Source organism: Micromonospora sp. NBC_01699 (assembly GCF_036250065.1).
In the GTDB taxonomy this organism is placed as follows: domain Bacteria; phylum Actinomycetota; class Actinomycetes; order Mycobacteriales; family Micromonosporaceae; genus Micromonospora_G.
In genome coordinates this window covers 3,848,187-3,905,857 of the sequence record NZ_CP109199.1, presented here as the reverse complement: position 1 = coordinate 3,905,857, position 57,671 = coordinate 3,848,187, and the positions used below count along the sequence as shown (strand labels likewise).

The 57,671-nt window shown below is 70.9% G+C and carries 54 protein-coding genes (2 of these 54 cut by a window edge); 38 read left to right on the top strand and 16 right to left on the bottom strand.

The window, feature by feature from the left end; translation table 11 throughout:
- Positions 1–454, bottom strand: the start of a protein-coding gene (locus OG792_RS17090) for a serine/threonine-protein kinase (protein WP_329110756.1). The gene continues 1,040 nt to the left of window position 1, outside the view; the window shows 454 of its 1,494 coding nt (coding positions 1–454); the start codon lies at positions 452–454; its stop codon lies beyond the left edge, outside the window.
- A 170-nt stretch (positions 455–624) separates the two neighbouring features.
- Between OG792_RS17090 and OG792_RS17085 the strand changes: the two genes are divergently transcribed.
- The 10 genes from OG792_RS17085 to OG792_RS17040 all read left to right on the top strand — a co-directional run bounded on the left by OG792_RS17085 (position 625) and on the right by OG792_RS17040 (position 9,498).
- The gene (locus OG792_RS17085) at positions 625–1,179 is read left to right on the top strand and encodes a carboxymuconolactone decarboxylase family protein (RefSeq protein WP_329110755.1); all 555 of its coding nucleotides are present in this window, start codon (positions 625–627) and stop codon (positions 1,177–1,179) included.
- A 130-nt stretch (positions 1,180–1,309) separates the two neighbouring features.
- Positions 1,310–2,551: an ergothioneine biosynthesis glutamate--cysteine ligase EgtA gene (egtA, locus tag OG792_RS17080; protein WP_442932480.1), complete on the top strand. Its 1,242-nt coding sequence runs from the start codon at positions 1,310–1,312 to the stop codon at positions 2,549–2,551.
- The gene (gene egtB / locus OG792_RS17075) at positions 2,548–3,873 is read left to right on the top strand and encodes an ergothioneine biosynthesis protein EgtB (RefSeq protein WP_329110752.1); all 1,326 of its coding nucleotides are present in this window, start codon (positions 2,548–2,550) and stop codon (positions 3,871–3,873) included. Before egtA ends, egtB begins: the two co-directional genes overlap by 4 nt.
- A gap of 49 nt (positions 3,874–3,922) precedes the next feature.
- On the top strand, positions 3,923–4,708 hold the full coding sequence (gene egtC / locus OG792_RS17070; RefSeq protein WP_329110751.1) for an ergothioneine biosynthesis protein EgtC: 786 nt from the start codon (positions 3,923–3,925) through the stop codon (positions 4,706–4,708).
- Positions 4,705–5,670, top strand: coding sequence for an L-histidine N(alpha)-methyltransferase (gene egtD, locus OG792_RS17065; protein ID WP_329110750.1), 966 nt, complete (start codon positions 4,705–4,707; stop codon positions 5,668–5,670). Before egtC ends, egtD begins: the two co-directional genes overlap by 4 nt.
- Before the next feature lie 258 nt (positions 5,671–5,928).
- On the top strand, positions 5,929–6,516 hold the full coding sequence (locus tag OG792_RS17060; protein WP_329110749.1) for a TMEM165/GDT1 family protein: 588 nt from the start codon (positions 5,929–5,931) through the stop codon (positions 6,514–6,516).
- 80 nt (positions 6,517–6,596) lie between these two features.
- Positions 6,597–6,998, top strand: coding sequence for a DUF1622 domain-containing protein (locus OG792_RS17055; protein WP_329110748.1), 402 nt, complete (start codon positions 6,597–6,599; stop codon positions 6,996–6,998).
- Positions 6,999–7,062: 64 nt separating this feature from the next.
- The gene (locus OG792_RS17050; RefSeq protein ID WP_329110746.1) at positions 7,063–7,362 is read left to right on the top strand and encodes a DUF1622 domain-containing protein; all 300 of its coding nucleotides are present in this window, start codon (positions 7,063–7,065) and stop codon (positions 7,360–7,362) included.
- 185 nt (positions 7,363–7,547) lie between these two features.
- Positions 7,548–7,769, top strand: a complete 222-nt coding sequence (locus OG792_RS17045) for a hypothetical protein (protein WP_329110744.1) — start codon at positions 7,548–7,550, stop codon at positions 7,767–7,769.
- 202 nt (positions 7,770–7,971) lie between these two features.
- Positions 7,972–9,498, top strand: a complete 1,527-nt coding sequence (locus OG792_RS17040; RefSeq protein ID WP_329110743.1) for a polysaccharide biosynthesis tyrosine autokinase — start codon at positions 7,972–7,974, stop codon at positions 9,496–9,498.
- On the opposite strand, the gene OG792_RS17035 is transcribed toward OG792_RS17040, so the two are convergent.
- Positions 9,479–10,090: an arsenate reductase/protein-tyrosine-phosphatase family protein gene (locus OG792_RS17035; RefSeq protein ID WP_329110742.1), complete on the bottom strand. Its 612-nt coding sequence runs from the start codon at positions 10,088–10,090 to the stop codon at positions 9,479–9,481. The two genes, OG792_RS17040 and OG792_RS17035, sit on opposite strands and share 20 nt — an antisense overlap.
- A 245-nt stretch (positions 10,091–10,335) precedes the next feature.
- Between OG792_RS17035 and OG792_RS17030 the strand changes: the two genes are divergently transcribed.
- From OG792_RS17030 to OG792_RS17020, 3 genes are all read left to right on the top strand, one after another.
- Positions 10,336–12,135, top strand: a complete 1,800-nt coding sequence (locus tag OG792_RS17030; RefSeq protein ID WP_329110741.1) for a DUF4012 domain-containing protein — start codon at positions 10,336–10,338, stop codon at positions 12,133–12,135.
- Between the two features lie 14 nt (positions 12,136–12,149).
- Positions 12,150–12,743 (top strand): hypothetical protein, encoded by a 594-nt coding sequence (locus OG792_RS17025; RefSeq protein ID WP_329110740.1) that lies wholly within the window; start codon positions 12,150–12,152, stop codon positions 12,741–12,743.
- 157 nt (positions 12,744–12,900) lie between these two features.
- Complete coding sequence (locus OG792_RS17020) at positions 12,901–13,422, top strand: HAD domain-containing protein (protein WP_329110739.1); 522 nt, start codon at positions 12,901–12,903, stop codon at positions 13,420–13,422.
- A gap of 42 nt (positions 13,423–13,464) precedes the next feature.
- On the opposite strand, the gene OG792_RS17015 is transcribed toward OG792_RS17020, so the two are convergent.
- Entirely contained in the window at positions 13,465–13,773 is a 309-nt protein-coding gene (locus OG792_RS17015) for a hypothetical protein (RefSeq protein ID WP_329110736.1), read from the bottom strand.
- A gap of 92 nt (positions 13,774–13,865) precedes the next feature.
- Between OG792_RS17015 and OG792_RS17010 the strand changes: the two genes are divergently transcribed.
- Positions 13,866–15,866 carry an acyltransferase family protein gene (locus OG792_RS17010; RefSeq protein ID WP_329110734.1) on the top strand — a complete coding sequence of 667 codons (2,001 nt, stop codon included), beginning with the start codon at positions 13,866–13,868 and terminating at the stop codon, positions 15,864–15,866.
- A 3-nt stretch (positions 15,867–15,869) separates the two neighbouring features.
- Here the strand turns inward: OG792_RS17010 and OG792_RS17005 are convergent, their stop codons facing one another.
- On the bottom strand, positions 15,870–17,156 hold the full coding sequence (locus OG792_RS17005; RefSeq protein ID WP_329110732.1) for a cytochrome P450: 1,287 nt from the start codon (positions 17,154–17,156) through the stop codon (positions 15,870–15,872).
- A gap of 561 nt (positions 17,157–17,717) precedes the next feature.
- On the opposite strand from OG792_RS17005, the gene OG792_RS17000 reads away from it, so the two are divergent.
- Complete coding sequence (locus OG792_RS17000) at positions 17,718–18,506, top strand: inositol monophosphatase family protein (protein ID WP_329110730.1); 789 nt, start codon at positions 17,718–17,720, stop codon at positions 18,504–18,506.
- Between the two features lie 78 nt (positions 18,507–18,584).
- Positions 18,585–18,779, top strand: coding sequence for a hypothetical protein (locus tag OG792_RS16995; protein WP_329110728.1), 195 nt, complete (start codon positions 18,585–18,587; stop codon positions 18,777–18,779).
- A gap of 4 nt (positions 18,780–18,783) precedes the next feature.
- On the opposite strand, the gene OG792_RS16990 is transcribed toward OG792_RS16995, so the two are convergent.
- Both OG792_RS16990 and OG792_RS16985 read right to left on the bottom strand, forming a co-directional pair.
- Entirely contained in the window at positions 18,784–19,446 is a 663-nt protein-coding gene (locus OG792_RS16990) for a YdcF family protein (RefSeq protein ID WP_329110726.1), read from the bottom strand.
- A complete protein-coding gene (locus OG792_RS16985) occupies positions 19,443–20,009 on the bottom strand; it encodes a GNAT family N-acetyltransferase (protein WP_329110724.1) in 567 nt (188 codons plus the stop codon). The genes OG792_RS16990 and OG792_RS16985 overlap by 4 nt, the downstream gene beginning before the upstream one ends.
- Positions 20,010–20,174: 165 nt before the next feature.
- On the opposite strand from OG792_RS16985, the gene OG792_RS16980 reads away from it, so the two are divergent.
- Positions 20,175–20,309: a hypothetical protein gene (locus OG792_RS16980; protein WP_329110722.1), complete on the top strand. Its 135-nt coding sequence runs from the start codon at positions 20,175–20,177 to the stop codon at positions 20,307–20,309.
- A gap of 8 nt (positions 20,310–20,317) precedes the next feature.
- Here the strand turns inward: OG792_RS16980 and OG792_RS16975 are convergent, their stop codons facing one another.
- Positions 20,318–20,539 carry a hypothetical protein gene (locus tag OG792_RS16975; protein ID WP_329104148.1) on the bottom strand — a complete coding sequence of 74 codons (222 nt, stop codon included), beginning with the start codon at positions 20,537–20,539 and terminating at the stop codon, positions 20,318–20,320.
- A gap of 291 nt (positions 20,540–20,830) precedes the next feature.
- On the opposite strand from OG792_RS16975, the gene OG792_RS16970 reads away from it, so the two are divergent.
- The gene (locus OG792_RS16970) at positions 20,831–21,721 is read left to right on the top strand and encodes an IS5 family transposase (protein WP_442932452.1); all 891 of its coding nucleotides are present in this window, start codon (positions 20,831–20,833) and stop codon (positions 21,719–21,721) included.
- Between the two features lie 126 nt (positions 21,722–21,847).
- Here OG792_RS16970 and OG792_RS16965 read toward each other — a convergent pair whose 3' ends face one another.
- Positions 21,848–22,147, bottom strand: coding sequence for a helix-turn-helix domain-containing protein (locus OG792_RS16965; RefSeq protein WP_329110720.1), 300 nt, complete (start codon positions 22,145–22,147; stop codon positions 21,848–21,850).
- A 344-nt stretch (positions 22,148–22,491) separates the two neighbouring features.
- On the opposite strand from OG792_RS16965, the gene OG792_RS16960 reads away from it, so the two are divergent.
- The 8 genes from OG792_RS16960 to OG792_RS16925 all read left to right on the top strand — a co-directional run bounded on the left by OG792_RS16960 (position 22,492) and on the right by OG792_RS16925 (position 29,229).
- A complete protein-coding gene (locus OG792_RS16960) occupies positions 22,492–22,815 on the top strand; it encodes a hypothetical protein (protein ID WP_329110718.1) in 324 nt (107 codons plus the stop codon).
- Positions 22,816–22,918: 103 nt separating this feature from the next.
- Positions 22,919–23,083, top strand: coding sequence for a hypothetical protein (locus tag OG792_RS16955; protein ID WP_329110716.1), 165 nt, complete (start codon positions 22,919–22,921; stop codon positions 23,081–23,083).
- A 51-nt stretch (positions 23,084–23,134) separates the two neighbouring features.
- On the top strand, positions 23,135–24,070 hold the full coding sequence (locus tag OG792_RS16950) for an alpha/beta hydrolase family protein (protein WP_329110713.1): 936 nt from the start codon (positions 23,135–23,137) through the stop codon (positions 24,068–24,070).
- Positions 24,071–24,273: 203 nt separating this feature from the next.
- Complete coding sequence (locus OG792_RS16945; protein WP_329110712.1) at positions 24,274–25,131, top strand: ABC transporter ATP-binding protein; 858 nt, start codon at positions 24,274–24,276, stop codon at positions 25,129–25,131.
- Complete coding sequence (locus OG792_RS16940) at positions 25,128–25,853, top strand: ABC transporter ATP-binding protein (RefSeq protein ID WP_329110710.1); 726 nt, start codon at positions 25,128–25,130, stop codon at positions 25,851–25,853. The genes OG792_RS16945 and OG792_RS16940 overlap by 4 nt, the downstream gene beginning before the upstream one ends.
- Before the next feature lie 52 nt (positions 25,854–25,905).
- Entirely contained in the window at positions 25,906–26,784 is an 879-nt protein-coding gene (locus OG792_RS16935) for a branched-chain amino acid ABC transporter permease (RefSeq protein WP_329110708.1), read from the top strand.
- Positions 26,781–27,854 carry a branched-chain amino acid ABC transporter permease gene (locus OG792_RS16930; protein ID WP_329110706.1) on the top strand — a complete coding sequence of 358 codons (1,074 nt, stop codon included), beginning with the start codon at positions 26,781–26,783 and terminating at the stop codon, positions 27,852–27,854. Before OG792_RS16935 ends, OG792_RS16930 begins: the two co-directional genes overlap by 4 nt.
- A gap of 88 nt (positions 27,855–27,942) precedes the next feature.
- Entirely contained in the window at positions 27,943–29,229 is a 1,287-nt protein-coding gene (locus tag OG792_RS16925; protein ID WP_329111304.1) for an ABC transporter substrate-binding protein, read from the top strand.
- 104 nt (positions 29,230–29,333) lie between these two features.
- Here OG792_RS16925 and OG792_RS16920 read toward each other — a convergent pair whose 3' ends face one another.
- Positions 29,334–31,067: a M28 family peptidase gene (locus OG792_RS16920; protein WP_329110704.1), complete on the bottom strand. Its 1,734-nt coding sequence runs from the start codon at positions 31,065–31,067 to the stop codon at positions 29,334–29,336.
- 304 nt (positions 31,068–31,371) lie between these two features.
- Between OG792_RS16920 and OG792_RS16915 the strand changes: the two genes are divergently transcribed.
- The 11 genes from OG792_RS16915 (at position 31,372) to OG792_RS16865 (ending at position 46,854) form a co-directional block, all read left to right on the top strand.
- Complete coding sequence (locus OG792_RS16915; RefSeq protein ID WP_329111303.1) at positions 31,372–33,252, top strand: ABC transporter ATP-binding protein; 1,881 nt, start codon at positions 31,372–31,374, stop codon at positions 33,250–33,252.
- 136 nt (positions 33,253–33,388) lie between these two features.
- Positions 33,389–34,159, top strand: coding sequence for an SDR family NAD(P)-dependent oxidoreductase (locus tag OG792_RS16910; protein ID WP_442932479.1), 771 nt, complete (start codon positions 33,389–33,391; stop codon positions 34,157–34,159).
- Complete coding sequence (locus OG792_RS16905; RefSeq protein WP_442932428.1) at positions 34,156–35,190, top strand: phosphotransferase family protein; 1,035 nt, start codon at positions 34,156–34,158, stop codon at positions 35,188–35,190. The genes OG792_RS16910 and OG792_RS16905 overlap by 4 nt, the downstream gene beginning before the upstream one ends.
- Positions 35,190–36,407, top strand: a complete 1,218-nt coding sequence (locus tag OG792_RS16900) for an acyl-CoA dehydrogenase family protein (protein WP_329110700.1) — start codon at positions 35,190–35,192, stop codon at positions 36,405–36,407. Before OG792_RS16905 ends, OG792_RS16900 begins: the two co-directional genes overlap by 1 nt.
- A 65-nt stretch (positions 36,408–36,472) precedes the next feature.
- Positions 36,473–37,084 carry a TetR/AcrR family transcriptional regulator gene (locus tag OG792_RS16895; protein ID WP_329110698.1) on the top strand — a complete coding sequence of 204 codons (612 nt, stop codon included), beginning with the start codon at positions 36,473–36,475 and terminating at the stop codon, positions 37,082–37,084.
- Between the two features lie 79 nt (positions 37,085–37,163).
- Positions 37,164–39,971 (top strand): helix-turn-helix transcriptional regulator, encoded by a 2,808-nt coding sequence (locus OG792_RS16890; RefSeq protein WP_329110697.1) that lies wholly within the window; start codon positions 37,164–37,166, stop codon positions 39,969–39,971.
- A 270-nt stretch (positions 39,972–40,241) separates the two neighbouring features.
- Positions 40,242–41,702, top strand: coding sequence for an adenosylhomocysteinase (gene ahcY / locus OG792_RS16885; RefSeq protein WP_329110696.1), 1,461 nt, complete (start codon positions 40,242–40,244; stop codon positions 41,700–41,702).
- A gap of 144 nt (positions 41,703–41,846) precedes the next feature.
- Positions 41,847–42,221, top strand: a complete 375-nt coding sequence (locus OG792_RS16880) for a PadR family transcriptional regulator (RefSeq protein ID WP_329110695.1) — start codon at positions 41,847–41,849, stop codon at positions 42,219–42,221.
- Positions 42,218–43,588: a permease prefix domain 1-containing protein gene (locus OG792_RS16875; RefSeq protein WP_329110694.1), complete on the top strand. Its 1,371-nt coding sequence runs from the start codon at positions 42,218–42,220 to the stop codon at positions 43,586–43,588. The genes OG792_RS16880 and OG792_RS16875 overlap by 4 nt, the downstream gene beginning before the upstream one ends.
- 448 nt (positions 43,589–44,036) lie before the next feature.
- Entirely contained in the window at positions 44,037–45,485 is a 1,449-nt protein-coding gene (locus OG792_RS16870; protein ID WP_329110693.1) for an endo-1,4-beta-xylanase, read from the top strand.
- Positions 45,486–45,651: 166 nt separating this feature from the next.
- On the top strand, positions 45,652–46,854 hold the full coding sequence (locus OG792_RS16865; RefSeq protein WP_329110692.1) for an SGNH/GDSL hydrolase family protein: 1,203 nt from the start codon (positions 45,652–45,654) through the stop codon (positions 46,852–46,854).
- 164 nt (positions 46,855–47,018) lie between these two features.
- On the opposite strand, the gene OG792_RS16860 is transcribed toward OG792_RS16865, so the two are convergent.
- Positions 47,019–49,079, bottom strand: coding sequence for a glycosyl hydrolase family 28-related protein (locus OG792_RS16860; RefSeq protein ID WP_329110691.1), 2,061 nt, complete (start codon positions 49,077–49,079; stop codon positions 47,019–47,021).
- Positions 49,080–49,387: 308 nt separating this feature from the next.
- Here OG792_RS16860 and OG792_RS16855 point away from each other — a divergent pair, with 308 nt between their 5' ends.
- Positions 49,388–50,977 carry a phospholipase D family protein gene (locus OG792_RS16855; RefSeq protein ID WP_329111300.1) on the top strand — a complete coding sequence of 530 codons (1,590 nt, stop codon included), beginning with the start codon at positions 49,388–49,390 and terminating at the stop codon, positions 50,975–50,977.
- 108 nt (positions 50,978–51,085) lie between these two features.
- On the opposite strand, the gene OG792_RS16850 is transcribed toward OG792_RS16855, so the two are convergent.
- The 6 genes in view from OG792_RS16850 to OG792_RS16825 are tightly spaced (at most 47 nt apart) and all read right to left on the bottom strand, a layout consistent with a single transcriptional unit that may run on beyond the window.
- Positions 51,086–52,933: a GH39 family glycosyl hydrolase gene (locus OG792_RS16850; RefSeq protein ID WP_329110690.1), complete on the bottom strand. Its 1,848-nt coding sequence runs from the start codon at positions 52,931–52,933 to the stop codon at positions 51,086–51,088.
- Complete coding sequence (locus OG792_RS16845; protein WP_329110689.1) at positions 52,930–54,474, bottom strand: glucoamylase family protein; 1,545 nt, start codon at positions 54,472–54,474, stop codon at positions 52,930–52,932. The genes OG792_RS16850 and OG792_RS16845 overlap by 4 nt, the downstream gene beginning before the upstream one ends.
- Positions 54,475–54,521: 47 nt before the next feature.
- A complete protein-coding gene (locus OG792_RS16840) occupies positions 54,522–55,376 on the bottom strand; it encodes a carbohydrate ABC transporter permease (protein WP_329110687.1) in 855 nt (284 codons plus the stop codon).
- A 2-nt stretch (positions 55,377–55,378) separates the two neighbouring features.
- Positions 55,379–56,341: a carbohydrate ABC transporter permease gene (locus OG792_RS16835; protein WP_329110686.1), complete on the bottom strand. Its 963-nt coding sequence runs from the start codon at positions 56,339–56,341 to the stop codon at positions 55,379–55,381.
- A 2-nt stretch (positions 56,342–56,343) separates the two neighbouring features.
- Positions 56,344–57,615: a sugar ABC transporter substrate-binding protein gene (locus OG792_RS16830; RefSeq protein ID WP_329110685.1), complete on the bottom strand. Its 1,272-nt coding sequence runs from the start codon at positions 57,613–57,615 to the stop codon at positions 56,344–56,346.
- A 24-nt stretch (positions 57,616–57,639) separates the two neighbouring features.
- Positions 57,640–57,671: the 3' portion of a LacI family DNA-binding transcriptional regulator gene (locus OG792_RS16825; protein WP_329110683.1), read on the bottom strand. It continues 961 nt past the right edge of the window; only the last 32 of its 993 coding nucleotides appear in the window; its start codon lies off the right edge, out of view; the stop codon is at positions 57,640–57,642.

Below are 57,671 nucleotides of genomic sequence, written 5' to 3'. Positions count from 1 at the left end.
CGTCCGGCTGGACCAGCAGGTTCCCCGGCTTCACGTCCCGGTGCACGATGCCGTTGCGGTGTGCGGCGTCCAGGGCCCGTGCCGTCTGCGCCACCACCGACAGCGTCTGCTCGACGTCGAGTCGGCCGGCCGACTCGATCTGCCGGGAGAGCGGAACGCCGGCCACGTACTCCATGACCAGATAGTCGGCCTGACCGTCCCCGTCGCCCACCTGTTCACCACAGTCGTACACCTGTACGATTCCGGGGTGGTGCAGGGCTGCCATCATCCGGGCCTCGGCCCGGAAGCGGGTGATGAAGTCCGGCTCGGCCACCAGCGCGGGCAGCAACACCTTGACCGCGACCTCTCGGGCGAGCAGCAGGTCCGTCCCGCGCCACACGTCACCCATCCCGCCGGTGGCGAGGCGTGTGTCGAGTCGGTAGCGGTCGTTGAGGAGGACTCCCGGGGCCAGCACGATCGTGTCCTACCCAAGTCGGCGTCCGGTCACTCCTCGATCCATACCGCATCGACGGAACGGTTGGGTCCTGGATCAATCGATGGTAATTGTTGTCTGGTTCGATTCGGGCGCGACGATCGTCCGCCCGACCGAGTACGGGAACCCCCACCGACGACCGAGAGGCGACCATGGCGCACATCGACCTGCCCGAAGGACTGCCCGGAATCAGCGGACCGCTGGCCCAGTACCCCGAGACCGCACAGCACCTGCTGGGCCTGGCGCAGGTGCTGCTGCGCGGGCCGTCCTCGCTCACCCCGCAGGAGCGCGAGTTGATCGCGGTGCACGTGTCCAACCTCAACGAGTGCGAGTTCTGTGTGGAGAGCCACAGCGCCGCCGCCCGGTTCATGCTCGGTCCGGCGGCCCAGACCGTCGACCTGGTCCGGGTCGAGGGGGACCGGGCACCGGTCAGCCCGAAGCTGCGGGCCCTGCTGACCATCGCCGGCAAGGTGCAGGGCGGCGGACGTTCGGTCACCGAGGCGGAGGTCGCCGCGGCCCGCGCCGAGGGCGCCGACGACCAGGCCATCCACCACACCGTGCTGATCGCCGCCGCCTTCTGCATGTACAACCGGTACGTCGACGGCCTGGCCACCTGGCTGCCGCCGGACGTGGACGCGTACCGCGAGATGGGGGAGTCGCTCGGCACCCACGGTTACACCCCGACCGCGATGGCCAACGGATCGTGAGTCCGTTTCGCGTTGAGGGTCGGAGTTCGTCTGGTAGACACGAGGAGGTGGCACTCCCGAGAACCCGGCCGGCGAGGGTCGGGTTGGAAAACGACGGCGAGGGTAGTTCCAGTCGATCCAACGTAGGGAGATCGATGTCGTGATACCGGCCGAACTCGACACGCCGGCCGTCCTGCGCGAGTTGTCCGACGCGGAGGGCTACCTGGCGAAGATCTGTTTCAAGACCGGACCCCCGATGCTCAGCGGCGTCGAACTGGAATGGACCGTTCACGACCGCACGGACCCGGCCCGACCGGTCGACCCGGACCGATTACGGGCCGCCCTCGGACCACACGCACCACAGACCCTCGATCCGGCCGGCGCCGCGTCGCCGCTGCCGGGACACGGCACCATCAGCGTCGAGCCGGGCGGACAGGTCGAGATCTCCTCCGCCCCGCACCGCTCACTACGCGCCCTGTACGCCCACACCAGCACCGACATCGATCGGCTCACCGAACTGCTGGCGACCGCCGGCCTGACTCTCGGCCACAGCGGCATCGATCCGTACCGCTCGCCCACCCCCGTGGTGGACACGCCCCGCTACCGGGCGATGCGCACCGCCTTCGACCGGCGTGGACCGGCCGGGCGGACCATGATGTACAGCACCGCCGGATTGCAGGTGTGCCTCGACGCCGGCACCGCCGCTAATTTCCGCACCCGGTGGGACGCACTCCACTGGCTCGGACCACCGCTGCTCGCCGCGTTCGCGACCGCCCGGCACCACGCCGGCAGCGACACCGGCTGGGCCTCGGCCCGGATGGCGGCCTGGTTCGCCATCGACCCGCCCCGGACCCGGCCGGCGTGGACCGTGGCCCGTGCCGGCACCGACCCGGTCGCCGCCTGGTCGGCCTACACCCTCGGTGCGCCACTGCTGTGCGTACGACGGTCCGACGGTGACTGGCGGGTGCCGGACGGGATCACCTTTCGCGACTGGATCGGTGGCGCCTTGCCCCGACCGCCGACCGAGGAGGACCTCGACTACCACATCAGCACCCTGTTCCCCCCGGTACGGGCCCGCGGCTACCTGGAGGTCCGTTACCTCGACGCGCAGCCACCGGGCGAGTGGATCGCCCCGGTCGGTGTGCTCGCCGCGCTACTCGGCGACGACAACGCGCTGAGTCTGGCCCGGGAGGCGTGCGAGCCGGTGCTCGACCGCTGGGACGCCGCGGCCCGGCACGGTCTGGCCGACCCGGCATTGGCCCGGGCGGCCCTCGCCGTCCTGCGGATCGGCCTGGCGGCGTTGGACCGGACCGACCTGGAGCCGGCGACCCGCGACCAGATCAGCCACATCGTGCAGCGGCGACTGGGCGCCGCGGACGGGAGACAACGATGACCACTGCGGGATCGGACCAGGATCTCCGGGTACGGATCGCGGGCGAGTTGGAACGGGCCCGCAACCGGAGCGCCCTGCTCACCGAGGCGGTCGACGAGACCGAGCTGATGCGTCAGCACTCACCGATCATGTCGCCGCTGGTCTGGGACCTGGCCCACGTCGGCAACCAGGAGGAACTCTGGCTGGTCCGCGACGTCGGCGGCCGGGAGCCGGTCCGGCGCGACATCGACGACCTGTACGACGCGTTCAAACAGCCCCGCCGGGACCGGCCGGCGCTGCCGCTGCTGCGGCCCGACGAGGCCAGGTCCTACCTGGGCACCGTCCGGGACAAGGTGCTCGACCTGCTCGACGGGGTCCGGTTCGACGACCGCCGGCTGGTGACCGACGGGTTCGCGTTCGGGATGATCGTGCAGCACGAGCAGCAGCACGACGAGACCATGCTCGCCACCCACCAGCTGCGGATCGGTCCACCGGCGCTCGCCGCGCCCCCGCCGCCACCGGCGCTGGTGCCGGTCTCCGGCGAGGTACGGGTGCCCGGCAGCCGGTTCACCATGGGCACCTCGACCGACCCCTGGGCGCTGGACAACGAGCGCCCGGCGCACGTGGTCGACGTACCGGAGTTCTTCATCGACGCGGCCCCGGTGACCAACGGCGAGTACCTGGCCTTCCTGACCGGCGGCGGTTACGACGACGAGCGCTGGTGGAGCGGGCCGGGCTGGCAGCACCGGCAGGAGGCGGGGCTGACCGCGCCGCTGCACTGGCGGCACGACGGGACGCAGTGGGGTTACCTCCGCTTCGGCCGGTACTCACCGCTGGTCATGGACGAGCCGGTGGTGCACGTCTGCTTCCACGAGGCCGAGGCGTACGCCGCCTGGGCCGGCAAGCGGCTGCCGACCGAGGTCGAGTGGGAGAAGGCGGCCCGCTGGGACCCGGCCACCGGACGGTCCCGGCGCTACCCGTGGGGTGACGCCGATCCGGGCCCGGAGCAGGCCAACCTCGGCCAGCGGTTGCTGTCGCCGGCACCGGTCGGGGCGTATCCGGCGGGTGCCTCGCCGCTCGGCGTGCACCAGCTGATCGGGGACGTGTGGGAGTGGACGTCCAGCGGGTTCGAGGCGTACCCCGGCTTCAGCGCGTTCCCGTACCGGGAGTATTCGGAGGTGTTCTTCGGCAACTCGTACCGGATGTTGCGGGGTGGCTCCTTCGGCACCGACCGGTCGGCCTGCCGGGGCACCTTCCGCAACTGGGACCTGCCGATCCGGCGCCAGATCTTCAGCGGCTTCCGCTGTGCCCGCGACCCCCGACCGGAAGAGACCGCCGGGTGAGCCGACCGCACGCGTACGGTCGCCTCCGGCCGCCCCCGGCGGTCGGCTGATGTGCCGGCACCTGGTCTACCTCGGACCGCCGGCACCCCTGGCGGCGCTGCTCTTCGACCCGCCGCACGGGCTGGTCCGGCAGTCCTGGGCGCCCCGGGACATGCGCGGTGGCGGGACCGTCAACGCCGACGGCTTCGGCGTCGGCTGGTACCCGGACGGCCCGGAGGCCGGGGAAGCGCGGCCGATCGGGGTACCGGCGGAACCGGTGCGTTACCGCCGGGCGACCCCGATCTGGGCGGACGCGGCCCTGCCCGCGCTGGCCGCGTCCACCCGGTCCGGGGCGGTGCTGGCGGCGGTCCGTTCCGCCACCGTCGGCATGCCGGTGGTGGAGACGGCGGCGGCACCGTTCGCCGAGGGCCGGTGGCTGTTCAGCCACAACGGGGTGGTGCCCGGCTGGCCGGAGAGCCTGGTGCCGCTGGCCGAGGGACTGCCGCTGCGGGACCTGCTCACCCTCGACGCGCCCAGCGACGCGGCGCTGCTCTGGGCGCTGGTCCGGCACCGGCTCCGTACCGGCGTGCCACCGGACCTGGCAGTCGCGGCGACGGTACGGATGGTCGCCGCCGCCGTACCGGGAGCGCGACTGAACCTGATGCTCACCGACGGCCGTACGGCGGTCGCGTCCACCGCCGGACACGCCCTGTCGGTACGCAGCCGCCCCGGTTCGGTGCTGATCTGCTCCGAACCGCTCGACGACGACCCGGCCTGGACCGGGGTACCGGACGGCCAACTGGTCGTCGCCACCACCAACGACCTGCACCTGCGACCGATCGGAGAGTTGGCGTGACCGCGGATCCGCTGGAGATCTACCTGGAAGAGCAGGACCTGGCCCGGGCACTGCGCGAGGACGTACGGGTCGGGCTGACCGCACGGCCGAAGTGGCTGCCGCCGAAGTGGTTCTACGACGCGCGGGGCAGCGAGCTGTTCGAGGAGATCACCCGGTTGCCGGAGTACTACCCGACCCGGACCGAGCGGGCGATCCTGGCCGAGCACGCCGACGGGATCGCCCGGATCACCGGGGCCAAGACACTGATCGAGCTCGGATCGGGGTCGTCGGAGAAGACCCGGCTGCTGCTGGACGCGTTCACCCGGCACGGCGGGCTGGGCACCTTCGTACCGCTGGACGTCTCGATCAGCGCGCTGCGCCAGTCCACCGCCGAGATCGCCGAGGCGTACCCGGGACTGCGGGTCCGGGGACTGGTCGGCGACTTCACCCACCAGCTCGACCGGCTGCCGACCGGCGGTAGCCGACTGGTGGCGTTCCTCGGCGGGACGATCGGCAACCTGCTGCCGGTGGAGCGGGCCGGGTTCCTGCGGTCGATGCGGTCGGCGCTGGAGACCGACGACTGGTTGCTGCTCGGGGTCGACCTGGTCAAGGACCCGGCGGTGCTGGTGCCCGCGTACGACGACGCGGCCGGGGTGACCGCCGAGTTCAACCGCAACGTACTGGCGGTGATCAACCGCGAGCTGGGGGCGGACTTCGATCCGGACGCGTTCGAGCACGTGGCGCTCTGGGATTCGGAGCACGAGTGGATCGAGATGCGGCTGCGGGCGCGTCGGCCGAGCCGGGTCCGGGTGCTGGACCTCGACGTCGACTTCGTCGAGGGGGAGGAGATGCGGACCGAGGTGTCGGCGAAGTTTCGGCCCGAGGGCATCACAACCGAGCTGGTCTCGGCCGGCTTCCTCGTCCGGTCCTGCTGGACCGACGAGCGGGACCTCTTCGCGCTGGTCCTCGCCCAGGTGGCCTGACCTCCGCCACCTGGGCGCCGGCCGCCGGTACGGGGCGCCGGCCCGGTCGACGGGCCGGCGCCCCCGGTCGGCGGGGATCGGTTAGGATCGGTCACGCGAAGGGGAGTAGCTCCCAATGTCGTGGTCGACATACTGGTGCGCGAGCATCCGGCCACGCGGCCTCACCACGGTGAGGCGGGCGAGACCTTCGACCAGGCTGTTCAAGCCGGGTCGAGGTCGATCGCGCCCTGGACCCGGTCCCGACCGGGAAGGGTTTTCATGGAGGGCTTTTTCGTTGCCCTGGTGGTCAGCTTCGGCGTGATCTTCGTCGCCGAACTGGGCGACAAGTCGCAGCTGATAGCGCTGACCTTCGCCACCAGGTTCAAACCGATGCAGGTGCTGATCGGCATCACGATCGCCACCGCACTGGTCCATCTCGCGTCTGTGGCGATCGGCTACGGGCTGGGCGCGACGCTGCCCACGGGCTGGATAGCGCTGGGTGCCGGGGTGGCGTTCCTCGGCTTCGGCGCGTGGACCCTGCGCGGTGACAAGCTGACCGAGGAGGAACGGGCCAAGGCGGAGCGGACCAAGCGGTCGGCGATCATCGCCGTCTCGGTCGCGTTCTTCCTGGCCGAGTTGGGCGACAAGACGATGCTGGCCACGATCACCCTGGCCACCCAGTACGGCTGGTTCGGCACCTGGGTCGGCTCGACGGTGGGTATGGTCGCGGCCGACGCGCTGGCCATCCTCGTCGGCCGGATGCTGGGCCGCCGTCTGCCGGAGAAGGTCATCAAGTACGGCGCCGCCGCGCTGTTCGCGCTGTCCGGGCTCTGGCTGCTGCTCGACGGCGTGAAGCAACTGCTCTGAGCTGAACCGGCCTACTCGGCCCGACCTGGGGTAACCGCCCGTCCGGCGGGCCACCTGCCGGTCGGGCCGAGGGAGCCGGGTTGTCCGAGGAACTGCTGCGCGACGTCTCCGAGGTGCTGGTCACCATCGTCGAGGCGGTGGGCGCGTGCGTGATCTTCATCGGGGCGATCTGGGCCGCGCTGCGGTTCCTGGTGCTGGGCGTACGTCACCGCACCGCCGCGGTCTTCACCCCGATCCGGCTGATGCTGGGTCGCTTCCTCACCCTCGGCCTCGAATTCCAGCTCGCCGCGGACGTGCTGCGCACCGCGGTCGCCCCGAGCTTCGAGCAGATCGGGCAGTTGGCGGCGATCGCCACCATCCGGACCGTACTGAACTACTTCCTGCGTCGCGAGATCGAGCAGGAGCAGCGCCAGATCGCCGCGCGCGGCCCGGCGTACGCCGGATCCGGGCCGACGGGGCAGCCCCGGCAGGAGGCGACGTGACCGGCCGGACCCGCTTCCCGCGACCGCCCGGAACCTGCCGGTGGGCGGCCCGGTGATCCGGTCGATGGCGATCGGAGTGATCACCGCCGCCGCGCTGGTGTCCGGGGTGGTCACGCTGCTGACGGTCCGTTCCTGGCGGACCGCGCTGCGGCTGCTGCTGGACCTGCTGACCGCGGCCAGTCTGATCCGGCTGGTGTCGGCCGAGCACTGGACCGACATCGCCACGGCCGGCACGATCGTGCTGTTGCGTACGGTGATCGGCTCGGTCCTGGCGACCCCGGCCACCGGCATGGGGCCGACCCGCGCGAAGCCCGGCACCCGGCCGACGCCGCCGACCTCGGCCCCGACGCAGCCGTCGGGCTGAGGCCCCGCCCCGGTGTCGGGTTCCGGGTCCGGCCGTCGGCGGCGCGTGGTCTGCGGTGGCAAAGCCGAGGTTTCCCGACCCACCGTCTCCGCCGTGCCTACCGTGAGTGGTGCTCGGGCCGGTCCGGTCCGGCACGACACGGCCCCGGCCGACGCGGCGGTGGGCCGAGGAGGAGGCGTCGAGCGATGACGAAACCGAAGCCCGGGGACGGTGCCCGCCACGACGAGCCGAACGAGTACGGCTTCGCCGGTGATCCGTCGCTGCCGGGCGCGGAACAGCCGAACCATCCGGACGACCTCGACGAGGCCGAGGAGGTGGCGGTTCCCGGCGACGACTTCACCGAGGGCCTGAGCGAGTCCCTGGAGGACACCGAGGACTCGCCCCGCCCCCCGCGGGATCCTCGCTGACCGGAGCGGGAGCGAGAACAGCTCGGGCAATATCTGCCGTGTTGCGGCGAATCCGGGTGCAAGGGCGGTTCAGTCCTTTACATTCGGTTCGGCACTGACTGCGGATGGTATGGCTCTTTTTCATACTGTCCGAGTTCGTGGCGGGGCGAACGCCCTCATGCCGGATCAACCGTTAATGCCGCAGATAGGGAGGTCTGGCCTGATGGATCTGCGCACCCACCTTGCCGTCGTGCGTCAACGCTGGTGGCTCGTACTGGCGACGGTGATGATCGGGCTCGGTGCCGCCGGTCTCGTCACCGTGCGTACCGAGCCGCTGTACACCTCGTCGGTGACGTTCTTCGTGACGACGCAGAGTCAGGGCGTGACCGACGCGTACCAGGGTGGCCTGTTCCTCCAGCAACGGGTCAAGTCGTACGCCGACCTGCTCACCAGCGATCGGCTCGCGCATGCCATCGTGGCCGCCGGACCGGTGGGGCTGACCGCCGACGAGGTACGGGCCCGGATCAGCTCGCGGGTGGAGGCGAACACCGTACTGCTGCGGGCCACCGTCACCGACAGCGACCAGGCGCGGTCGTTGCGGCTCACCGAGGCGGTGGCGTCGCACTTCGTCTCGCTGGTGCAGCGGCTGGAGACCCCGCCGGGCGCGCAGGAGCCACCGGTGAAGATCGAGACGGTCAGCGGGCCCCGGGTCAGTGCCGATCCGGTCTCGCCCCGGCCGGCCCGCAACCTCGCCGTCGGTGGCGTCCTCGGGCTGCTGCTCGGGATCGCGCTCTGCGTGCTCCGGGGGTTGATCGACACTACCGTCCGGGACGGCGCGACCCTCCAGCAACTGACCAGCAGCCCGCTGCTGGGCCAGATTCCGTGGGACGTGGAGGCGCTCACCGCACCGCTGATCGTCGGCGCCGCGTCCCAGTCGGCGCGGGCCGAGGCGATGCGCAAGCTGCGTACGAACCTGCGGTTCGTGGACGTGCACGAGTCGGCGCGGGTGATCGCGGTGACCAGTGCGGTGCAGGGCGAGGGCAAGTCGACCCTCTCCTGCAACCTGGCCATCTCGCTCGCCGAGGCCGGCTGGCAGGTGCTGCTGGTCGACGCCGACCTGCGCCGCCCGAAGATCGCCCAGTACCTGGGGCTGGAGCCCGGCGTCGGCCTGACCGACGTGCTGATCGGCGAGGTCGACGTCGCGGACGTGGTGCAGCCCTGGGGGGACAGGTCGCTGCTGGTCCTGCCCGGCGGGTCGATGCCGCCGAACCCGAGTGAGCTGCTCGGCTCCAAGGGCATGGCGGACCTGCTGCGGGCGCTGCGCGAGTCGGCCGACATCGTCATCGTCGACACCGCCCCGCTGCTCGCGGTCACCGACGCCGCGGTGGTCGCGGTGCAGACCGACGGGGTGCTGCTCGCCACCCGGCACGGCAAGACGACCCGGGCGCAGGTCGCGACCGCCACCGAGGCGCTGGAGGCGGTCGCCGCGCGGGTGCTCGGCTGCGTGCTGAACATGGCGAAGGTGGTCAGGGCCGACAGCTACCAGTACGAGATGTACCGGACCGTGGTCGCGGACCCGCCGCCGGCCGCGCCGATCTCCGGGGTGCCGGCGGCCCAGGGGGTCGACTGGCCGGGCGGCGCCGAGCTGCCGCCGGTGGGTGCGATCGGGGACGAGCCGGGACCGCCGCGACAGGATTCGCGGACGGTGAGCGCGACACCGACCCAGGAGCTCACCCGGATACCGCGATGAGCCCCACCGTCGGTCGCAGCGCGCGCTCGATTTCGCGTACGCAGTGACGGAACTCCGCGATCGGCAGTCCCACCGGGTCGGTCAGGTCGTCGTCCTCCGGCCGGACGGGGGGTTGCAGACCGGCTCGGGCCCGGCTGGCCGCTGCCACGGCGGCGTCGAGTCGCCGTACCGGGTCCCGTCGACCGTCCGGCGCCGCCCAGCACTGCTCCACCACGCCCTGCTCGGCCGCGGCGGTCGCCAGCCGGGCGAACTGCCGCAGCGTGAACGTACGGTGCAGCGCGGACGGGGCCAGCGAGACGCAGGTGGTCCGCTGGGCTCTGGTGGCGGTGAGGATCAGCCCGGCGGTGCGCAGCTGTTCGGCGTGCAGCGGCCGGCTGCGGAACGCCTCCGGGTCGGTGCCGCGTTCGGCGGTGAGCCGGGCGGCGTGCGGGTGCATCGGGTAACCGGGCACCGCGTGGGTGCCGGCGCTGGCCACCGGGACCGCCGACGCCTCGCCGCCGAGCTGCCGGGTCAGCAGTTCCCGGGCGACGTACTCCGCCATCGGGGACCGGCACAGGTTCGCGTGGCACACGATGAGCACCCCGCCGAGCATGTCTCCTCCTCGCTGCTCCGGCGCGTGGGATCGCCGGTAGCCCACCGGGTGCAACGAGCGGCCGGTCGCCGCGATCCGCGTCGAATGGCCGGACTACCGCGCTGACTGCGAGCTTTATTCGTAACTCGCCACGTATGACCCATAAATCGCCAGTACGACGGCGAAGAAACGAATAAGCATGCTATAGAGATCTGTAGCAATTACATCCTTATGGTCGTTTTGCCCGAGGCATGGAGTGTGTTGGTGTGACGCAGGGCGAGTCCGCCCCGAAACAGCGCTCTCGACACCGGTCCCGCCGGTCCGGGTCACGAGCGCGGCTACGCCGTACCCTGGTCACCGTCCTGGTGGTCGCCTGCCTGCTGTTCCTCGGCGTCGGCTGGATCGGGCTGCGCGGCTGGCAGGCCCGGGGGCACCTGCTCAGCGCCGCCGGGCTCGCCCGGGAACTGGGCCAGCAGGTGCTCGCCGGAGACTCCGAACAGGCCGCCCGTACGCTGTCCGCGCTCCAGACCCAGGCCGGCGCGGCCCGGTCGGCCACCGGCGACCCGGCCTGGCGGGCGGCCGGACACGTGCCGTACGGCGGCGACGACCTGTCCGCCGTACGCGACATCGCCGCCGCCGTCGACGACCTCGCCCGACACGCCTTCCCGTCGCTGCTCCGGCTGGACCTGGACACCCTCGTGCCGAAGGCCGGCCGACTCGACCTGGCCCGGTTGCAGGCCGCCGCACCCGAACTGAGCACGGCCGACGCCGCCGTTCGGCAGGCCGGGGTCCGGGTCGCGGCAATCCGCTCCGCCGGGCTCCAGGCACCGGTCCGCGAGGCGGTCGAGGAACTGCGCGCCGAGTTGGACCGGCTGTCCGACCTCACCTCGACCGCCCGTCACGGTGCCGTCCTGCTCCCACCGCTGCTGGGCGCCGGTGGCCCGCGTACCTACCTCGTCGCCTTCCAGAACCTGGCCGAACCCCGCTCCACCGGCGGCATCTTCGGCGCGTATGCGGTGCTGCGCGCCGACCAGGGCAGGGTGCAGATCCTCAAGCAGGGCGCCGCCTCCGAACTGGGCGCCTTCGACACCCCGGTCAGCAAGCTCGACCAGGACATGCGGGGCCTCTACACCGACCTGCTCGGCATCTACCCGGCCGACGTGAACCTGACCCCGCACTTCCCGACCGCAGCCGCGCTGTTCCGGGAGATGTACCGGCGCCGGACCGGCACGGTCGTCGACGGGGTGCTCGCCACCGACCCGGTGACCCTGTCCTACCTGCTGGAGGCGATCGGCCCGGTACCGGTGCCCAAGCACCCGACGCTCACCTCGGCCACCGCCGTGAAGACCCTGCTCTCCGAGGCGTACGACCGGATCACCGCGCCCCGCGACCAGGACAGGTACTTCGCCACCGCGGCGATGTCGGTGTTCAACGCCCTGCTCACCCGCCCGGTCGACCCGCGCAAGCTGCTTGCGGCGATGGACCGGGCGGTCGCCGAACGCCGGATCCTGTTCTGGAGCGCCCACCCGGCCGAGCAGGACGACCTGGTCGACACCCCGGTCGCCGGGGTGCTCCCCGAGCAGGAGGCGATACCGACCGTCGGCGCCTTCCTGAACGACGGCACCGGCTCGAAGCTCGGTTACTACCTGACCCGCTCCGCCGAGCTGGCCGTGGGTGGTTGCCGCCCCGACGGCCGGCGCGAGCTGAAACTGCGGCTCACCATCGGCTCGACCGCGCCCAGTAAGGGCCTCAGCAACTCGGTACTCGGCCTGCAACTGCCCGGTGACCCGTACCGCAACCGGGTCGTCGCGTACGTCTTCAGCCCGGTCGGCGGCTCCCCCGTACGCGCCCGGCTCGACGGCGCGGCCACCCCGATCGGTGGCGGTACGGAACGGGGTCGTCGGGTCGCCGTACTCAGCGTCGACATCGCGCCCGGCAAGACCCGGGAACTGGAGGTCGACCTGCTGACCCCGGTGACCCGGGCCGGCACCGCGCAACTGTGGCTGACTCCCGGCGCCACGCCATGGACCACCCGTGTCATTCCTGCAACCACGTGTGAACAGTAGAGAGAGGATCCATCATGCGGCTCACCCGCATCGTCGCCTCGGCCATGGCGGCATTCGTCATGGCCGGCGCGCTTGCCACCATGACATCCAGTCCGGCGGCCGCCCAACCACAACCGTCCTACCCGCCGCAGCCGCCCGTGCTGACCCTGAGCGACGCCACCCTGGTGGTCGGTGACGACACGACGCTGTTCGGTCGGTTCTACGGCCCGACCGAGATCGTCGACATCACCTTCACCCTGCTGTCGGTCGCGGCCGGCGCACCGGAACGGGCCTCCGTCCGCCAGGACACCGGCGCGACGATCGCGATGGTGCCGGTGGCGTACCCGGCCTTCCCGCCGCTGACCGCGACGACCAACGCCCAGGGCGAGTTCCAGCTCACCTTCAGTGCCGACTGGCGCGGTGTCTGGCAGATCAGGGGCGTCGGACGGGAGTCGGGAGTCGACGCCACGACCCAGATGACGGTCGTTCACCGGCAGTTGCCGGTCACCGGTAGCTCGCTCGGGCGGCAGCTCGGCATCGGTGCCGGTCTCCTGCTCCTCGGTGTGGTCCTGGTCATGCTGACCGTGGTCCGTCGCCGTCGTGGCGGTGTCCGGGCCGGCACGGCCTGACCCTGGCCACGGGGAAGATGGCCGATCTCCCGTGGTGGCGCGTCGCGCCTGAGCGCCGGTCGGACGAGCGAGGGCTTGTCCGACCGGCGCTCGTCCCTGTCCGAATCTCGTGGATCTCGGTACCACCGTCGCGGCCGGTCCGACCACAATCGACCATGTGACCCGGCCACTGCTGTTCCTCGACGTCGACGGGGTGCTGAACCCGTTCGACGGCCCCTGCCCCGCCGGATTCGTCGAACACGACCTGTTTCCCGGTGAGGAACCGATCCGGATCGATCCCGGTCACGGTGCCTGGATCACCGAGCTGGCCGAGACCTTCGACGTGACCTGGGCGACGAGCTGGAACGAGGACGCGAACCTCGTCCTCGCCCCGCTGCTCGGTATCACCGCGCTGCCGGTGCTCACGATGCCGCCGGTGCCGTTTCACCCGAACGCCAAGGTCCCGCTCGTCGCGGCCCTCGCCCGGCACCGGCCGACCGCCTGGATCGACGAGGCCCACACCCACGAGGCCCGGACCTGGCGCGACAGCCGGGCCGCACCGACCATCCTGGTCACCGCCGACCCCGCTGTCGGCCTCACCCGGGCCTACGTCGACCAACTCCTTGCCTGGGCCGCCGCCCTCTCCAGACAGCTTCCCGCTACCGCTCGCCGTCCCGCTCCGCCACGGCGGTCGGGTTGAAGTACGCGTACTTCACCGCCAGTTGGATCTCGGTCAGGTTGGTCAGGTCGCGCCCGGCCTCGGTCGCTGCCTGCGCGTGACACTGATCCGCCAGCGTGCGGCGGGGCTGCGGCCCCAGAACACCTGCTTGTCCGACTCGTCGAGGTCGTCCGGGTCGATGCCGACGAGCTGCGCCGGCGACGCCTCACCGCGTCTCGGCGCGTCGATCGTGACGAGGCTGCCGTCCCGCCGCCGGTTCGTGGCGGTACCGCAGTGTTCCAACTCGACCTGCACCCACGGGTGGGTCGGCTTGGTGGCCGCACCGATCAGTGCGACCTCGGCCCGCCCGATCCTCAACTCGGTGTGCGGCACGAAGTTCGGCCCGAAGTCCCTCCCGCCGCCACGACCGCACCTAGGCTGAAGGCGACTACCGAGCGTGACCGTCGCGAGATGGGAACGGTGTCGTGACACTGGTTGCCGGGTCCGGCCGTACGGGGGAGCACCTCGGCTACCTGCCCGCGCTCGACGGCGTACGGGCGGCGGCGGTGGCGGCGGTGCTCGCCTTCCACGGCGGGCTGGCACCGTGGCGCGGCGGGTTCCTCGGGGTGGACGCGTTCTTCGTGCTCTCCGGGTTCCTGATCACCTCGTTGCTGCTCGCCGAGCGGGCCCGGACCGGCCGGATAGCGCTCGTGGCGTTCTGGGGACGCCGGGTCCGGCGCCTGCTTCCGGCCCTGCTGCTCCTGCTCGCCGTGGTGGTGGTCGTGGCGCGGCGGCTCACACCCGCGACCGAACTGGCCGCACTGCGCGTCGACACGCTCGCCGCGCTCGGTTACGTCGCCAACTGGCGGATGACGTGGCGCGGCGGGGACTACTTCGCCGACACCGGGGCACCATCACCGCTGCTGCACACCTGGTCACTCGGCATCGAGGAGCAGTTCTACCTGCTCTGGCCGCTGGTGGTCGTACTGGTGCTGACCCGTTTCCGGCCCGTTGTCCTGCTCTGGGCCGCGATCGTCGGGGCGGTCGGGTCCACCGCGACCGCCGCCGCCCTGTACGACCCGGCCGACCTCGATCGGGTCTACTACGGCACCGACACCCGTGCCGCCGCCCTCCTGGTCGGCTGCGCCCTCGCCGCCCTGCTCACGCTGCGCGCCACCGCCGTCCGGACCCGTCGACCGGGCCGGCACGGACCGGTCTGGTTCCGGGCGCTGGCCGTCGGCGCCCTGCTCGCGGTGGTCGGGCTCTGGACCCGGGCCGACGGCGCCGACCCCTGGCTCTACCGGGGCGGACTGCTCGCGGCGGCGGTCGCCGTCGCGGTCGTCATCGCGTACGCGGTCGAGCAGCCGGAATCCGTCCCCGCCCGGCTGTTGGCGCTGCCGCCGCTGGTCTGGCTGGGCCGGATCTCGTACGGGGTCTACCTGTGGCACTGGCCCCTGTTCGGCTGGCTGAACGGCGAGCGGACCGGCCTGTCCGGGCCGACCCTGTTCGCCGTACGCTGCGGCGCGACGCTCGGCGCCGCGATCCTGTCGTATCTGCTGGTCGAGCGCCCGATCCGGTATCGGACCAGGTCGACACGCCACCGGACCGGGTCGCCGAGCCGCCGCCGGTTCGCGCCGGCGGCCCTGACCGGTGCCGCGCTCGCCACGGTGGCCGCCCTGACGATGATCGCGACCTCGCCCCAGCCGCTACCGGAAACCCGGCAGCCGGCCGCGGTCGCCGCCGTGCCGAACGCGCCCCAGCAGGCCAACCGCTCACCGCTGCGGCGAGCCGGCCGCAGTCCCGGCGCGTTGCCCAGGGTGGCCTTCTTCGGCGACTCGGTGGCCTGGTCACTGGGCACCTACCTGCCCCGGCAACCGAACCTCGCGGTGACCGTCCGCGCGGTGCAGGGCTGCGGAATCGCCCGACTGCCGGACGTGCGCTACCTGGGCACCCCGCACGGCAACTATCCGGGCTGCGACCGGTGGGACGAGCGGTGGCGACGCGGCGTACAGGGCGACGACCCGGACCTCGCGGTCATCCTGCTCGACCGGTGGGAGCTGATGGACCGCCGACTCGGCAACGGCTACCAGCACGTGGGGCAGCCCGAGTACGACGCGTACCTGACCCGGGAGCTGGAGTTGGCGATCGACACCGTCTCGGCCGGGGGTGCGCATGTGGTCCTGCTGACCGCCCCGTACACCCGTCGGGCGGAACGACCGGACGGCGGTCTCTGGCCCGAGGACGAGCCGGGGCGGGTCGACGCGTGGAACCGGCTCCAGCAGGCGGTCGCGGCGGGTAAGCCCGGCCGGGTCAGCGTGGTCGACCTCAACCGCCGGGTCTGCCCCGAGGGCCGGTTCACCTGGGATGCGGGCAACATCCGGATCCGCAGCGACGGACTGCACTTCACCCCCGAGGGCGTGCAGGGCTGGATCGAACCCTGGCTGATCCCACAGCTCACCAAGCTCGCCACCGAGGGACCCGGCTGACGCTCACCCGGTGATCGGTACGAACCGTGCCCGCAGGCCCACCGGTGCGAGCCGGCCGAGAAACTCCGGGGCGGCCGACTCGGCGTTCGGCGACTCGACGGTGAAACGCTGCGCCAGCCGCGAGGTGACGAGCGTGAGCTGCCGCATGGTCAGTGCCGAGCCCAGGCAGACCCGTGGACCGGCCCCGAACGGAAGGTACGCCGAGCCGGGCGCCGGCCGCCCGGTCAGCCACCGGGCGGGGTCGAACTCGTCCGGTCGCCGCCACCACCGAGGATCCCGGTGGATCAGGTACGGATTCAGCAACACGTCGTCTCCGGCGCGCAGCGACCACTTCCCCAGCGAGGTGGCCGTACGGGCGGTGCGGGTCATCAGCCACACCGGCGGGTAGAGCCGGAGCACCTCCTTGACCACGGCCTCGGCCAGCGGCAGCCGCGCCGCCGGCGGGGCGTCACCACCGCCCGCCTCGGCGCACAGCTCGGCGGCCAGCCGGGGTTGCCGGGCCAACTCCCGGACGATGGAGGCGAGCGCGGCGGCGGGCACACCGTGGCCGCCCATCAGGATGCCGCGCAGGGTCGACATCACCGCGTGGTCCGGCATCGCCGGATGCACACCGAGCAGCAGGGAGAGCAGATCCCCGTGCGACGTCCCGGCAGCGGAGGCACGGCGCCGCCGGACGATCTCGGTCAGCGTCTCCATGGTGTGCCGGTGCGTCCGGAAGAAGCGCCGGTTGCGGCGCAACGGCAACCAGGCGGGAAACTGGTACGACGTGCCCGAGAACGGTCGGGCGACGTCGAGGCTCTCGGCGAGCAGTTCGGGGATGCCGACGGAGTCGGGCCCGAAGCAGTACTCGGAGACCGACCGGGCGGTGAACGTACGCATCAGCGGGAGCACGTCACACTCGCCACCGGCGACCGAGTCGGTGACCGCGTCGAGGATCTCGACCGTACGGCGGTCCGCCGAGGTGGCGTTGGAGTGGTTGAGCCCCGGCCACACCGTACGGCGTGCCGACATCCAGGAGCTGCCCTTCCGGGCGGCCTGGTCGATGCCGCGTTGCATGTCGAACGGTGCCAACTCCGTGATGAAGTCGGTGTTGGTGCGGGCGAGCACATCGTGGGTCAGGTCCGGGTCGATCACGAACACCGCTCGTTCGTCGTACGAGAAGACGTCGCCGTACTCTTCGTGGTTGCGTCGGAGGAAACCGATCCGGTCGGCGTCGTACTCCGGGATGTTGCCCATCAGCCAGTGGCCACGCGGACCCGGCGGCCGACCGACCTGCCCGCCGTCTGCCATCCGGACCCCCTTGGCGAGGATCACAGGATCCCGGGTGGGGATCCTGTGACCGGTTTCTGGCTGCCGTTCGTGGTGGAAGCCGGTCCCGACGGTGGCGGGATCGGCCTACTCGTAGTTGTAGAGCCAGTACGGGTAACGTCCGCTGACCTGGGACTTGCCCATCAGGCGAGCCGTCACGTGTCGCAGCATCCGGGTCATGAGCACCTCCTGCATCGATAGGGGACGATCAACTGAGCGGATGGTGTCACAGCCGGTTGCGACCGGGCAACGGGCACCGGCGCCGCCGAATACCGGGTGGACCGGCTGTGGATCGTGCACCGGGGCGACGTCGGACCCGTGGCGGTGGCGTGCCCGAGGTGGCCCCGATGCCAACGTGGACGCGCTTGACCGGGGCGTACCCCGGATGGTGCGACCGACACCGCGGCGACGCCATCGGCTACGGCAGGTCGGTCAGCAGCCGATCGTCGGTACCGCATAACTCCAAAAAGGACTTACCCGCTGACGGAGGCAACACCCTACGTACCTCGTACAAAAGATGTTGCCCCCGGTACGCTACTCGGCGTGATCAACTCGTACCCGGACACCGACGATGCCAGGCTTGCGACAACCGCGGCACAGGCCGGCGCGGACGTCGTGCGCCGGCTGTACGGTCGGCGGCTCACTCGTGTCGACAAGGGGGCCGGAGACTTCGCCACCGCCGCCGACCTGGAGGCTGAGCGGGCGATCCTGGGCATCATCCGGGCGGCGCGGCCCGATGACGCGGTGCTCGGAGAGGAGGGTGGTCAGCAGGGCCCGGCCGACTCCGCGCGTCAGTGGTTGGTGGATCCCCTGTGCGGCACCCTGAACTACGCCGTCGGCAACATGTTGGTGGCTGTCAACGTGGCGCTGCGCAACGGGGCGGCGGCGGTGGCCGATCCGTTCAGCGGCGAGGTCTTCTGCACCGACGGTGAAACCGCCTGGGTACGCCACGACGGGATCGACACCCGGCTGACTCCCACGCCCGTGACCCGGCTGGTGGACGTCAACCTCGATCCGCCGTTCCCGAGCGCGCCCGGATTCCGGGCCGTGGACCTGCTGGCCCACCCCGGCTTCGTGGAGCGGTTCCGGCCACGGGTGGTTTCCACGACGCTGGCGTTGACCTGGGTCGCGGCCGGCAAGCGTGCCGCGTACGTCACCGATGGTGGTGACCTGTCCGGAAGCGTGCACTTCGCTGCCGGCATCGCCGTCTGTCGAGCCGCCGGCTGCATGGTCACCGGCATCGACGGTGCCCCGCTCGGCCCAGCCGGCCGCGGCCTCGTGGTGGCCGCCGACCCCGACACCCACCACCGGTTGATGTCCCTGATCAACTAGCGCGCACGACCCGTGATCCCGAAGAGTCCGGCCGGCTGGAGCGAGCCGAAATCTTCCGGATCATGAGAGGATCCCGCCGTGAACCCTCGATCTCCGCATACCGCCAACAAACGTGTTCTTGGCACCATGGCGATAGTCGCTGCTCTGCTGATTTCGCTGCTGGCCATGCCGGGCAACTCCGATTCGTTCGAGCCGCATATCTTCGCAGCCCTCCTGGCCCGGACCGGGATCGGGCTGCGTATCGAAGTGGCGATCAACGAGTCCCGGATCTGATGGGCTATACGAGCCTCGTCGTGTAACCAGCCCCGACCAGTCGGGCGTACGCGAGTTGTACGTCGGCGGGTACGTGTTGGGGAATGGCGAAGCCGAGTTCGGCGTACTTCTGGATACGTTGGGTGTCGCCGACGAGCATATTGATGACCTTGTCGGCATTCCCGATGTTCGCGACGTACCCGTCAAGTGACTGTGGGTGTGAGGCGCAGACGATGTCGACCTTGGGCCAGACCTTCCGGCAGGTGGCGTAGGCCCGTCGTTGCTGGTACGGCCGCGACATGAGGATGACCGATCGGACCTCGACACGTTGCCGCGCCAGCAACTCACGGCTCAACTCGATGTTCTGTCCTGTGTTCCTGGCCTGTGTCTCGACGGAGATCGCGTCGGCGGGTACACCATGGCTGATCGCGTAGTCGCGGTAATGGACGGCCTCGCCGCGCGGAAAGCGGTCAATGGTGGTCGGGGCGTTGGCGCCACTGAATATGAGGCGCGGATACATGCCGCGACGGAACAGGTCGGTGGCGACCATCGCGACGCCCAGGTCGTGGCTGCCGAGCCCGATGCCGACATCGACCGGGCGGATGTCATGGTGCATGTCGTGATAGCTCCACAGGCACTCGACATCGACGCGCAGGCTCGGCGGGATGGTGGCCGTCGTCGTTGTCACGGCGTCTCTCCCGGTCCTGAGTCAGCGGTCCACTCGGTGGCGAGAATGGAGTAGAGCAGGGAGTCCCGCCAGGTGCCGCCGGTGTGGACATGGTCGCGGAGATGGCCTTCGTACTGCATGCCGAGCCGTTTGACGACGGCGATCGACGCGGCGTTCTCGGGGCCGATCGCGGCGGTGATGCGATGTCGGCCGAGTTGGCCGAAGCCAAAATCGATGAGGGTACGGGCAGCGTCGGTGGCGTAGCCGTGGCCCCAGTGGTCGGCGTGGATGGCGTACCCGAGTTTGGCGGCCCGTACGCCGGAGAAGCCCAGCCGGGCGAAGCCGATCATGCGATCGTCGGCGTCGGCGTCGGTAACGGCGAGGTAGTACTCGGTGCGGGGGACGAGCTTCGCCCGAGTGATCGCACCGTCGACCATCGCGGCGGTAGCGGCCCGGTCGCGACTGTCGAAGGACAGCCACCTGGTGACCCGGTCGTCACCATCGATCGCGAAGGCGTCGGCCACGTCGTCCGAGCGGAACTCGCGGAGCTTGACGGCCTGACCGGCCAGCGTGACGGGATACATGGCTCCGATCCTGCCCTATCGACGTACGGCCGAGGCAGAGGTGAGGATGGAGTCCTCAGGCGCCTCGGCGAACTGCGTGCGGAGTTCCGGTGGGAGGAGTCGCCGACCGCTGACGCGCTCTGGTACTGCGACGCGACTACCGGCCCCGATGGGCAGGACTTCGACGTGTTCGAGCGTCTGGGCGAAATCCGGTTTCGCTGTGGCCCTGACGATCTGGTGACCCGCTTCATCGATCGAGCGGAACCTGACATCATCGAGGCCGTACGGCGTACCGAGGCCGTCTCGCCGCGCTATGACTAGGCCGTGTTTCAAAAGTGATTGCTGTTTCCCTGAGCGTTGCGTTCTGCGGCGGCATGCCACCAGCCGGGCGGGGTCGGCCCGGTGACCGTCGCGGTCGGCTGGTCGGGATGCAGCCCGAGGCGGCGCAGAGCGGCAGCCTGGATACGGACGTCGAACCAGCCGTGCCAGTGACCATCAGGGCCAATACCGCAGGCCAGACCCCAGTAGACCTCGCTCGACTCGAAGGGCATCCAATCGATGCCCCGGTCACGCAGTCAAGCGCGGGCCGCAGCCAACGGCCGCGGACAGCCAGGGGTGTTCTCGTAGGCTGCGATAGTGACCCAATCAGCGTTCATGGTGACCATGATGCCTGGGCAGACCTTCTTGCGGCATGGCAGCTTCGCCGCCTGGCGGTGCATAGAAGGGGAGATCGTCGGATCCGAAGCTCGGCGTGTCGGTGATCGATAGACGGTGAGGTCTCCGGTAGGTGGTTCAACGACGAAGAAGAACCCATAACCGGAGACCTCGTGGCCACCTTAGCGGTGACGAGGCGACACGACCTGACCGACGCCCAGTGGGCGGCGCTGGTGCCGTTGCTGCCCAGGCCACGTGGGTCAGGACGTCCGCCGAAGTGGAGCAGACGGCAGTTGATCGACGGGATCCGGTGGCGGACACGGGTCGGCTCGCCGTGGCGGGACGTGCCCGCACTGTATGGGCCCTGGCAGACCATCTACGGACTGTTCCGTCGGTGGCAGCGTGCCGGGGTCTGGCGGGACGTCGTCACCGGGTTGCAGGCGAGGGCGGACGCGGCTGGGTTGATCACTTGGGACGTCAGTGTCGACTCCACCAGTGCCCGCGCCCACCAGCACGCCGCCGGCGCCCGTACCCGCCCGGAGTTACAGGTCGAGTCCCCCGGTGGTGTCGATGACGAACCCGACGATCACGCCCTGGGACGGTCCCGGGGTGGGCTGACCACGAAGCTGCATCTCGCCTGTGAGCAGGGACGCAAGCCGCTGTCGACGGTGTTGACCGCCGGACAGCGTGGGGACAGCCCGCAGTTCGTCCCAGTCCTGGCCGGTATCCGGGTTCCTCGCCCCGGCGCCGGCCGCCCCCGTACGCGACCGGACCGGGTCTTGGCCGACAAGGCATACAGCTCCCGCGCCAACCGCCTGTATCTGGCCCGTCGAGGGATCGCCGCGACCATTCCGATCAAGATCGACCAGGCCGCGAGCAGACAGAGGAAGGGCTCGAAGGGCGGAAGGCCACCAGCCTTCGACCCCATCACCTACCGGCAACGCCACGCCGTCGAATGCGGCATCAACCAGCTCAAACGCAACCGAGCCCTGGGCACCCGCTATGACAAACTCGCCGTCCGCTATCAGGCCACCGTGCACATCGCCACGATCAACGAGTGGCTCCGACCAGGCTTATGAAACACGGCCTAGCCGATGTAGGGCTGCGGCAGGTTCGCGTACCCGTGATCGATGCGTAGGCGCATCGGAGGATCGATGTTCAAATCGTCCAGAGCCGCCTGTTCGATCCATGCCACCTGGGATGACTCACTGCTCTCGGTCGGCTGCCCGGACAGGTAGCGCGGAACCTGTCTGGGTGTCGCCGTACATAGTCCGCTTGATCAACGAGGGCTCCGCGAGCAAGTCTCCGGGTGCGATATCCAGAACGTCGGCGAGGGTCTTGATGACGGAGAGCCGGTCCAGTTCGATCCGATTGTTCTCGACCTTGCCGAGCCAGTCGGCGGTACGGCCGGCGAGTCCGGCGACTACCTCCTGAGACGGGCCGCGTCGACGGCGATACCAGGCCACGCGTTCGCCGAGGGTGAGGGAAACGCTCATCTCGTCCATATGGGTGACGCCTCCCTTCTGTGTGCTACCCGGAATGATTTCGGGGTAGCAGGCGAGTGTCGGCCACAACCTGTACTCATGATGCTGCTCAACGCATTGAAGGCTTGTCACCTTCGCTCGGTGTGTCGGTTAGGACGTACACCATCGACTTGCATCTCTTTTGTATCAGTACAGCTCAACGGGCGCGGCCCACGGGCTGCCCGGGGTTGGGTCGGGCGGCAACCTCGTGAGCGGGGCCTCGGGGTGGGTGCGGGTGCTTGGGCGCTGCTCTTGGTAACCAGGTCCGTCTGAATTGCCCGCCAAAACTTGATACTTATTGCTGGTGACCGGGAGATCCCTCGTTGATGCCTGAACCAGGTGATGTGCTGGGGGTTGGAGCGGCGGCCTCGGTCCAGTTGCGCGGCGACAGTGGAATCGCGTTCCGGGTCACGGTCGTCTCGAAGCAACTCACCTACGACGGTTGGGTCTGGCTGACGGGCTACGTGCTCGATAACAAGGGTGAGGCGACCGTGAAGCGTGAGCTCTTCGTCCAATTCGACGGCCTGCGTCTGCTCGCCCGCCCCCACCGGCAGGCTCCACCGACCGCCCAACGCGGTGCCGCCATGTTGGCACCCAACAAACCACCCGTACGACGACCAGCCGACCCGACCACCGGCACTCGCCGCTGAGCCTCTCCCGTCCGGCCTACCCACGCCGGTACGGATGAATTTGACAGAAGGGAGTCATCGTGACCTCGACGGTGGGAGTCTCCCGCGCGTCTTCGACCGTTACATGGCGCCCTACCTCCGCGTCGCCCGGACCGAGCTGACCGGGCTGACCGCCGAACAGGTCGACGCCCGCTTCCTGAGCTGGTTCGGTCGGCCGCTCGCCCGCAATCCGGGCCCGTCCGACCGGGAACGGCCGGATCCCGGGGATTCACCGGCAACAGACTGGTGATTTCGCCGATGCGTGGCCGGTCCGGTGCGCCAAACACTGGTGGACGTCGATATGACCCCGACGAACAGGGAGTACACCGACGTGCAACCACACACCTCCACCCCCGCCCCCACCCGTACGAGATCGGCTCTTCTCGGTTTTGCCCGGTTCGCCGTGGCGGCGACGCTGGTCGCGATCGGCCTCGTCGCCGTGCCGGGCGCCGCCCGGGCCGCCGGCCCGTACGAGCGTGGTCCGAACCCGACCAGCGCCATCCTCGAAGCCAGCCGTGGCCCGTTCGCCACCTCCTCGCAGAACGTCTCCTCACTGGTCAGTGGGTTCGGCGGCGGGGTCATCTACTACCCGACCAGCACCAGCGAGGGCACCTTCGGCGCCGTCGCGATCTCGCCCGGCTTCACCGCGGCCTGGTCGAGCATCAGTTGGCTCGGCCCCCGGATCGCCTCGCACGGCTTCGTGGTGATCGGCATCGAGACCAACACGATCTACGACCAGCCGGCGAGCCGGGGTGAGCAGCTTCTGGCCGCCCTGGACTACCTGGTCGAGGAGAGCTCGGTGCGTACCCGGATCGATTCGACCCGGCTTGCCGTCGCCGGTCACTCGATGGGTGGCGGTGGTTCGCTCGAAGCGGCCCGGACCCGCCCGTCGCTCCAGGCCGCGGTTCCGCTCGCCCCGTGGAACGGGACCAAGAGCTGGTCGACCCTGCGGGTGCCGACGCTGATCATCGGTGCCGAGAGCGACACGATCGCGCCGGTTTCGTCGCACTCGGTGCCGTTCTACAACAGCATTCCGGCGTCGGCGGAGAAGGCGTACCTGGAGCTGAACGCGGCCAGCCACTTCTTCCCGCAGACCACCAACACCCCGACCGCGAAGCAGGCGGTGGCCTGGCTGAAGCGGTTCGTGGACGACGACACCCGCTACGAGCAGTTCCTCTGCCCGGGACCGACCGGCTCGGCGATCGAGGAGTACCGCAACACCTGCCCGAGCGCCTGATCCGCGTACGACCGGAGGCGATCGGCCCACGGCCGCCTCCGGTCCGACGCGACCGCCCCGAGCTTTCGTCTTGCGCGGTCGCCCACCCGCTGACCTGCCCGGATGGCGGGGAGGTAACAGCTACGCATCGAAGGTGTTGACGACCGGTTTCAGAAACGTACACTCCGAGTGTAATTAGTTTGGCGGGCAGACGAGGGATGACGATGACGGAGCACGGGCTCGCGCTGCACGGCATCGGGGTGCGCTTCGGTGGGCTCACCGCCCTGCACGACGTCTCGCTGCGGGTGCCCGCCGATCGGGTCGTCGGCGTGATCGGACCCAACGGCGCCGGCAAGACCACCCTGTTCAACGTGGTCTGCGGGCTGGTCCAACCGTCGACCGGCAGCCTGACGCTGGACGGACAACCACTGCGCCCACGCCCGCACCGGCTCACCCGCCTCGGCATCGCCCGCACCCTCCAGGGCGTCGGCCTGTTCGCCGGCCTCACCGTGCTGGAAAACGTCATGGCCGGTGCGACCAACTCGGCCCGCGCCGGGTTCGTCGCCGCCCTGTTCGGACTGCCGCGCAGTGACCGCGACGAACACCGGCTGCGCGAACACGCACTGACCATTCTGGACCAACTCGGCGTCGCCGACCGGGCCGGCGCCGCCCCGGGCACGCTTCCCTTCGCCGTACGCAAAAGGGTCGCCCTGGCCCGCGCGCTCGCCGCCCGACCCCGGCTGCTGCTGCTCGACGAGCCCGCCGGTGGCCTCGGCGCCGAGGACATCGACGAACTCGGCACCCTGATCCGCGACCTGCCCCGCCGCACCGAGCATCCGTGCGCGGTGCTGCTGGTCGAGCATCACATGGACCTGGTGATGGCGGTCTGCGACCAGATAGTGGTGCTCGACTTCGGCCGGGTGATCGCCGCCGGGCCACCCGAGGCGATCCGCGACGACCCGGCGGTCACCGACGCCTACCTCGGCACCGACATCACGGAAACCGGCACCGCACAGGCCGAGCCGGGGACGGTCGCAACGGGATCCACCACCGCGCGGGCGGGGCGGGGAGTGGTGGCATGAGCGCCGACGAACCGCTGCTGAGCGTGCGCGGCCTGGTCGCCGGCTACGGTGCCGCGCCGGTGCTGCGGTCGGTCGACCTGACCGTCGCGCCCGGCACCATCGCCGCCGTGCTCGGTGCCAACGGTGCCGGCAAGACCACGCTGCTGCGTACGCTGTCCGGGCTGATCCGGCCGACCGACGGCCGGATCGTCTACGACGGCGCCGACCTGCGCGGCGTCCCGGTCGAGCAACTCGTCCGCCGGGGTCTGGCCCACGTGCCGGAGGGGCGCGCAGTGGTCGCCGAGCTGAGCGTGGACGAGAACCTGCGCCTCGGCGGGCTCTGGCGGCGCGACCGGGCCGACGCCCGCGCCGCGCTCGCCGAGGTCTACGAGCTGTTCGAACCGCTGGCCCGACGGCGGCGCCACGCCGGACACCAGCTCTCCGGCGGCGAACGGCAGATGCTCGCGCTCGGCCGGGCCCTGGTCGGCCGACCCCGGCTGCTGCTGCTCGACGAACCGTCGCTCGGGCTCGCCCCACGGGTGACCGCCCAGATCATGGCGCTGCTACGCCAACTGCGCGACCGTACCGGGCTCACCGTGCTGCTGGTCGAGCAGAACGTACGCGGCGCACTCTCGGTCGCCGACCATGCCGTGGTGATGTCGCTCGGCCGGGTCGCCCTCGCCACCGGCGCCGCCGGGCTGCGCGACGACGCCGACCTGCGGCACGCCTACCTCGGATTCTGACCCGCGATCCGCACCGGATCGGACAGCTCGAACAGCTCGGAGGGAGGAAACCTTGGACCGCTTCGTGTTTCTCACGTTCGACGGGCTGGCCAGGGGAGCGGTGTACGCCGCCTTCGCCCTGGCCCTGGTACTCATCTGGCGGGCCGCCCGCATCGTCAACTTCGCCCAGGGCGCGATGGCGGTGGCCACCGCGTACGTCGCGCACAGCGTGTCGGTCGCCACCGGCTCCTACTGGATCGGCTTCGCCGCCGCGCTCGCCGCCGGACTGGTGCTCGGTGCCGTGGTGGACCTGACCGTGATGCGCTTCGTCAGCCACACGTCACCACTCAACGCGGTCATCGTCGCCCTCGGGCTGGTCCTGGTCATCCAGGCCGTGCTCGGCATCGTGTACGGCAACGAGTTCCTGCCCGCCCCGGCGCCGTTCGACCGGACCGCGTTCACCGTCGGCGGGCTGGTCCTGCTGGCCCCGTACGACCTGTTTGTCTTCGCCTCGGTCGGTGTGGTCGTGCTCGGCCTGGCCTGGATGTTCGGCCGTACCCCGGTCGGCCTGCGGATGCGGGCGGCGGCCTTCGCCCCCGAGGTGTCCCGGCTGCTCGGGGTCAACGTCGGCGGCATGCTCACCCTCGGCTGGGCGCTCGCCGCCGGGGTCGGCGCACTCGCCGGCATGCTGGTCATCCCGACCGAGTTCGGGCTGCATCCGCACGCCATGGACCTGGTCTTCGTCTCGGCGTTCACCGCGGCGGTCGTCGGCGGGCTGGACAGTCCACCGGGCGCGGTGATCGGCGGGCTGGTGGTCGGGCTGCTGCTCTCCTACGTCAGTGGGTACGTCGGCGGCGACGTCACCCCGCTCGCGGTCCTCGCCCTGCTGCTGGTGGTGCTGCTGACCCGGCCGGGCGGCCTGTTCTCCGGTGTCGCCGCGAGGCACGTGTGAACGCGCCGGCGCAGGTCACCGCCGCGCCGGCGACGACCGGGGCCGGACGGTCGACCCTGCTCCGCCACCTCGGGATCACCCTGGTCGCGGCGCTGCTCCTGGTGGCCGCCACGTACGGGCTGGAGCCGTTCCGCAACTTCCAACTCGCCACCGTCGCCGCCTACCTCTGCGCCACCGCCGGGCTGACCGTGCTCACCGGACTCAACGGGCAACTCTCCCTCGGGCACGGCGCGCTGATGGCCACCGGGGCGTACACCGTGGCGCTGACCCAGACCCGGATCGCCGACACCGGCGCCACCTCCGGCTGGCTGCTCGCGGTGTCGCTGCTCACCGCGGTCGTCGTCACGGTCGCCGTCGGCGCGGTGATCGGGCTGGCCGCCGCCCGGCTGCGGGGACCGTACCTGGCCGGTCTGACGCTGGCCGTCGCGGTGGTGGTGCCGGCGGTGGCGATCACCTTCGACGAGGTGCTCGGCGGCGAACAGGGACTGTCGGTGCCGGTCGCGCCCCCACCGCTCGCGCTCGGCCCCTACTTCCCCTACGAACGCTGGCAGGCTTGGCTGGCCGGTGCCGTCACCCTGTTGACCATGCTGCTGCTGGCGAACCTGGTCCGCAGCCGGTTCGGCCGCTCGGTGCGGGCGGTCCGGGACGACGAGGTCGCCGCCCGGCTCGCCGGAATCCACGTCGCCCGGACCCAGGTGCTGGCGTTCGTGGTCAGCGCCGGTTGCGCCGGACTCGGCGGCGGTCTGCTGGCGGTGCTGGCACAGAGTGTCTCACCGGGGGCGTTCTCGCTGACCCTGTCGCTGTTCCTGCTGATGGCGATCGTGATCGGCGGGCTGGGCAGCCTCGCCGGCGCGGTCTGGGGGGCGGTGCTGCTGGTCGCGCTGCCCGACCTCACCCACTCGCTGACCGAGCTGTTCACGCTGTCGCCCTCGGTGGCGCAGCGGTGGGAGGGCAACCTTCCGCTGGCGATCTTCGGAGTCACGTTGATCGTCGTCATGATCGCCGCTCCGGGCGGCATCCAGGGGCTGCTGACCCGGATCGGGCGCGCGCTGCCCGGTCGGCGGCGCTGACCGGCGCCGCCCGTACCACTACTACCACCACACCAGCGGCACACACCGTCAGATTGAACCGGACCGAGAAAGGTCGGTGCCTCCCATGATGCAACGTTTCGTACGACGCGGTCTCGTGATCGCCACCTCGCTCACCCTGCTCGTCACCAGCGCCGCGTGCAGCGACGACGGCGGCTCGGGCGGGAGCGGGGCACCCGTACCCGGCGTCACCGACACCGAGCTAGTCGTCGGTACGCACATGCCGCTGACCGGCCCGGCGTCGGCCGGCTACGCGAGCATCGCACCGGCGACGAAGGCGTACTTCGACTACGTCAACGCCAGCGGCGGGGTGCACGGTCGGAAGATCACCTACAAGATCATGGACGACGGCTACAACCCGGCCAACACCCAGCAGGTGGTCCGCCAGCTCGTGTTGCAGGACAAGGTGTTCGCCGTACTCAACGGGCTCGGTACGCCGACCCACACCGGGGTGCTCGACTTCCTCAGGAGCAACCGGGTGCCGGACCTCTTCGTCGCCTCCGGCAGCCGGAGTTGGGACCAGCCGGAGAAGTACCCGTCGACGTTCGGGTACAACACCGACTACACCGTCGAGGGAAAGATCCTGGCGAACCACATCAAGACCAACCTCGCCGGGCAGAAGGTCTGTCTCCTCGGCCAGGACGACGACTTCGGCCGGGACACCCTCGCCGGGGTGGAGAAGATCCTCGGCGCCGCCGGGGTCGCGGCCAAGCAGACGTACGTCACCAGCAACACCAACGTCGCCCCGCAGATCGGCGCGTTCAAGGCGGCCGGTTGCCAGGTAGTGGTGCTGGCGACCGTACCGGGCTTCACCGCGCTGTCCATCGGCACCGCCGCCCGGCTCGCCTTCAAACCACAGTGGATCGTCTCCAACGTCGGCGCCGACTACAACACCGTCGCCAAGTCGCTCGGCGCCGCCGCACCGCTGCTCGAAGGCATGGTCGGGTCGAACTACATGCCGATGAACAACGACGCCGCCAACCCGTGGATCCAGCTGTTCACGAAGGTGAACCAGTCGCACAACGGCGGTGCCCCGTTCGACGGCAACACCGTTTACGGCATGTCGGTCGGCTACCTGTTCGTGCAGGCACTGCTCGCCGCCGGTAAGGACCTGACCCGCGAGTCGCTGATCGCGGCGGTGGAGACGGGCGGTTTCCAGGGGCCGGGCCTGGCCCCGTTGCGGTTCTCCGAGACCGACCACTCCGGCTACGGCGGGGCGCGGCTGAGCCGGGTCACCGGCGGGGTGCAGAGCTACTTCGGCCCGACGTACGAGACGGACGAGGCGGACGGCCCGGTCAACGAGTACACCGTGGCCCCGGCCACACCGCCGACGAACGGGATCCCGTCCACCTCCTGACCGCTTCGTCCACGACTCGGTACCGCTGGTTCAAGTCGAACCCGGACCGAGTCACCGGGGCTCCGGGGGTGGTCCGGCTTGGCCCGGACCACCCCCGGACCGGGTCAGCTGGCCTGCAACGTCACGTCGTCGACGACGAAGCTGGTCTGGAGCGAGGAGTCCTCGGTGCCGTTGAACCGCAGGGTGACGGTCTGTCCGGCGTACGCCCCGACGTTGAACGTCCGGAGCTGGTAGCCGGCGGCCGCGTTCAGGTTCGAGTACGTGACCAGCGTGGTGGTGTTGACCTGCACGGTGAGCCGGTCGTACACGGTGGACGTGGTGGTCTCGGCCGTGTCGATGTGCAGGTAGAAGCCGAGTGTGTACGTCGAGCAGCCGGCCGGCACGGTCACCGACTGGGTCAGCGTCTCGGTACGGGTGGTGCCGTTGCCGCCGAGCCACGCCTTGTACGAGCCGCCGTGCGCCGGCTGGCTGGCCGAGTTGGTGATCACGCCGCTGGTGGCGGTCCACGGGGTGGTGCCGCTCTCGAAGCCGCCGTTGCCGACGACCTGCCCGCCGGTGCAGCTCCCGCCGCCGGTGATGGTGACGGTGTAGGTGGCGGTACGGGTGACCGAACCGGTGCCGGTGACCGTGATGTTGTACGTGCCGGTGGGCGCGCTGGCCGAGGCGTTGACGGTCAGCGTGGCGGAGCCGCCGGAGGTGACCGACGACGGGCTGAACGACACCGTCACGCCGGAGGGCGCGCCGGAGGCGGACAGGCTGACCGTCTGGGCGCTACCGGAGGTGGTGGCCGTCGACACCGTGGCGGTGGTCGAACCGCCCCGGGCGACGCTGCCGGAGGTCGGGGCCACGGCGACCGAGAAGTCGTTGGTCGGGGTGCCGGTGCCGACCGCGAGCTGCCAGATCGCGTACGCGATTCCGTCCGCACTGCGGTTGAGGACGGTGGCACTGATGTTGCTGGTGGTGTCGCAGGCGCGGTGGTAGCAGGGGTCGTACGCCGATCCCGACGTGCCGCCCCACTTGGTGGCCTGCGCGGCGGTCTTGCGGGCGCTGGCACCGGCGGCGTAGCCGGACGTCTGGATGCCGCCCTGCTGGAACGAGTAGTCGTCGGAGCGGCCCTGGCCCTCGACGTTCTCCTCCGGCTGGAGCCCGAGCGAGTCCCAGTACGCCTTCAGCGGCGCGGCGGTGGCCGAGGTGATGCGGTTGATGAAGTACCCGCCGTTGGTCGAGCCGACCATGTCGAAGTTGTAGTACCCCTTGATGTAGCCGCGCTGGGTCGCGGTGAGCGACCGGACGTAGAAGTCGGAGCCGTTGAGGCCCTGCTCCTCGTCGGTCCACCAGGCGAACCGGACCCGCTTGGTCATGGTCGGGTTCTGCTGGGCCAGTACCAGCGCGTTCTCCAACAGGGAGGACGAGCCGGAGGCGTTGTCGTTGATCCCCGGGCCGGCCGAGACGCCGTCGAGGTGGGAGCCGAACATGACCACCTGGTCGGCCGGTCCGCCGGGCCACTCGGCGATCAGGTTGTTCGACGGGTAGGTGCAGTCCGTGCAGCGCTGCTCGGTGACGGTGTAGCCGGCCGCCTGGAGCCTGTCCTTCACGTAGCTGACCGAGGCGGTGTAGCCGGCCGACCCGGCCCGGCGGTTGCCGCCGTTCGAGGTGGCGATCGTGTTGAACTGGGTCAGGTGCGCCTGGACGTTCGCGACCGCGATGTCCGGCGCCGCCGCCACCGACACGGGCGGCGCGGCGAGCGGCGACGCGGACGCCGGCGACGCGGCCGGCGTCACCGTCAGCCCGGTGAAGACAGCGAGCGCGACTGCGGTGGTCAGCGTTCTGCGTCTCATGGAGACTCCTCGGGGGGATCGACGGACGGTCCGCCCGGTGGGGCCGGACGCCGTCGGATCGGTTGGGGGTTACGGGGTCGGCGCGGCTCCGGGTGGAGGGCGCGTCGCCCACCGGGTGAGACAATCGCACGCGTCAATGGAATAGGTCAACAGCCGATCTACTAGGTCAACAATCGCCCGTACGGGGGTGTCCCGACGACGCGGGCGGGTCAGCTCGGGAGGTCCTGTGACAGTTTTCGCCACCGACGACACCACCCGCGGCGACGGTGAGAGCGCCGCCGGTGTACCGGCCGGCGGGAAGCCGGTGGAATCGGTGCTGCCGGAGCTGCGCAGCACCTGGTGGGAGAGCGGCATCCGGGCTCGCGCCGACGCCGGTCTGCTCGCCGTCTTCGCCGAACTGCCCCGCCTGGTCGCCAGGGCGATCCGGGTCAGCTGGCGCGCCGACCGGATCCGTACCTCGGTTGTCGCCGCCACGACGGTCGGTGCCGGGGCGATGGCCGCCTTCGGTCTGCTGGCCACCCAGCGGGTGCTGGTCGAGCTGTTCGCGGGCGGCCCGACGCCGGACCGGGTCGCCGCCGCGCTGCCCGCGCTCGCCCTGCTCGCCGCGGCGACCGCCGTCCGCGCCGGCCTGGGCATCACCACCGGGTACGCCCAGAACGGCCTCACCCCTCGGGTCAGCCGCGAGGTCGAGCGCGGCCTGTTCGAGGTCACCACCCTGGTCCGGCTGGACGCCTTCGACGAGGACGCGTTCGCCGACGACATGGAACGCGCCTCCCGGGGCACCAACTCGGCGATCGCGCTCGTGCAGGGTGCGGTGAACCTGATGGCCGGACTGGTCGGCCTGCTCGCCGTGACCGTCGCGGTGATCGTGATCCACCCGCTGTTGCTGATCGCGCTGCTGGTGGCGACCCTGCCGGGCGCCTGGGCGTCGCTGCGCGCCGGACACCAGCGCTACCAGACCTACATCGCCGGGTCGGTGCGCCGCCGCCGGCTGTGGATCCTGCACCGGCTGATGGCCGAGCGCGCCTCCGCCCCGGAGCTGCGCACGTACGGGCTGCGCGGGTTCCTGCTCGACCAGTACGACCGGGTCATGGGCGTGGAGACCGACATCCAGATAGCGCTGGCCCGGAAGGTCACGACCACCACCAGCATCGGCTCGGTGATCGGCGGGCTGGCCACCGCGGTGGTGTACGTCCTGCTCGGTGTCCTGCTGATGGACGGACAGATCCCGTTGGCGGCCGCGGCGACGTGCGTGATCGCGGTGCAGGCCGCCCAGCGCTCGTTGGGCACGGTCACCACCCAGGTGGACCGGATCTACACCGACGGCCAGCACTTCGGTGACTACACCGGATTCATGAAACGGGCGGCGAACTACCTGCCCGTCACCGGTGGCGGTGCGCCGGTCAGCCCGTTGACGGAGCTCGCCGTACGCGGGGTGAGCCTGCGTTATCCGGAGCGCGCCGACCCGGCGGTGGACGACGTGACGCTGACGATCCGGGCCGGACAGACGGTGGCGTTCGTCGGGGAGAACGGATCGGGCAAGACGACCCTGGCCGCCATGATCGCGGGCCTGCGGGTCCCGAGCGCCGGCAGTATCGAGTGGAACGGTCGGCCGCTGGCCGAGTGGGATCCGGCGGGGCTGCGCTTCCGGATCGCCGTGGTGACCCAGGAGTACCACCGGTGGCCGTTCACCGTGGCCACCAACATCGCCATCGGCGACGTCGAGACCGAGCCCCGGCAGGACAGGATCGAGCTCGCCGCGCGGCGGGCGGTCGCCCACGAGATGATCCGCGACCTACCGCACGGGTACGAGACGCTGCTGGACCGTACGTTCGCCAACGGCCAGGACCTCTCCGGTGGACAGTGGCAGCGGGTCACGGCGGCACGGGGCTTCCTCCGCGAGGCCGAGCTACTGATCATGGATGAGCCGTCCTCGGCCCTGGACCCGCGCGCCGAGGACGCTCTCTTCCAGGCGATCCGGGACCGGCAGGGCCGGGCGACCACGATCCTGATCACTCACCGGCTGGCCAACGTACGGCACGCCGACCGGATCTTCGTCCTGCACGACGGTGCCCTGGTCGAGTCCGGCAGCCACGACGAACTGGTGTCCGCCGGCGGCCGGTACGCCGAGCTGTTCGCGTTGCAGGCCGCCGGCTACCGGGCACCCGGCTCGGCCCAAGGGTAGGGCGGGCCCCGTCGCGTGATTGACGCGTCGACCGGCCCGCTCCTACTATTAGCACTGTGAATGCATATTCTGCTGGCCGGTCGGCCCGGTCCGCCGGCCGGTCCGGATGACCGCCGGCGGAATGACCGCCACCGGACTGGAACTGGCCGGTGCCGGGGTGGTCGTGACCGGCGCCGGCTCCGGCATCGGCGCAGCCCTCGCCACCCGGTTCGCCGCCGCCGGGGCCCGGGTCGTCGTCAACGACCTCGACGCCACGGCCGCCCGCACCGTCGCCGACCGGATCGGGGGCCACGCCGCGCCGGGCGACGCCGCCGACCCGGCCGAGGTCGCCCGGCTGGTCGAGATCGCGTACGGGCGGCTCGGGCGGATCGACCTGTTCTGCGCCAACGCCGGGGTGGCACCCGGCGGCGGGGTGGACGCCGACCCCGACGCCTGGGACTCCGCCTGGCGGGTGAACGTGCTCGCCCACGTGCACGCCGCCCGCGCGTTGCTGCCGTACTGGCTGGCGGCGGGGCGGGGCCGGCTGGTGGTGACCGCCTCGGCGGCCGGACTGCTCACCCTGCTCGGCAACGCCCCGTACTCGGTCAGCAAACACGCGGCACTCGGCTTCGCCGAATGGCTGCGCGCCACGTACGCCCACCGGGGGATCACCGTCCAGGCGCTCTGCCCGCAGGGAGTGCGTACGCCCATGCTGGCCGGCGGCGACGGCCAGCTCGACGCCGACGCGCTCGACCCCGCACAGGTGGCCGACTGCGTGGTGGCGGCGCTCGACGGCGACGGGTTCCTGATCCTGCCGCACCCCGAGGTGGCCACCTTCTACACCCGGCGGGCCACCGACCCGGACCGGTGGCTGCGCGCGATGAACCGCGTACAGCAGGGTCTCGACGCGGCGGCCGACGGCCGGTGAGCGACCCACGCGGCGGCGACCGACCACGGCCCGGCGGACCACCGGCAGCTGCGGTGCTGCCCGGACTCGACCTGGGTCGGCTGCGCGCGCATCTCGACCGGACCGCGCCCGACCTGGTCACCGGCCCGCTGCGCGGCGCGGTGCTGGCCGGCGGCAGGTCCAACCTGAGCTACGAGGTGACCGACGGCCGGACCCGGTTCGTGGTCCGCCGACCACCGCTGGGCCACGTGCTCGCCACCGCCCACGACATGGGCCGCGAGTACCGGGTGCAGCGGGCCCTCGCGCCGACCCCGGTACCGGTGCCGAGGGTCCTGCTGCACTGCGCCGACCCGGACGTCATCGGCGCACCGTTCTACCTCATGCGCTACGTCCGGGGACGGGTCTACCGGGTGCCGGCCGAGCTCACCGCCCCCGGTCCGGCCGCCGTCGCCGGGCTCGCCCGGTCGCTCGTGCGTACCCTCGGCGACCTGCACGCCGTGGCACCCGACCGGGTCGGGCTGGCCGACTTCGGTCGCCCGGACGGGTTCACCGCCCGGCAGGTGCGCCGGTGGAAGACCCAACTCGACGCCTCCCGCAGCCGGGACCTGCCCGGCATCGAGGAACTGCACCACCGGCTCGCCGCCGCCGTACCGGCGGCGGGAGACGCCACGGTCGTGCACGGTGACTTCCGGTTGGACAACGCGGTGGTCGGACCGGACGGCGAGATCCGGGCGGTGCTCGACTGGGAGATGTCCACCCTCGGCGACCCGCTCACCGACCTCGGCCTGCTGCTGGTCTACTCGGCCCGGCTGCACGCGCCCGGCTGGCCCACCCCGGCCGAACTCGCCGCCGACTACGCCGACCGCACCGGCCGGGACGTGAGCGACCTGGACTGGTACGTCGCCTTCGCCTCGTTCAAGCTCGCCGTGATCCTCGAAGGCGTGCACTACCGCTACGTACGCGGACAGACCGTCGGCGCCGGATTCGACCGGGTCGGCGAACGGGTCCCGCCGCTGATCGCGGCCGGCCTGAGCACACTGGGAGGAAGCTGATGGACTTCGGCCTGGACGACACCACCGTCCGGATGCGCGGGCGGCTGCTCGACTTCATGACCGAGCGGATCTACCCGGCCGAGGCCGAGTTCGCCGAACAGGTCGCCACCGGCGACCCGTGGACCAGACCACCGGTGGTCGACCGGCTCGCCGTCGAGGCCCGTCGACGCGGGCTGTGGAACCTGTTCCTGCCCGGCGAGCACGGCGCCGGCCTGACCAACCTCCAGTACGCCCCGCTGGCCGAGATCATCGGCCGCAGCCCCGGCCTGGCCCCGGCCGCCCTCAACTGCGCCGCCCCGGACACCGGCAACATGGAACTGCTGGCCGAGTTCGGCACCGCCGAGCAGCGCGAACGATGGCTGACCCCGCTGCTCGACGGGCGGATCCGGTCCGCGTTCGCGATGACCGAACCCGACGTCGCCTCGTCCGACGCCACCAACATCGCCACCCGGATCGAGCGCGACGGCGACGACTACGTGGTCAACGGACGGAAGTGGTTCGTCACCGGGGCGATGAACCCGCGCTGCGAGATCTTCGTCGTGCTGGGTCGTACCGACCCGGACGGGCCGAGGCACCGGCGGCACAGCCAGCTCCTGGTGCCCCGGGACACAGCCGGCGTGACGGTCCGGCGGGGCATGCGGGTGTTCGGCTACGACGACGGCGACCACGGTGGACACGCCGAGATCGACTTCGTCGACGTACGGGTGCCGGTGGGGAACCTGGTCGGGGCGCCGGGGGACGGGTTCGCGATCTCGCAGGCCCGGCTCGGCCCCGGTCGGGTGCACCACTGCATGCGCCTGATCGGCATGGCCGAACGGGCGCTGGAGCTGATGTGCCGGCGGGTCGGCGCCCGGCAGGCGTTCGGTGGCCCGCTCGCCGACCAGGGGGTGATCCAGGACTGGATCGCCGAGTCGCGGGTCCGGATCGAACAGGCCCGGCTGCTGGTGCTCAAGACCGCGTGGCTGATGGACACTGTCGGTAACCGGCAGGCGCACACCGAGATCCAGGCGATCAAGATCGTCGTACCGGGGGCGGTCGAGTGGATCCTCGACCGGGCGATCCAGGCCCACGGTGCGGCCGGCGTCGGCCAGGACTTCCCGCTGGCCGCGATGTGGGCCAGGGCCCGGACGATCAGGATCGCCGACGGCCCCGACGAGGTGCACCGCCGCTCGCTCGCCCGTCGGGAACTGCGCCGCCACCTGCCGGCGGTGTCCTGACCGCTGGCTACACTCTGCGTGCATGATCTTGCTCTCGATCGTCGGGGCAGAGGGGGAGTGGCGGGATGGGCCAGGCGGACGTACCGGTTCGGGTCGACGGGCGGACCGCGCGCGCGGAACGGACCCGGGCGGCGATCGTCGAGGCGCACCTCGTGCTCATCTCCGAGGGGGACCTGCGGCCGACCGGGGAGCGGATCGCCGAGCGGGCCGGGGTGTCGCTGCGTACCCTCTGGACGAACTTCAAGGACATGGAGACGCTTTTTGAGGCCAGCGGCGAGCGGGTGCTGCACCAGCAGGACGCCGCGTACCGGCCGATCTCGCCGGACCTGCCGCTGGCCAAGCGGGTCGACGCCTACTGCCGGCAACGGGCCCGGCTGCTCCAGTTGATCGCCCCGTCGGCGCGGGCCGCGCAGATGCGCGAACCGGTCTCCGCCCAGATCCATCGCAACCGGCTCAAACACATCGACCGGGTACGCGACGAGGTGCTCGACCTGTTCGCCGCCGAACTCGACCGGGCCGGGGCCGGCCGGGAGGAACTGGTCAATGCCCTGGTGGCGGCGAGCATGTGGCCGGCGTGGTCGATGCTGCGCGACGGGCTCGGGCTGGGTGTCGACCGGGCCCGAGCCGTGATGGCCCGTACGGTGCTGGCCCTGCTGGCCGACCCGAAGCCGTCCTGACCCGAGCCGTTCCCCACCCGTGAAACGACCGGGTCACCAAACTCTTTCCAACTCGTTACCCATAGGTAACACTGAATCCATGGTTACTGCATCGACAGTGCAAATAACCACCCTTCGTGGCCGGACCGCCGAGCGGCAGGCGGTCGCCGGTCTGCTCGACCGGGCCGCCCACGGCAACGGCGGCGCGCTGCTCTTCCACGGTCCACCGGGAACGGGCAAGACCGCTCTGCTCGCCTACGCGCGGGCGATCGCCACCGACGTCACCGTCCTGGCCGCCACCGGGCTGGCCGAGGAGACCGGCCTCGCGTACGCCGGGTTGCAGCGGCTGGTCGAGCCGGTCTCCGACCACGCCGCGACCCTGCCCGGCGCGCTCGGCCGGATCCTCGCTCGGGCCGTCGCCGGCGGCGGCTGCCCCACGCCGGACCGGTTCGCCCTGGCCATCGCGGTACACGGCCTGCTCGTCGCCGCCGCCCGGCACCGGCCGGTGCTGTGCACCGTCGACGACGTCGACCTGCTCGACCAGCCGTCGATCGACGCGTTGACCTTCGCCGCCCGGCGACTGCGCGACCAACCGGTCGCCGTCGTCCTCGGCGCCGGCCAGGACACCCTGCCCGGCGGCATTCCCGCCCGGCACCTCGGCGGCCTGGACGACGCCACCAGCGCCGAACTCCTCGCCGACCTGCTCCCCGAGCGGCTGCCCGCCCCGGTCGCCGCCGCCCTCGTCACGCTCGCCGCCGGCAATCCGCAGGCGCTCGCCGACCTCGCCGCCGCGCTCACCACCGCGCAGCGACGCGGCGACGAACCGCCACCGGCGGCGCTCGCCCCGGACAGCGTGCTGCGCCAGCGCTACCGCCGCCGGCTGGCCGGACTGCCGCCGGACACCCGATGGCTGCTCCTGCTCGCCGCGCTCGACGCCGAACCGGACCCGGCCACCCTGGTCCGGGCCGCCCGGCAATCCGGGATGGTGATCGACGCGCTCACCCCGGCCGAGCTGACCGGGCTGGTCCGGGTCGACGCACACCGGGTCCACTTCGCCCACCCACTGGTACGGGCCATCGTGCACGACGAGGCGCCGCTGGCCCAGCGGCGTACCGGCCACCTGCGGCTGGCCGGGGTGCTCGACGGTGAGCGCAACCGGCTGCGCCGCGCGGTCCACCTCGCCGCCGCGGCGGAGGGTCCCGATCCGGCCCTCGCCGCCGAACTGGAATGGGCCGCCACCGGCGGCGCGAGTGGTTACCCGACCGCGTCGGCGGCGCTGGAGCGAGCCGCGCAACTGACCACCGAACCGGCCCTCGCCGCCAGCCGGATGGCGACCGCCGCCCGCTACGCCTGGCTGGCCGGTGACCCCCGCCGAGCCCGGGAACTGCTGTGTGGACTGGCCTGCGGGTCGGCCGGGCGGTCCGGCGTACCGTCGCCCGACTCGCTCGTGCCGGAGGTGCCCGGAGCGGTCGCGGTCGGACCGGAGCTGCTCGGCCCGGTGCAACTCCTGCGCGGCGAGATGGAACTGCGCTCCGGGTCGGCGGGCGCGGCGATCGAGATCCTGCTGACCGCCGCGGACCTGCTCGCCGACCACCGGCCCGACCTCGCGCTCACCGCCCTGGTCCGGGCTGGCGAGGCGGCCAACTTCGCCGGTGACGACAGCCGCTTCACCGACCTCGTGCACCGCGCGACCGCGCTGCGCCATCCGGTCCGGTCACCGGTCACCGAGCTGATGGTCGACCACCTGCTCGGCTTCGGCGCGATGCTGCGCGGTGACCACCACCGGGCGATGCCGGCGTTGCGTCGGGTCGTCGCGCTCGCCAACCGGCTCGACGACGCGGCCGCACTCGCCGTGGCGAGCGCGGACAGCCTGCTGCTGGCCGACGACCGGACCGCCCACCGGTCGGCCAACCGCGCGGCGGAACTGGCCCGGCTGACCGGGCAGGTCGCGCTGCTGCCCAGGGTGCTGGAACTGCGCGCGTGTGCGGAGTACTGGCTCGGCCCGGACGAGGCGGCGACCGAGACCGCCCGGGAGGGACTGCGCACGGCGCGGAACACCGGGCAGGACAACTGCGCCGCCACCCACCTGGGTCTGCTCGCGGTCTTCGCCGCGATCGCCGGGGACCACCGGGCCTGTGCCGGCTGGGTGGCGCAGTTGGGGGAGGGGCCGGACGGCGAGAGCCGGCCCAGGGCGCTGGCCCAGTGGGCGCTGGGCGTACTCGACCTGAGCGCCGGGCGGTGCGACGACGCGCTCGCCCGGTTGGCCGCACTCGCCGACCCGCTCACCGGGCGCGGGCAACTGCTCATCCAGATGATGGCCCTGCCCTACCTGGTCGAGGCGGCCGCCCGGTGCGGCGACCGGACCCCGGCACTCGCCCCGCTGGCGGTCTTCGACGGTTGGGCCGACGACACCGGTGATCCCGCTCGCCGCGCCCTGTCGGCCCGGTGCCACGCCCTGCTGGCCCCGCGCGGCAGCGACGAGGCGGAGCAGGGCTTCCGTACGGCGTTGCTGCTGCACCCGGCCAACGGCTCGGAGTTCGAACGGGCGCGTACGGAGCTGTTGTTCGGCAAGGAGCTGCGGCGTGGTCGGCGACCCCGGGACGCGCGGGAGCACCTGCACAGCGCCCGGCAGGCGTTCGTGCACCTGGGTGCGGAGGTCTGGGCGACACAGGCGGGTGCCGAACTGCGGGCGGCGGGGGAGGCGGTCGAGGCGTCGGCGGTGCCGGTGACCCGGGCGCTGACCGCGCAGCAGTTGCAGATCGCCCGGTTGGTGGCCGACGGCGCGACCAACCGTGAGGTGGCGGCCCGGCTGTTCCTGTCCACCCGTACGGTCGACCACCACATGCGCAACATCTTCAGCCGGCTCGGCATCCGCTCCCGGATCGACCTGGTACGCGCCCTGTCCTAGGGCCCGACGGTCGGTGTCGAGGGAGTATCGGTCCCGGGCCGCTATATACTGGGCACGCGCCCCACGGGGCGCGGCCCGGGTCGAGAGGCGCTGCGACGGATTCCATCCGCCACGCTCGACCTGAGGCCAGGCACAAGGGCGCCTCCGAGCAGGAGGTGCCCTTTTTGGCATCTTCTGCCGCGCCGTGGACCACGGTCACCGCGGCGCCGTACCGGTCGGACCCCCATCCGACCGACCTCCAGGCATTCCGGAGTTACGGAAGAGGAATCCATGAACGTCAGACGGCAAGAGATCAACGGTGTCGACTTCGCGGTGGCGGACCTGTCGCTCGCCACGGCCGGTCGGCACCAGATGCGCCTGGCCGAACACGAGATGCCCGGTCTGATGGCGATCCGGCGCGAGTTCGCCGACGCCCAGCCGCTGCGCGGGGCACGGGTCGCCGGCTCGCTGCACATGACCATCCAGACCGCCGTGCTGATCGAGACCCTCGTCGCGCTCGGCGCGCAGGTCCGCTGGGTGTCCTGCAACATCTTCTCCACCCAGGACGAGGCCGCCGCGGCGGTCGTCGTCGGCCCCGGCGGTACGGTCGAGGCGCCCGTCGGTACGCCGGTGTTCGCCTGGAAGGGCGAGACCCTGGAGGAGTACTGGTGGTGCACCATGCAGCTGTTCGACTTCGGCGACGGGCAGGGCCCGAACATGATCGTCGATGACGGCGGTGACGCCACCCTGCTCGTACACAAGGGTTTCGAGTACGAGAAGACCGGTGCCGTACCGCTGCCCGACTCCGACGACCACATCGAGTACAAGCTCATCTTGCAGACCCTGGCCGACAGCCTGGCCACCGACAACCAGCGGTTCACCCGGGTTGTCGGCCAGATGCGCGGCGTCACCGAGGAGACCACCAACGGTGTCGGTCGGCTCTACCGGCTCGCCCGGAGCGGTCAACTGCTGTTCCCCGCGATCAACGTCAACGACTCGGTGACCAAGTCGAAGTTCGACAACAAGTACGGCATCCGGCACTCGCTCGCCGACGGCCTCAACCGGGCCACTGACGTGATGCTCGGCGGCAAGCTCGCCGTCGTCTGCGGCTACGGCGACGTGGGCAAGGGCGCCGCCGAGTCGCTGCGCGGCCAGGGTGCCCGGGTGGTGGTCACCGAGATCGACCCGATCTGCGCCCTCCAGGCCGCGATGGAGGGCCTCCAGGTGGTCGAGCTGGAGGACGTGGTGTCGACCGGGGACATCTTCATCACCACCACCGGGGGCACCGACATCATCATGGCCGAGCACATGGCCAAGATGAAGCACAACGCGATCGTCGGCAACGTCGGCCACTTCGACCTTGAGGTGGACATGGCCGGCCTGGCCCGGATTCCGGGCATCGAGCGGGTGGAGATCAAGCCCCAGGTGCACGAGTGGCGGTTCCCGGACGGGCACTCGATCATCCTCCTGTCCGAGGGGCGGCTGATGAACCTCGGCAACGCCACCGGCCACCCGAGCTTCGTCATGTCCAACTCGTTCACCAACCAGGCGATGGCGCAGATCGAGCTGTTCACCAAGCCCGGCGAGTACGCCAACGACGTCTACGTGCTGCCGAAGCACCTGGACGAGAAGGTGGCCCGGCTGCACCTGGACGCGCTCGGGGTACGGCTGACCACGCTGACGAAGAAGCAGGCCGAGTACCTCAGCGTCGATGTCGAGGGGCCGTACAAGGCGGACCACTACCGGTACTGACCCCGACCCGTCCCGCCCCGGGTGCCGTCGAGTACGGCTCCCGGGGCGGGTCTTTTCCATCAACCGCCACCTGCCGCGACCGGCATTGCGCGACCCTGATACCTAGAACTACTATGCATTGCAGTTCTAGGGTTAGGGGACCACGTGCACATCACCAAGGACCTCGTCGCGGCCTCGGCGACGCCGCTCGTACTCGGGATCCTCGCCGAAGGCGACAGCTACGGGTACGCCATCCTCAAGCAGGTCAACGAGCTGTCGGGCGGGCAGTTGGAGTGGACCGACGGACTGCTCTACCCGCTGCTGCACCGGTTGGAGCGGCTCGGCCACGTCAAGTCGGCCTGGGAGACCCCGGTCGGGGGACGGCGACGCAAGTACTACCGGATCACCGACCAGGGCCGGGCCGAGCTCGCCGAGCAGCGCCGGCAGTGGGCAGCGGTCGTGGACGCCCTGCGGGGCGTCTGGCGTACCGCACAGTCGATCAAGCCGATCACCGCACCGGCATGGGAGGCGGGTCGATGACCGCCGACAGCACCAACGAGTTGGAGGGCCAACTCGCCGAGTGGCGGGCGTACACGCACCGCCGCCGCGAGCTGCACCACACCGACGCCGATGAGCTGGAAGACCACCTCCGCAGCAGGATCACCGAGCTGACCGAGGCGGGTCTGCACGCCGACGAGGCGTTCCTCATCGCCGTCAAACGGATGGGCAGCCTCGACGAGCTGTCCCGGGAGTTCGCCCGCGAGCACTCCGAGCGGCTGTGGAAGCAACTCGTGCTGCCCGGTGAGCCCGACGCACCAACCGCCGCCCGGTCCCGCCGCGAGCTACCGGTCATGGTGCTCTGCGCGGCCGCCGCGGCGCTCGCGATCAAGGTGCCGGGCTGGTTCGGGCTGGACCTCTCCGACGGCGACGCCGCCTTCTACGCGCGAAACCTCAGCCTGTTCGCACTGCCGGCGCTGGCCGGCTACTTCGTCTGGCAACGCCGGGTCGGGCCGCACGTCATCGGGATACTCGCGCTGCTGTTCGTGCTCGGCGGGGTCGCCGCGAACGCGTACCCGATGGCCGACGACTCGCAGACCCTGGTGCTCACGGCGATCCACCTGCCGCTCGCGCTGTGGCTGGTCGTCGGCGTCGCGTACGTCGGCGGTGACTGGCGTTCGGACCGGCGGCGGATGGACTTCATCCGGTTCACCGGGGAGTGGCTGATCTACTTTGCCCTGATCGCCCTCGGCGGCGGCGTGCTCACGGCCTTCACGGCCGGCACGTTCCGGGCCATCGGCCTGAACGCCGAGGGATTCATCGAGGCGTGGCTGCTGCCCTGTGGCGCCATGGCGGCGGTCATCGTGTCGGCGTGGCTGGTCGAGGCCAAGCAGAGCGTCATCGAGAACATGGCACCGGTGCTGACCCGCGTCTTCACGCCGCTCTTCGCGGCCACCCTGCTGGCCTTCCTGGTCGCCATCATCTGGACCAACAACGGCATCGACGTCGAGCGCGATGCGCTCATCCTGTTCGACCTGCTGCTCGTCATCGTGCTCGGCCTGCTGCTGTACGCCATCTCCGCCCGTGACCTCACGGCCCGGCCCGGCCTGTTCGACCGCCTACAGCTCGCGCTCGTCGCCAGCGCCCTCGTCATCGACGTCCTGGTGCTGCTGGCCATCACCGGCCGGATCACCGAGTGGGGCTTCAGCCCCAACAAGTCCGCGGCACTGGGCGAGAACGTCATCCTGCTCACCAACCTGGCCTGGTCGGCATGGCTCTTCCTCGGGTTCGTACGCGGCCGCATGCCGTTCGCCCGACTGGAGCTCTGGCAGACCCGCTACGTGATCGTGTACGCCGCCTGGGCCTGGACGGTCGTCCTCGCCTTCCCGCTCGTGTTCAACTTCGCCTGAGCCGGTAGTTACCGGTAATACCCTGAAAACCAAAGATGATCCACCGGCCGTCCAGCCGGACTCGCCTCGCTGTGCGTGGAGATGTCGTAGCTGGCCACCGTGGTTGCCGGCGCGGACATCGCGTCGGGCGGTGCGAACCTCGGCCGCACAGTCGGTGGCGGGCGACCATTGATAGTTTCCGAAACTTTCCGCTAACATCGACCCACGCAACTGTTCCACAGGATCCAGAGAACGACGTGACAGGCATGTTGGCGCTGCCTGCGCGCGTCGACTACTGGGTGGTCCGAAGACGCCAGGTCGATGCTGTAGCGGTTTGCCCCTCCGGGCGTGGGCACCGCTACGAGCCGGGCGAGGCCGGCGACTTCGCATCCGTTCGTTTCAACCCGCCGGCTGGCGTTCGTCGCCCGCCGGTCCGTCCCCACACCTGAACCGTCCGGAGGCAACAGAGATGAGCGACACCACGGATCGTCATGGCCGACAGGCCGCGGTGAGGTCGGGCCCGCGCCTTGCGCTGGTCCTCGTCGCGGCGGCAACCCTCGTTGCCGGCGTGTCGATCTTCGCCTTCACCCCCACCGCCAGCGCCGGCACGACGCTGGGTGCCTCGGCCGCCGAGAAGGGCCGGTACTTCGGCACCGCGGTCGCGGCCAACAAGCTCTCCGACACCACCTACGTCGGAATCCTGAACCGTGAGTTCAACAGCGTCACCGCCGAGAACGAGATGAAGTGGGACGCGACCGAGCCGTCGCAGGGCAACTTCACCTACGCCAACGCCGACCGCATCGTCAACAGCGCGCGGGCCAACGGCCAACAGGTACGCGGCCACGCGCTGGCCTGGCACTCACAGCAGCCGGGCTGGGCCCAGAACATGAGCGGCACCGCCCTGCGCAACGCGATGCTCAATCACGTCACCCAGGTCGCCACCTACTACCGGGGCAAGATCTCCGCCTGGGACGTGGTCAACGAGGCGTTCGCCGACGGTGGCAACGGGGCCCGGCGCGACTCGAACCTCCAGCGCACCGGCAACGACTGGATCGAGGCCGCGTTCCGTGCGGCTCGGGCCGCCGACCCCGGCGCGAAGCTCTGCTACAACGACTACAACACCGACGGGCAGAACGCGAAGTCCAACGCCGTGTACGCGATGGTGCAGGACTTCAAGGCGCGCGGCGTACCGATCGACTGCGTCGGGTTCCAGTCCCACTTCAACAGCCAGAGCCCGGTGCCCAACGACTACCAGGCCAACCTCCAGCGGTTCGTGAACCTGGGCGTCGACGTACAGATCACCGAGTTGGACATCGAGGGTTCCGGCACCACCCAGGCCAACAGCTTCGGCCGGGTGGTCACGGCGTGCCTGGCCATCTCCCGGTGCACCGGGATCACGGTGTGGGGCATCCGCGACACCGACTCGTGGCGCGCCAGCGGCACCCCGCTGCTGTTCGACGGCAGCGGCAACAAGAAGGCCGCGTACACCTCCACGCTGAACGCGCTCAACGCCGGCGGCAACCCGGTCACCACCCCGCCGACGCCGCCGACCACCGCGCCGCCGACGACCCCGCCGGGCACTCCGCCGCCGACCACCGCGCCGCCGACGACTCCGCCGCCCGGCGGTGCCGGCTGCTCCGCGACCCTGTCGAACAACTCCTGGACCGGCGGTTTCGTGACCACCATCCGGGTGACCGCCGGCTCGGCCGGGACGAACGGCTGGACGGTCACGGTGACCCTGCCGGCCGGTTCCGCGATCACCAACGCCTGGAACACGACCCGCAGCGGCAACACCGGCAGCGTCCAGTTGACCAACGTCGCCTACAACGGCCGGCTCACCGCCGGCCAGGTGACCGAGGTCGGCTTCCAGGGCACCGGCACCGCCCCGAGTGGAACACCCACCTGTAGCGCGAGCTGACCCCGACCGGTTCCGGTGCGCGGGGACCGCTCGCCCCGCGCACCGGAACCACGGGCGCCTCGGACACGACCGCGACCGGTGCCGCCGGCTCCGGGTGAAGGGGGTTGACCGGATGCGGTGGCAATCGTCCGGGAGTCCGGACCATCCGGAGACAACTGCTCACTGGGTGCACACCTGGGTGGCGATGCCGCAGTCGACGGAGCCCGACAACCTGCCACCACCGCCGTTCACCCGGGACAACCTGGTGTTCGCCGACACCACCCTGCGGCAGACCGTGCACCTGTCGGTGGGCGCCCGGCAACTGCGGCTGCGGTTCTCCAATGCCTTCGGTGGCGTCGCACTGCCGATCACGGCCGTCGCCGTCGCACTGCCGGTTGGCGGACAGGCGGGTGTCAGCGGGATCCGGGCCGGGACCTCCCGTACGGTGACCTTCTCCGGGCGGCGGTCCGTGCTCGTACCGGTCGGGGCGCAGGCCGTCTCCGACTCGCTGGACGTCGAGGTGGCACCCCGGTCCAATCTCACCGTCTCGGTCTACCTGGCCGAAGGGCAGGCGTCCGACCGGGTCACCTCGCATCCCGGCTCCAGGACCACGTCGTACCTGCTCGCCGGCAACCACGTCGCGGCGACCGACCTGCCGGCGGCGACACCGACCGACCACTGGTACCTGCTCAGCGGGGTCGAGGCGTGGTCCGGTGGCGGTACGGCGGCGGCGGTCATGCTGGGCGACTCGCTGACCGACGGTCGGGGGTCCACCACGAACCTGAACGACCGCTGGCCGGACCGGTTGCTCGACCGGCTCCAGGCCGATCCGGCCACGTCGGAGGTCGCCATCCTCAACCAGGCGGCCGGTGGCAACCGGGTGCTCGACGACGGGCTGGGACCGAACGCCCTGGCCCGGCTCGACCGCGACGTGCTGGCGCACAGTGGGGTCGAGTGGCTGGTCGTGTTCGAGGGGGTCAACGACATCGGCACCGCCGAGCCCACCGGGGCCGCGCAGAAGCGGGTGACCGACGATCTGATCGTCGCGTACGAGCAGATCGTCACCCGGTCGCACGCGCACGGCATCCGCGTGTACGGCGCGACGTTGCCGCCGTTCGGCGGCCACCCCGGGTACGACGACCCGGCCGGGTGCCGCCAGGCGGCTCGTCGGAGGGTCAACGACTGGATCCGTACCGGTGGCCGGTTCGACGCCGTGCTCGACTTCGACCGGGCGACCCATGACCCGCGAAACCCCCGGCGGCTGCTGCCGGCCTTCGACACCGGGGATCACCTGCACCTGAACCCGGCCGGGTACCGGGCACTGGCGGATGCGGTACCGGCGCGGTTGTTCCGGCGGAAACCGCTCCCGCCCGGCTTCGGCTTCGACTGACCGATCCCGACCGACCGATCCCGACCGACCGATCTCGGCTTCGGCTGACTGTTCTCGGTTTTCAGCGAGGGCCCTTCTCCGCCGTCCGGGCAACCGGTCGGTGGGCGAGCGCTCGGGTTCGGCGTACCCCGAGCGCTCGCCCGGCCCGTGCCCGTCGGCCGCTGTTACCAGGCGGACGGTGCCGGCGGTACGACAACCGGCGGGCGGTCGTCGCAGGTGATGGTGTTCGGCAGTTCCCAGGCGGCGAGCCAGGGTCCGGTGGTGCCGCCCCCGTCGTTGCCGCCGAGGTCGGTCAGGGAGAACTCGGAACCGGTCGGCGGGAAGTTGAACGACCCGCAGTTGTTGACGCCGACCGCACCGACGTTGCGGGCGTCGACGTTCTCGAACGACGCCGCCCCGGAGACGCGGGCGCTGACCACCGAGGTGCCCGTACCGTCGACCCTGATGTCCTTGAAGTGGGCGTTCGTGACCGAGTAGAGGTCCTTCACCGACCACTCGCTGACCAGCATGATCGCGTTGTAGGTGCTGTCGAGGTAGTGGTCACCGGTGACCCGGATGTCCGCGTCGATGTTCTTCTCCAGCGCGTAGATCCAGATGGCACCCAGGCCGATGTTCCAGTTCAGCTCGTACGTCCCGGCACGGACCACCGTGTTGTTCGTGATCCACAGGTGCCCGGCGAACGGCTGGGCGCCGAAGCGGGAACCGATCTGGATGCCGCTGCCCTCCCGGATCGGGTCGGCGACCAGGTTGTTCGACACCGTGTTGTCGGTGCCGCCGTAGATCGCGATGCCGTTGGCCAGCGTCGGGGTCTGCACGGTGTTGTGGTCGAACGTGTTGTTGGCGTTCGCGGTCGTCTCGGACCACATGGCCAGGCCGTCGTCACCGGTGTTGCGGACGAAGTTGTTCGACACCCGCGAGTTCGTCACGCCGATGTGGAAGTTCAGCGCGTCGGCGATCTGGTCGACGATGACGTTGTTGGTGACCCGTACGTTGGTCATCGGGCCGTCGAACCAGAGACCGACCTTGGTGTGGCGGATGTGCAGCCCGTCGATGGTCGAGTTGCTCATCGCGCCGCCGATGGCGTTCACCTGGTCGGTGTCGATCCGCTCGCGTACGTCGCCCTCGATGGCGAAGTCGGACAGGTGGACGTTGTCGCTCCCGCCGTCCGCGGCGTCCCTGCCGTAGAAGCCGACACCGGTGTGCACCGAGCCGTCGGGGGCCGGCGGGTCGAGGGCCACCTCCCGGCCCTTGATGATCGTGTACCAGTTGCCGGCGCCCTCGATCGTCACGTCGTCGACGATGATGTGCCGGTTCACCTGGTAGGTGCCCGGCGGAACGTAGACCTTGAGGCGGGTGAGCTTGGCGAACCCGATCGCCCGGTCGAACGCGGCGGCCGAGTCGCGCCGACCGGTCGGGTCCGCGCCGAACGCCAGCACGTTCGCCGCGATCAGCCGGACCTTCGGCGGGGCGACGAGTTGCGAGTCGAGCAGGTCGATGACCGTCCAGGCGGCGTTGCTGCCGGCCGGCACGCTGAGCCGGACCCGGTCACCCGCGCGGTAGGTCTGGCCGAGCAGCAGGCGCTGCTCGTCGTAGAAGTGCATCGGGCGGAACGGCTTGGCGATCGTCGGGGTCGGCGTGGTGGCCGCCGGTACGCAGGCGCATTCGGTGATCCACCAGTCCGGGTGCAGCAGGTCCGCGTTCGGGTCGTTGGTGAACGGGTACTGGTTGTAGAGCCAGGCGAACTCGGAGGTGAGGGTGATCGTCTTCTTCGCTCCGCCGTTCACCGTGACGTTGAGCGGTGCGGTGATGCCGCCGCCGTTCGGCGCGTCCGGAATGCTGTAGCGGACCGTGATCGCGTTCGCCGCCTTCGGCAGGGTGAACTCGACGTACTGTCCGGGGGTCAGCTTGACCGCCTTGCGGCCGGACGCCTCCGACGGCAGCGTGTACGCGGCCCGGTCCGGCCCGATGACCACGCCGTTGGTCCGGGCGTTCTCCGCCTCCTGTTCGAGGAAGTCGACGTTCGCACCCCGGCCGGCGACCAGTGACGGGTCGAGTCCCGCGCGCGTCACCACCGCCGCCGGAACGGTCTGTGTCCCCGCGTCGGCGTACGCGGTGCCGGCGCCGCCACCGGCGACCAGGCTGAGGCCGACCGCTGCCGTCGCGGCGACCCAGCGCGATGGCCGCGTGGACCACCTCGCCGTAACTCCGATGATGCTCCGTGACATCGAATTACTCGTTTCTCTCGGGACGGTGACGGTGAGCCGACGCTCAACGGCGGAGCGTGCTCCGTGGTGGCCGCAGAGTCGTCACGCTACGTTCACAGACATGAAACAGAGCTGAATGCCGTCATGTTATTGCAGAATTCTGTCAATATTCAAGCGCAACTTTGTCGTGTAATTCGGGACCATTGTCGACATTCGAAACCCGATATCGTCCGACCGGACCCGGCCACCTCGCTCGGCCGGCCTCGGGGTGCGCGGCCCGGCACCGTCGGCATACGGTGAGGGCGTACTCGACCCCGGAGGGCTGGCAGGTGGCGACGGAGGACTGGTTCCTCAGCGCGCGGGAACGCGCCAACCCGACCTCCCGCCTGCCCACCTCCACCAGTGGAAACCAGGCCGAACCCCTGGTACACGGCGCGGCGTACTTCGATCGGCTGGTGACCGAGGTCGAGGCGTTGCGGGCCGGCGACCACCTGTTCTTCACCGACTGGCGGGGCGACCCGGACCAGCGGATGCGCCCCGACGGTCCAACCGTGTCCGAGTTGTTCTGTCGGGCCGCCCAGCGCGGTGTGCTGGTCAAGGGCCTGATCTGGCGCTCACACCTGGACCGGCTCCAGTACAGCGAGGACGAGAACCGCAACCTCAGCGAGGCGGTCTCGGCCGCCGGCGGTGAGGTACTGCTCGACCAGCGGGTCCGGCGGGGCGGCTCGCACCACCAAAAGCTCGTCGTGCTGCGACATCCGGACGCGCCGGAGCGGGACATCGCCTTCGCCGGTGGGATCGACCTGTGCCACAGCCGGCGCGACGACGCCGACCACCGGGGCGACCCGCAGGCGGTGGCGATGTCGCCCCGCTACGGCGACCACCCGCCCTGGCACGACGTGCAACTCGCCGTCCGGGGGCCGGTGGTCGGTGCGCTGGACACCGTCTTCCGGGAACGCTGGACCGATCCGATGCCGCTGGACTCGGAGAACCCGATGGCGTACCTGCGGGACCGGCTGCGCGGCGCCGACCTGCGACCCGATCCACTGCCGGAACAACCGCCCGACCCACCGCCCTGCGGGCCGCACCACATCCAGGTGCTGCGCACCTATCCGGCCGTCCGGCCGCGCTACTCGTTCGCCCCGGACGGCGAGCGCACGGTGGCCCGTGGCTACACCAAGGCGATCCACCGGGCCCGGAAGCTGATCTACCTGGAGGACCAGTACCTCTGGTCGACCGAGGTGGCCGACCTGTTCGCCGCCGCGCTGCGCGACAACCCCGACCTGCACCTGGTCGCCGTGGTGCCGCGTTACCCCGACGTGGACGGCCGGCTGGCCCTGCCGCCGAACATGGTGGGCCGGGAACAGGCGATCGCCCTCTGCGAGCGGGCCGCGCCCGAGCGGGTGCACGTCTTCGACGTGGAGAACCGGGCCGGCGACCCGGTCTACGTACACGCCAAGGTGTGCGTGGTGGACGACGTCTGGGCGAGCGTGGGCAGCGACAACTTCAACCGTCGCTCGTGGACCCACGACAGCGAACTGTCGTGCGCCGTACTCGACGAGACGGCCGACGTACGGGCGCCAACCGATCCGCCGGGGCTCGGCGACGGGGCCCGCCTGTTCGCCCGTGAACTGCGGCTGCGACTGTGGCGCGAGCACCTGGACCGGGCCACCGACGGCAGCGAGGACGACGACCTGCTCGACCCGGAACAGGCCGTACGCGCCATCGTGGATGGTGCGGCGGCCGTACAGGCGTGGTACGACGGCGGCCGCCACGGACCCCGGCCGCCGGGGCGGCTGCGCCCGCACAAGCCGGAACGGCTGCGCTGGTGGACCCGGATCTGGGCGCTGCCGATCTACCGCCTGGTATACGACCCGGACGGGCGCCCCTGGCACGCCCGGCGGGGCGGCACCTGGTAGGTAGCCGGCCCCGCCCGGCGGGGCGGCACCTGGTAGCGAGACCCATCCGACGGCGAGGCCCCCTGCGCGACGAACCGGTCGCAGGGGGCCTCCGTACGCTCCGTACGCTCAGCGCGGGACCAGCTCCACCAGCGCTATCGACGGGTTCGACAGGTCCAGCGGCACCTCCACGACGCCGTCGACGGGCTCCACCGTCCCCGTCGCGGCGGGGTCGAGCCGGTCGTCGGCCGCGAGGACGGCCCACTGCTCGTCGGTCGGCCAGTCGCCGCCGCCCATCTCCCGCCACCGGCCCGCCACGTTCCCGTGGTCCGCGTCGACCCGCCACACCCGCAGCTCATGTGCCCGGTCGGCGAGCCCGGTGACCCGCACCCGGACCGACCGGTCGAGCGCCGGATCGCCGTCGCGCCGAGAGTGGTCGAGCGTGCCGTTCCACACCAGTACGCCGACCGTGCCGTCGCCGCCCCGGCCGGTCCACGACTCGACCAGGCCGTTGGCGCCGTCGCCCGACACCGCCGCCGGCAGCGCGGTGTCACCGAGCCGCTGGGCCAGCGACAGTGCCCAGAACTTCGGCTTCGCCAGGTTGCCAACCGTCAACAGCCCGAACCCGCCGTGCAGGAACCTCGTCGGCCGGCCCAACTCCTCGAAGTGGTCCGAGGCCACCCACGGCGCCAGTGACTCGATCCGCCCGGCGGCCGAACGCATCCCGCGCAGCAGGAAGGTCGCCGCGAACACGGTGTCGTTGATCTCGTCGCCGTGGGTCGCGGTGACCCCCCACTCGGTCCACCACAGCGGCAGGTCGGGTCGGCCCCGCCGGTTGGCCAGACCGCGCAGGTCCAGTGGCGGGCTGCCGTAGATGTGGGTGGACAGGAAGTCGACCGGGGCGTCGACCAGCAACTGCTCGTCGACCCACCCGACCGCGGCCGTCGCCGGCCCGCCGACCCGCAGGCCGGGGTCGACGTCCTTCACCGCCTGTGCGGTCACCTCGTAGAGCCACCAGTAGTCGGCCGGGGTGCCCGACCAGAACACCGACAGGTTGGCCTCGTTCCAGACCTCGAACGCCCAGTTGTCGCGTACCTCGTCGAGTCCGTAGCGGTCGACCAGGTGCGTGACGAGTGCCCGTACCAGGTCGGCCCAGCGGTTCCAGTCCTTCGGCGGGGAAATGATCCCCCGATAGGCGAAGACCGTCTTCTCCGGGTCGACAGCCAGATCACGCGGCATGAAGCCGAGCTCGACGATCGGCCGCATCCCCAACTCCCGCACCGTGTCGTAGACCCGGTCGACGCCGGTGAAGTCGTGCACCGGCTCGCCGTCGACCTCGCGGTAGACGCCGAGGTCGTCGCAGAGGATGCCGTGGGCGCGTACGGTCGCCACGCCGAGCGCGTCGTGCGTACGCCGCAGCGCCTCGCGCAGCTCCGAACCGATCTCCCGGCCCCCGGTGCGCTCGGTGCTGAGCAGGTGGGACAGGTGCTCGGAGCCGACCATGAACTGCCACGGCCGGGGGAGCACACCGTCGTCCCCGTCGGCCGCCACCTCCACCAGCAGCGGGGCCACCGACTCCGGCGCGCCGAACGCACCGCCCTTCACCGGGACACCCAGCGGGCCCATGGCGGTCACCGTGGCCAGCGGCGCGACGGCGTACCAGTATTCGCGGCCGGGCTCGACCGTCGTGTCCGCGTAGGGGCCGTGCGGTACGGCGAGGACGTCGCCGCCGCCGTGGTCGACCACGGAGAACGGACCGGTGGAACTGGTCGCACGGTGCACCGCGTACCCGATGGCGCCCTCGACCGGGTCCCAGCCGACGGTGACCTGCCCACGGCCGCCGACCGCGACGAGCCCGGTGGGCGCGGGCAGGTCGGCCACGACCGCCTCGCCGGGTGCGCGGTCCTGCGCCCCGCCGCTGCCCATCAGCTCGACCCACTGTGCCCGCGCCTGCGCGGCGATGTCGCCGACCGTCATGAGCGGGACCCCCTTAGCTGCGGCAGTTGCTGGTGTGCGGGCACGTTGAACGTCTCCTTCGCGATCAGGGGCCGGATCCGGCGTTCGAACTGCGGCGAGACGAACGTCCGCCGGATCAGGTCGTCGGCCAGTTCGTTGCCGAGCGCGGCCATGATCATCGCCTGGTCGAGCGACAGGTAGCGCCTGGCCACGGCGCCGCTGCCGACCGCTATCGCGTCGTAGAAGCCGCCGGGGCCGTAGGAGTCGAAGTTGGCCTTGAGCCGGGCCAGGTTGTCGACGACCGGGCCCTTGGCGTACGGCAGGGCGAGGAACGCCGCGTGCGGGGTCACCACGCCGTCGCCGTAGTCGGGCGCCGGGCCGGCCGGGCGGCAGTCACCGAAGCCGGCGTCGTACTTCGACCGCTCCACGTCGGACGGATAGCCGTCGGTGTCCATGCCCATGGCATCGACGCCCCAGGCCATGTACCCGCCGGCCGGGTCACTGGCGGGGGAGAAGCCCCAGTAGCCGTAGCCGGCGTCGTTCAGACCGTGTTCGATCTGCCCGGCGACGGTCGCCGGGTGGTTGCGACCCCAGCTGTTCGGTGCCCAGCGCGCCTCCGGTACGAACAGGTCCGGCATCAGCGCCTCGAACATGTCCCCGCCCCAGCTCGGCACGAACTGGATGCCCCGGTAGCGGTAGGCGCCCTCGTAGACCGGCACGCCCTCGTGGCTGGTGTCGAAGCCGACCGGCTGCATCTCGTGCCAGCTCCAGTCGCAGGTGGCCGGCAGCGTACGCATGGTGTGGTAGTAGGCCGCGGGCGGAATCTGCCCGGCGGCGATGCCGAGGTAGGTCGCGATGCGCGGCTCGGTCACCGTGATGTCGTAGTGGTTGCAGGTGAACCAGACACCGTCGCGCTGCTGCGAGCAACCCGGCGGAGCGGCGTCCCAGAAGCCGCCGGCGATCAGGCCGCTCGCGCCGAACGGGGTCGACGCGGCCGGGTTGTAGTAGAACCCGAAGTTCATCTTCCGCAGGATGCCGTCGGCCTTGCCGCGCAGCTCCGGCACCCCGCCCTTGACCACGTTGAGCGCGGCGGCGAGCCAACCGTTGTCCACACTCGACAGGAACGGGTAGATGGTGCTCCCGTCGTCGGGCCAGGTCCGGACGACCGAGCCGTCGCGGGGGTCGTACCAGTTGTAGTACATGCCGCTGGTCGTGTGGTGGTCGAGACCAGCGAGCGTGTCGAGGGTCTTCGCGATCCGGTCGCGGGCCTCCCGGTGGGAGATGATCCCGAGCTCGCGGGCGACGACCGCCGACCACAGGTAGCCGCCGATGTTCGTCGGCGACGTGTACGTGGACCGGCCGCCGACCGCGAGGTCACCGCTGATGTTGTCGGCGACCAGACCGGTCGCGGGGTCGGTCATGGCGACCATCGAGCGCCAGGTGTCCCTGGCGTAGCCGAGCAGCGCCCGGTCGGCGCCACCGGTGTCGGGCGCCGCGACGGCGACGGAACCGCTGGCGAGCAGCAGCACGATCGCGGTGAGGGGAGCGAGCAGACGTCGCATGGGTCTCCTTACCTGTTTCAGTCCGGTCGGCTTTCAGTCCGGTCGGCCTACTTGAGTCCGGTGGTCGCGATGCCGCGCAGGAAGTGCCGCTGGAGGAACAGGAACACCACCAGTACCGGCAGTACGACCACGACCGCGCCCGCGAGCAGCAGGCCGAAGTCGGTACGGTTCTGGCCGACGCTGTAGAGCGCGAGGGCCACCGGCAGGGTGTATTTGTCCTCCGTGGTGGCGACCACCAGCGGCCAGAGGAAGTTGTTCCAGGACGCGAGGAACGTGAGGATCCCGAGGGTGGCCAGCGCCGGCCGGCACAGCGGCAACACCACCCGCCAGAAGATGCGGAACTCACCGGCGCCGTCGACCCGGGCCGCCTCGATCAGGTCGTCGGGGATCGACTGGAGGAACTGCCGCATGAGGAAGACGCCGAACGGGCCGGCGAGGAACGGCAGGATCAGGCCGGCGTAGGTGTTGGTCAGGCCCATGTTGCTGACCAGCACGAACTGCGGCACGAAGGTCACCATGCCGGGCACCATGAGCATGCCGAGCACGACCAGGAACAGCAGCCGCTTTCCCGGATACCTGAGCTTGGCCAGCGCGTACCCGAGCAGTGAGCAGAAGAACAGGTTGCCCACGGTCACGGCCGTCGCGACCAGTGCCGAGTTGAAGAAGTAGAGCGGGAAGTCGAGCCGGGAGAACAGCTCGCGGAAGTTGTCGAGCGTGACCGTCTCCGGCCACCAGGTCGGTGGTACCTCCCGGATCTCCGCCTCGGGCTTGACCGACGAGAGGGCCATCCAGACGAACGGTCCGACGACGGCGAGCAGGCCGAGGCCCAACACGACGTGCAGCACGGTACGGGCGACGCGGTCGCGTTGCCGCAGCCCGCGCGCGGTGGGTGTGGTGGCCATCGTCAGTCCCTCGATCCGAGCAGGCGGAACTGCACCAGCGACAGCCCGACGATTGCCACGAAGAGCACGTAGCTGCCGGCGGCCGCGTAGCCGTAGTTGCCGAACCCGAACTGGTTGTAGATGTGGTAGCTGACCGACAGGGTCGACGACAGCGGTCCGCCCTGGGTCATGACGAACGGTTCCTCGAACAGTTGGAGGTAGCCGATGCCGGTGACCACGCCGCCGAACAGCAGCGTCGGGCGCAGCAGCGGCAGGGTGAGGCGGCGGAACTGCTGCCAGCGGGTGGCGCCGTCGAGCGTCGCCGCCTCGTACAGCTCGGCCGGCACGGTCTGCAACCCGGCCAGGAAGATCACCATCAGGAAGCCGAGGTTGCGCCAGGCCGCCATCACGATCAGCGACGGCAGCGCCAGCTTCGGGTCGAACAGCCAGCTCGGCCCGTCGACCCCGACCAGCCGGAGCAGGTTGTTGACCAGGCCGACCTCCGGGTCGAGCAGGAACCGCCAGACCACCGCGATCGCCACGATGCTGGTCACCACGGGCAGGTAGAAACCGACCCGGAACAGCGCCCGGAAGCGGACCAGGCCCGAGTTGAGCGCCACCGCCGCGGCCAGCGCGAGCACGATGGTCAGCGGCACACCGACCGCGACGAAGACGAGGGTGTTGACCGAGGAGCGCAGGAACAGGTCGTCGCCGAAGAGGCGGGCGTAGTTGTCGAGGCCGACGAAGTTGACCGCGAGCGGGTTGCGCAGGTCGGTGGAGCGCAGGTCGGTGAAGCTCATGACCAGCGACACCACCACCGGCACCGCCATGAAGACCAGGAACAGCACGGCGAACGGGGTGGAGAAGGCCCAGCCCGTCAGCGCCCGCCGCAGGCGCTGCCGCCGCCGGACCGCCCCGGCGGGCCGGTCGGGGGCGGTTGCCCCGGTCGGCCGCGCCGGTGCCGTCGCCGTAGGGGCGCTGGCCATCGTCAGCTCCCGGTTCCGATGGCGCCGGCCTTCTCCTGGATGGCCTTTGCCGTCGCCGCCGGATCGGTGTTCGACTTGCAGAGCTTCTCGACCTCGATGTCGAACGCGGCCGCGATCTGCTCCCAGGTCGGGATCGCCGGTGGCGCCTTCGCGTTGTCGAGCTGCCGGCCGAACGTGGCGAGGAACGGGTCACCGGACAGCTTCGGGTCGTCCCACGCCGACTGCACCGCCGGCAGGTCCTTGACCGCGTCGTACCACTTGACCTGCACCTCGGGGCGGCTCAGCCACTGGACGAACTTCCAGCCGCCGTCCCGGTTCTCGGCGTCGGAGAACACGGCGAGGTTGCTGCCGCCGATGAACGAGGTCGAGGACTTCCGCATCGGCATCGGTGCGACCGCGTACCGGTCGGCGAAGCCGGCGCCGCCCTGTTCGTTGAGGATGCCGACGTGCCACGGGCCGGAGATGAACGCGCCGATCTCGCCCTTGACGAAGCCCGGCTCCAGTGAACCCTCGGGCAGATCGGTCGGCGACAGCCCGTCGGTGAAGAACGACTGGTAGTAGGCGAGCGCCTCGGTGAACTCGGGGTTGTCGAACGTGAGCGCGTCCTGCGTCGCCACGGTCGCGCCGTTGGACCAGGCGAACGGCAGCACCGACTGCCAGCTGCCGGTCTTGCCGGGCTGGAGGTTCAGGCCCCAGGTGGCGCCGGCCTTCTCCTTCATGCCCCTGGCCATCGCCTTGAGCTCGTCCCACGACTTCGGAGCGTCGGGGAAGCCGGCCTGCGCCGCCAGGTCCTTCCGGTAGTAGATCAGCCGGGTTTCGACGTACCAGGGGACGCCGTAGGACGTGTTGTCGACCAGGGTGGTGTCCCAGGCTCCGGGGAAGAAGTCGTCCTTCTTGACGATGTCGGGCGTCGGGTCGAGGGCGCCGGTCCTGGCGAACTCGCCCTGCCAGGTGGTGCCGATCATCGAGACGTCGGGCGTCTGCTTCGCGGCGATCGCACTGGCGATCTTCTGGTGCGCCGCGTCCCACGGCACCGCCGTCACGGAGACCTTCGCGTCGGGGTTCTCGGTGGAGAACTCCTTCGCGAAGTCGGCGAGCTTCTCGCCCTCGGCGCCCATCGCCCAGACGGTGATGTCACCGCTCGCCCTGCCCTCGCCGACGGGCCGCGCCTGCTCGCCGCCGCCGCCCGAGTCGCGGCCGCAGCCGGTCAGGGCGACCGACGCGGCCAGTGCGACCGTGGCAACGACGGCGAGCCGCCGGTGCTTTCTCCTCATCTCGTACCTCCGCGGGGATTTCGGTTATTCCAGGGGGTGTGGCCCGCAGCTGCGTC

Coding starts and splice junctions, on each gene's coding strand:
- OG792_RS16975 (WP_329104148.1), bottom strand. CDS start 20,539: ATGCCCTTCGAGTCGAGCGAGGTCTACTGGGGTCTGGCCTGCGGTATT.
- OG792_RS17045 (WP_329110744.1), top strand. CDS start 7,548: ATGACGAAACCGAAGCCCGGGGACGGTGCCCGCCACGACGAGCCGAAC.
- OG792_RS16955 (WP_329110716.1), top strand. CDS start 22,919: ATGGCGCCCTACCTCCGCGTCGCCCGGACCGAGCTGACCGGGCTGACC.
- ahcY (WP_329110696.1), top strand. CDS start 40,242: ATGAACGTCAGACGGCAAGAGATCAACGGTGTCGACTTCGCGGTGGCG.
- OG792_RS16960 (WP_329110718.1), top strand. CDS start 22,492: ATGCCTGAACCAGGTGATGTGCTGGGGGTTGGAGCGGCGGCCTCGGTC.
- OG792_RS16920 (WP_329110704.1), bottom strand. CDS start 31,067: ATGAGACGCAGAACGCTGACCACCGCAGTCGCGCTCGCTGTCTTCACC.
- OG792_RS16830 (WP_329110685.1), bottom strand. CDS start 57,615: ATGAGGAGAAAGCACCGGCGGCTCGCCGTCGTTGCCACGGTCGCACTG.
- OG792_RS16965 (WP_329110720.1), bottom strand. CDS start 22,147: ATGGACGAGATGAGCGTTTCCCTCACCCTCGGCGAACGCGTGGCCTGG.
- OG792_RS17035 (WP_329110742.1), bottom strand. CDS start 10,090: ATGCTCGGCGGGGTGCTCATCGTGTGCCACGCGAACCTGTGCCGGTCC.
- OG792_RS16925 (WP_329111304.1), top strand. CDS start 27,943: ATGCAACGTTTCGTACGACGCGGTCTCGTGATCGCCACCTCGCTCACC.
- OG792_RS16945 (WP_329110712.1), top strand. CDS start 24,274: ATGACGGAGCACGGGCTCGCGCTGCACGGCATCGGGGTGCGCTTCGGT.
- OG792_RS17060 (WP_329110749.1), top strand. CDS start 5,929: ATGGAGGGCTTTTTCGTTGCCCTGGTGGTCAGCTTCGGCGTGATCTTC.
- OG792_RS16985 (WP_329110724.1), bottom strand. CDS start 20,009: ATGTATCCCGTCACGCTGGCCGGTCAGGCCGTCAAGCTCCGCGAGTTC.
- OG792_RS17050 (WP_329110746.1), top strand. CDS start 7,063: ATGGCGATCGGAGTGATCACCGCCGCCGCGCTGGTGTCCGGGGTGGTC.
- OG792_RS16845 (WP_329110689.1), bottom strand. CDS start 54,474: ATGCGACGTCTGCTCGCTCCCCTCACCGCGATCGTGCTGCTGCTCGCC.
- OG792_RS16895 (WP_329110698.1), top strand. CDS start 36,473: ATGGGCCAGGCGGACGTACCGGTTCGGGTCGACGGGCGGACCGCGCGC.
- OG792_RS16840 (WP_329110687.1), bottom strand. CDS start 55,376: ATGGCCACCACACCCACCGCGCGCGGGCTGCGGCAACGCGACCGCGTC.
- OG792_RS16900 (WP_329110700.1), top strand. CDS start 35,190: ATGGACTTCGGCCTGGACGACACCACCGTCCGGATGCGCGGGCGGCTG.
- egtB (WP_329110752.1), top strand. CDS start 2,548: ATGACCACTGCGGGATCGGACCAGGATCTCCGGGTACGGATCGCGGGC.
- OG792_RS16875 (WP_329110694.1), top strand. CDS start 42,218: ATGACCGCCGACAGCACCAACGAGTTGGAGGGCCAACTCGCCGAGTGG.
- OG792_RS16890 (WP_329110697.1), top strand. CDS start 37,164: ATGGTTACTGCATCGACAGTGCAAATAACCACCCTTCGTGGCCGGACC.
- OG792_RS17005 (WP_329110732.1), bottom strand. CDS start 17,156: ATGGCAGACGGCGGGCAGGTCGGTCGGCCGCCGGGTCCGCGTGGCCAC.
- OG792_RS16870 (WP_329110693.1), top strand. CDS start 44,037: ATGAGCGACACCACGGATCGTCATGGCCGACAGGCCGCGGTGAGGTCG.
- OG792_RS16860 (WP_329110691.1), bottom strand. CDS start 49,079: ATGTCACGGAGCATCATCGGAGTTACGGCGAGGTGGTCCACGCGGCCA.
- OG792_RS17040 (WP_329110743.1), top strand. CDS start 7,972: ATGGATCTGCGCACCCACCTTGCCGTCGTGCGTCAACGCTGGTGGCTC.
- OG792_RS16940 (WP_329110710.1), top strand. CDS start 25,128: ATGAGCGCCGACGAACCGCTGCTGAGCGTGCGCGGCCTGGTCGCCGGC.
- OG792_RS16950 (WP_329110713.1), top strand. CDS start 23,135: ATGACCCCGACGAACAGGGAGTACACCGACGTGCAACCACACACCTCC.
- OG792_RS17025 (WP_329110740.1), top strand. CDS start 12,150: ATGCGGCTCACCCGCATCGTCGCCTCGGCCATGGCGGCATTCGTCATG.
- OG792_RS16835 (WP_329110686.1), bottom strand. CDS start 56,341: ATGGCCAGCGCCCCTACGGCGACGGCACCGGCGCGGCCGACCGGGGCA.
- OG792_RS17085 (WP_329110755.1), top strand. CDS start 625: ATGGCGCACATCGACCTGCCCGAAGGACTGCCCGGAATCAGCGGACCG.
- OG792_RS16850 (WP_329110690.1), bottom strand. CDS start 52,933: ATGACGGTCGGCGACATCGCCGCGCAGGCGCGGGCACAGTGGGTCGAG.
- egtC (WP_329110751.1), top strand. CDS start 3,923: ATGTGCCGGCACCTGGTCTACCTCGGACCGCCGGCACCCCTGGCGGCG.